Source organism: Micromonospora rosaria, assembly GCF_001567585.1.
Lineage (GTDB): Bacteria > Actinomycetota > Actinomycetes > Mycobacteriales > Micromonosporaceae > Micromonospora > Micromonospora rosaria.
The window spans coordinates 1-56,491 of record NZ_LRQV01000024.1; the positions used below are offsets into that span (position 1 = coordinate 1).

At 73.7% G+C, this 56,491-nt stretch carries 50 protein-coding genes, 1 tRNA gene and 1 other RNA gene (1 of these 52 cut by a window edge); 34 read left to right on the forward strand and 18 right to left on the reverse strand.

Features of this window, described 5'->3' with window-relative positions; translation table 11 throughout:
- Window positions 1–180, forward strand: a 180-nt coding sequence (locus tag AWW66_RS09535) for a phosphoribosyltransferase family protein (RefSeq protein ID WP_281179579.1), incomplete at its 5' end; no start/stop codon positions are given.
- Between the two features lie 251 nt (window positions 181–431).
- A complete protein-coding gene (gene hpf, locus AWW66_RS09540; protein ID WP_067362921.1) occupies window positions 432–1,076 on the forward strand; it encodes a ribosome hibernation-promoting factor, HPF/YfiA family in 645 nt (214 codons plus the stop codon).
- Between the two features lie 68 nt (window positions 1,077–1,144).
- On the opposite strand, the gene AWW66_RS09545 is transcribed toward hpf, so the two are convergent.
- Both AWW66_RS09545 and AWW66_RS09550 read right to left on the reverse strand, forming a co-directional pair.
- Window positions 1,145–2,335, reverse strand: a complete 1,191-nt coding sequence (locus AWW66_RS09545; protein WP_083978357.1) for a GNAT family N-acetyltransferase — start codon at window positions 2,333–2,335, stop codon at window positions 1,145–1,147.
- On the reverse strand, window positions 2,332–3,486 hold the full coding sequence (locus AWW66_RS09550) for a GNAT family N-acetyltransferase (RefSeq protein ID WP_067362923.1): 1,155 nt from the start codon (window positions 3,484–3,486) through the stop codon (window positions 2,332–2,334). Before AWW66_RS09550 ends, AWW66_RS09545 begins: the two co-directional genes overlap by 4 nt.
- 170 nt (window positions 3,487–3,656) lie before the next feature.
- Between AWW66_RS09550 and secA the strand changes: the two genes are divergently transcribed.
- Window positions 3,657–6,563, forward strand: coding sequence for a preprotein translocase subunit SecA (secA, locus tag AWW66_RS09555; RefSeq protein ID WP_067362926.1), 2,907 nt, complete (start codon window positions 3,657–3,659; stop codon window positions 6,561–6,563).
- Between the two features lie 91 nt (window positions 6,564–6,654).
- Here the strand turns inward: secA and AWW66_RS09560 are convergent, their stop codons facing one another.
- Window positions 6,655–7,257 carry an Rv3235 family protein gene (locus AWW66_RS09560; protein WP_067362929.1) on the reverse strand — a complete coding sequence of 201 codons (603 nt, stop codon included), beginning with the start codon at window positions 7,255–7,257 and terminating at the stop codon, window positions 6,655–6,657.
- Window positions 7,258–7,351: 94 nt separating this feature from the next.
- Window positions 7,352–7,582: a helix-turn-helix domain-containing protein gene (locus tag AWW66_RS09565; protein WP_211271896.1), complete on the reverse strand. Its 231-nt coding sequence runs from the start codon at window positions 7,580–7,582 to the stop codon at window positions 7,352–7,354.
- A 207-nt stretch (window positions 7,583–7,789) separates the two neighbouring features.
- Between AWW66_RS09565 and AWW66_RS09570 the strand changes: the two genes are divergently transcribed.
- The gene (locus tag AWW66_RS09570) at window positions 7,790–8,299 is read left to right on the forward strand and encodes a DUF6912 family protein (protein ID WP_067362934.1); all 510 of its coding nucleotides are present in this window, start codon (window positions 7,790–7,792) and stop codon (window positions 8,297–8,299) included.
- Between the two features lie 61 nt (window positions 8,300–8,360).
- On the opposite strand, the gene AWW66_RS09575 is transcribed toward AWW66_RS09570, so the two are convergent.
- On the reverse strand, window positions 8,361–9,611 hold the full coding sequence (locus AWW66_RS09575) for a hypothetical protein (protein WP_083978358.1): 1,251 nt from the start codon (window positions 9,609–9,611) through the stop codon (window positions 8,361–8,363).
- Between the two features lie 313 nt (window positions 9,612–9,924).
- Between AWW66_RS09575 and pruA the strand changes: the two genes are divergently transcribed.
- The 8 genes from pruA to AWW66_RS09615 all read left to right on the forward strand — a co-directional run bounded on the left by pruA (window position 9,925) and on the right by AWW66_RS09615 (window position 17,615).
- Window positions 9,925–11,553 (forward strand): L-glutamate gamma-semialdehyde dehydrogenase, encoded by a 1,629-nt coding sequence (gene pruA / locus AWW66_RS09580; protein ID WP_067362936.1) that lies wholly within the window; start codon window positions 9,925–9,927, stop codon window positions 11,551–11,553.
- Between the two features lie 222 nt (window positions 11,554–11,775).
- The gene (locus AWW66_RS09585) at window positions 11,776–12,291 is read left to right on the forward strand and encodes a helix-turn-helix transcriptional regulator (RefSeq protein WP_067362939.1); all 516 of its coding nucleotides are present in this window, start codon (window positions 11,776–11,778) and stop codon (window positions 12,289–12,291) included.
- 217 nt (window positions 12,292–12,508) lie between these two features.
- On the forward strand, window positions 12,509–13,630 hold the full coding sequence (gene prfB, locus AWW66_RS09590) for a peptide chain release factor 2 (RefSeq protein ID WP_067362942.1): 1,122 nt from the start codon (window positions 12,509–12,511) through the stop codon (window positions 13,628–13,630).
- Window positions 13,631–13,748: 118 nt separating this feature from the next.
- Window positions 13,749–14,429 carry a cell division ATP-binding protein FtsE gene (ftsE, locus tag AWW66_RS09595; RefSeq protein ID WP_067362944.1) on the forward strand — a complete coding sequence of 227 codons (681 nt, stop codon included), beginning with the start codon at window positions 13,749–13,751 and terminating at the stop codon, window positions 14,427–14,429.
- Window positions 14,430–14,496: 67 nt separating this feature from the next.
- Window positions 14,497–15,372, forward strand: a complete 876-nt coding sequence (gene ftsX, locus AWW66_RS09600) for a permease-like cell division protein FtsX (protein ID WP_067362947.1) — start codon at window positions 14,497–14,499, stop codon at window positions 15,370–15,372.
- Between the two features lie 145 nt (window positions 15,373–15,517).
- Window positions 15,518–15,997 carry an SsrA-binding protein SmpB gene (smpB, locus tag AWW66_RS09605; protein ID WP_067363053.1) on the forward strand — a complete coding sequence of 160 codons (480 nt, stop codon included), beginning with the start codon at window positions 15,518–15,520 and terminating at the stop codon, window positions 15,995–15,997.
- A 126-nt stretch (window positions 15,998–16,123) separates the two neighbouring features.
- Window positions 16,124–16,499: a transfer-messenger RNA gene (ssrA, locus tag AWW66_RS09610) on the forward strand.
- A 108-nt stretch (window positions 16,500–16,607) separates the two neighbouring features.
- A complete protein-coding gene (locus AWW66_RS09615) occupies window positions 16,608–17,615 on the forward strand; it encodes a hypothetical protein (protein WP_067362950.1) in 1,008 nt (335 codons plus the stop codon).
- 14 nt (window positions 17,616–17,629) lie between these two features.
- Here AWW66_RS09615 and mdlC read toward each other — a convergent pair whose 3' ends face one another.
- The gene (gene mdlC / locus AWW66_RS09620) at window positions 17,630–19,225 is read right to left on the reverse strand and encodes a benzoylformate decarboxylase (RefSeq protein WP_067363056.1); all 1,596 of its coding nucleotides are present in this window, start codon (window positions 19,223–19,225) and stop codon (window positions 17,630–17,632) included.
- A gap of 421 nt (window positions 19,226–19,646) precedes the next feature.
- On the opposite strand from mdlC, the gene AWW66_RS09625 reads away from it, so the two are divergent.
- The 3 genes from AWW66_RS09625 (at window position 19,647) to AWW66_RS09635 (ending at window position 21,050) form a co-directional block, all read left to right on the forward strand.
- On the forward strand, window positions 19,647–20,237 hold the full coding sequence (locus tag AWW66_RS09625) for a YqgE/AlgH family protein (protein ID WP_067362953.1): 591 nt from the start codon (window positions 19,647–19,649) through the stop codon (window positions 20,235–20,237).
- Window positions 20,238–20,338: 101 nt separating this feature from the next.
- Window positions 20,339–20,411, forward strand: a tRNA-Ala gene (locus AWW66_RS09630).
- A 141-nt stretch (window positions 20,412–20,552) separates the two neighbouring features.
- On the forward strand, window positions 20,553–21,050 hold the full coding sequence (locus AWW66_RS09635; protein ID WP_067362956.1) for a GNAT family N-acetyltransferase: 498 nt from the start codon (window positions 20,553–20,555) through the stop codon (window positions 21,048–21,050).
- Between the two features lie 83 nt (window positions 21,051–21,133).
- Here AWW66_RS09635 and AWW66_RS09640 read toward each other — a convergent pair whose 3' ends face one another.
- On the reverse strand, window positions 21,134–22,501 hold the full coding sequence (locus tag AWW66_RS09640; protein ID WP_067362960.1) for a glycoside hydrolase family 10 protein: 1,368 nt from the start codon (window positions 22,499–22,501) through the stop codon (window positions 21,134–21,136).
- A 929-nt stretch (window positions 22,502–23,430) separates the two neighbouring features.
- On the opposite strand from AWW66_RS09640, the gene eno reads away from it, so the two are divergent.
- From eno to AWW66_RS09660, 3 genes are all read left to right on the forward strand, one after another.
- The gene (eno, locus tag AWW66_RS09650) at window positions 23,431–24,714 is read left to right on the forward strand and encodes a phosphopyruvate hydratase (RefSeq protein WP_067362966.1); all 1,284 of its coding nucleotides are present in this window, start codon (window positions 23,431–23,433) and stop codon (window positions 24,712–24,714) included.
- Between the two features lie 679 nt (window positions 24,715–25,393).
- Window positions 25,394–26,512, forward strand: a complete 1,119-nt coding sequence (locus tag AWW66_RS35940) for a methyltransferase (RefSeq protein ID WP_157527310.1) — start codon at window positions 25,394–25,396, stop codon at window positions 26,510–26,512.
- 130 nt (window positions 26,513–26,642) lie between these two features.
- The gene (locus AWW66_RS09660; RefSeq protein WP_067362972.1) at window positions 26,643–27,467 is read left to right on the forward strand and encodes an RNA methyltransferase; all 825 of its coding nucleotides are present in this window, start codon (window positions 26,643–26,645) and stop codon (window positions 27,465–27,467) included.
- 85 nt (window positions 27,468–27,552) lie between these two features.
- Here AWW66_RS09660 and AWW66_RS09665 read toward each other — a convergent pair whose 3' ends face one another.
- Together AWW66_RS09665 and AWW66_RS09670 are read right to left on the reverse strand one after the other, a co-directional pair.
- On the reverse strand, window positions 27,553–28,617 hold the full coding sequence (locus AWW66_RS09665) for a hypothetical protein (RefSeq protein WP_067362975.1): 1,065 nt from the start codon (window positions 28,615–28,617) through the stop codon (window positions 27,553–27,555).
- On the reverse strand, window positions 28,614–29,102 hold the full coding sequence (locus AWW66_RS09670) for a SigE family RNA polymerase sigma factor (protein ID WP_067362978.1): 489 nt from the start codon (window positions 29,100–29,102) through the stop codon (window positions 28,614–28,616). Before AWW66_RS09670 ends, AWW66_RS09665 begins: the two co-directional genes overlap by 4 nt.
- A 119-nt stretch (window positions 29,103–29,221) precedes the next feature.
- On the opposite strand from AWW66_RS09670, the gene AWW66_RS09675 reads away from it, so the two are divergent.
- From AWW66_RS09675 to AWW66_RS09690, 4 genes are all read left to right on the forward strand, one after another.
- Window positions 29,222–30,190, forward strand: coding sequence for an aldo/keto reductase (locus AWW66_RS09675; RefSeq protein ID WP_067362984.1), 969 nt, complete (start codon window positions 29,222–29,224; stop codon window positions 30,188–30,190).
- 65 nt (window positions 30,191–30,255) lie between these two features.
- Window positions 30,256–31,689 (forward strand): sigma 54-interacting transcriptional regulator, encoded by a 1,434-nt coding sequence (locus AWW66_RS09680; protein WP_245648087.1) that lies wholly within the window; start codon window positions 30,256–30,258, stop codon window positions 31,687–31,689.
- A gap of 2 nt (window positions 31,690–31,691) precedes the next feature.
- Window positions 31,692–33,644 (forward strand): vWA domain-containing protein, encoded by a 1,953-nt coding sequence (locus AWW66_RS09685; protein WP_067362990.1) that lies wholly within the window; start codon window positions 31,692–31,694, stop codon window positions 33,642–33,644.
- Between the two features lie 774 nt (window positions 33,645–34,418).
- Window positions 34,419–34,901 carry a hypothetical protein gene (locus tag AWW66_RS09690; RefSeq protein WP_067362994.1) on the forward strand — a complete coding sequence of 161 codons (483 nt, stop codon included), beginning with the start codon at window positions 34,419–34,421 and terminating at the stop codon, window positions 34,899–34,901.
- Window positions 34,902–34,935: 34 nt separating this feature from the next.
- Here the strand turns inward: AWW66_RS09690 and AWW66_RS09695 are convergent, their stop codons facing one another.
- The gene (locus AWW66_RS09695; RefSeq protein ID WP_211271895.1) at window positions 34,936–35,901 is read right to left on the reverse strand and encodes a GlxA family transcriptional regulator; all 966 of its coding nucleotides are present in this window, start codon (window positions 35,899–35,901) and stop codon (window positions 34,936–34,938) included.
- Between the two features lie 70 nt (window positions 35,902–35,971).
- Between AWW66_RS09695 and AWW66_RS09700 the strand changes: the two genes are divergently transcribed.
- Window positions 35,972–37,258, forward strand: coding sequence for an MFS transporter (locus tag AWW66_RS09700; protein WP_067363000.1), 1,287 nt, complete (start codon window positions 35,972–35,974; stop codon window positions 37,256–37,258).
- On the opposite strand, the gene AWW66_RS09705 is transcribed toward AWW66_RS09700, so the two are convergent.
- Window positions 37,242–37,526: a DUF427 domain-containing protein gene (locus AWW66_RS09705; protein WP_067363003.1), complete on the reverse strand. Its 285-nt coding sequence runs from the start codon at window positions 37,524–37,526 to the stop codon at window positions 37,242–37,244. The genes AWW66_RS09700 and AWW66_RS09705 overlap by 17 nt on opposite strands.
- Before the next feature lie 62 nt (window positions 37,527–37,588).
- On the reverse strand, window positions 37,589–38,059 hold the full coding sequence (locus AWW66_RS09710; RefSeq protein ID WP_067363006.1) for an aminoacyl-tRNA deacylase: 471 nt from the start codon (window positions 38,057–38,059) through the stop codon (window positions 37,589–37,591).
- Between the two features lie 96 nt (window positions 38,060–38,155).
- Here AWW66_RS09710 and AWW66_RS09715 point away from each other — a divergent pair, with 96 nt between their 5' ends.
- From AWW66_RS09715 to AWW66_RS09735, 6 genes are all read left to right on the forward strand, one after another.
- A complete protein-coding gene (locus tag AWW66_RS09715) occupies window positions 38,156–39,553 on the forward strand; it encodes an FAD-binding oxidoreductase (RefSeq protein ID WP_067363009.1) in 1,398 nt (465 codons plus the stop codon).
- Entirely contained in the window at window positions 39,550–40,893 is a 1,344-nt protein-coding gene (locus AWW66_RS09720) for a class I SAM-dependent methyltransferase (RefSeq protein WP_067363012.1), read from the forward strand. Before AWW66_RS09715 ends, AWW66_RS09720 begins: the two co-directional genes overlap by 4 nt.
- A gap of 111 nt (window positions 40,894–41,004) precedes the next feature.
- Window positions 41,005–41,178, forward strand: a complete 174-nt coding sequence (locus AWW66_RS34310; protein WP_169807085.1) for a hypothetical protein — start codon at window positions 41,005–41,007, stop codon at window positions 41,176–41,178.
- A 117-nt stretch (window positions 41,179–41,295) separates the two neighbouring features.
- Window positions 41,296–42,735, forward strand: a complete 1,440-nt coding sequence (locus AWW66_RS09725; RefSeq protein ID WP_083978359.1) for an MFS transporter — start codon at window positions 41,296–41,298, stop codon at window positions 42,733–42,735.
- A gap of 65 nt (window positions 42,736–42,800) precedes the next feature.
- Window positions 42,801–43,919 (forward strand): hypothetical protein, encoded by a 1,119-nt coding sequence (locus AWW66_RS09730; protein WP_067363014.1) that lies wholly within the window; start codon window positions 42,801–42,803, stop codon window positions 43,917–43,919.
- Window positions 43,916–45,418, forward strand: a complete 1,503-nt coding sequence (locus AWW66_RS09735; RefSeq protein ID WP_067363017.1) for a hypothetical protein — start codon at window positions 43,916–43,918, stop codon at window positions 45,416–45,418. The genes AWW66_RS09730 and AWW66_RS09735 overlap by 4 nt, the downstream gene beginning before the upstream one ends.
- A 49-nt stretch (window positions 45,419–45,467) precedes the next feature.
- On the opposite strand, the gene AWW66_RS09740 is transcribed toward AWW66_RS09735, so the two are convergent.
- Window positions 45,468–47,021, reverse strand: coding sequence for a gluconokinase (locus AWW66_RS09740; RefSeq protein WP_245648089.1), 1,554 nt, complete (start codon window positions 47,019–47,021; stop codon window positions 45,468–45,470).
- A gap of 232 nt (window positions 47,022–47,253) precedes the next feature.
- Between AWW66_RS09740 and AWW66_RS09745 the strand changes: the two genes are divergently transcribed.
- Complete coding sequence (locus AWW66_RS09745) at window positions 47,254–48,429, forward strand: hypothetical protein (RefSeq protein ID WP_067363020.1); 1,176 nt, start codon at window positions 47,254–47,256, stop codon at window positions 48,427–48,429.
- A gap of 26 nt (window positions 48,430–48,455) precedes the next feature.
- On the opposite strand, the gene AWW66_RS09750 is transcribed toward AWW66_RS09745, so the two are convergent.
- Window positions 48,456–48,923, reverse strand: a complete 468-nt coding sequence (locus AWW66_RS09750; protein WP_067363023.1) for a MarR family winged helix-turn-helix transcriptional regulator — start codon at window positions 48,921–48,923, stop codon at window positions 48,456–48,458.
- A gap of 68 nt (window positions 48,924–48,991) precedes the next feature.
- On the opposite strand from AWW66_RS09750, the gene AWW66_RS09755 reads away from it, so the two are divergent.
- From AWW66_RS09755 to AWW66_RS09765, 3 genes are all read left to right on the forward strand, one after another.
- Window positions 48,992–50,227, forward strand: coding sequence for a multidrug effflux MFS transporter (locus AWW66_RS09755; protein ID WP_067363026.1), 1,236 nt, complete (start codon window positions 48,992–48,994; stop codon window positions 50,225–50,227).
- Window positions 50,228–50,260: 33 nt separating this feature from the next.
- Complete coding sequence (locus tag AWW66_RS09760; protein WP_245648091.1) at window positions 50,261–51,523, forward strand: RNA polymerase sigma factor; 1,263 nt, start codon at window positions 50,261–50,263, stop codon at window positions 51,521–51,523.
- A gap of 80 nt (window positions 51,524–51,603) precedes the next feature.
- Window positions 51,604–51,969: a YciI family protein gene (locus tag AWW66_RS09765; RefSeq protein ID WP_067363029.1), complete on the forward strand. Its 366-nt coding sequence runs from the start codon at window positions 51,604–51,606 to the stop codon at window positions 51,967–51,969.
- A gap of 80 nt (window positions 51,970–52,049) precedes the next feature.
- Here AWW66_RS09765 and AWW66_RS09770 read toward each other — a convergent pair whose 3' ends face one another.
- From AWW66_RS09770 to AWW66_RS09785, 4 genes are all read right to left on the reverse strand, one after another.
- Window positions 52,050–52,418 (reverse strand): VOC family protein, encoded by a 369-nt coding sequence (locus tag AWW66_RS09770; protein WP_067363032.1) that lies wholly within the window; start codon window positions 52,416–52,418, stop codon window positions 52,050–52,052.
- Between the two features lie 132 nt (window positions 52,419–52,550).
- Window positions 52,551–53,429, reverse strand: a complete 879-nt coding sequence (locus tag AWW66_RS09775) for a glycine betaine ABC transporter substrate-binding protein (RefSeq protein ID WP_157527316.1) — start codon at window positions 53,427–53,429, stop codon at window positions 52,551–52,553.
- Between the two features lie 85 nt (window positions 53,430–53,514).
- Window positions 53,515–54,408 carry an ABC transporter permease gene (locus tag AWW66_RS09780; protein WP_157527312.1) on the reverse strand — a complete coding sequence of 298 codons (894 nt, stop codon included), beginning with the start codon at window positions 54,406–54,408 and terminating at the stop codon, window positions 53,515–53,517.
- A 67-nt stretch (window positions 54,409–54,475) separates the two neighbouring features.
- Window positions 54,476–55,795: a quaternary amine ABC transporter ATP-binding protein gene (locus tag AWW66_RS09785; RefSeq protein ID WP_083978360.1), complete on the reverse strand. Its 1,320-nt coding sequence runs from the start codon at window positions 55,793–55,795 to the stop codon at window positions 54,476–54,478.
- Window positions 55,796–56,398: 603 nt separating this feature from the next.
- On the opposite strand from AWW66_RS09785, the gene AWW66_RS09790 reads away from it, so the two are divergent.
- Window positions 56,399–56,491: the 5' end (the start) of a hypothetical protein gene (locus AWW66_RS09790; RefSeq protein WP_157527314.1), read on the forward strand. The gene runs 126 nt beyond the window's last position; the window shows 93 of its 219 coding nt (coding positions 1–93); its start codon is at window positions 56,399–56,401; the stop codon falls past the right edge of the window.

Consider the following 56,491-nt stretch of genomic DNA (forward strand, 5'->3'; position numbering starts at 1 on the left):
CTGCGCTCGGGCCCGTTCGCGCCCACCGGCGGCGCGGCGGGGCGGACCGTGGTGCTGCTCGACGACATCGTCACCACCGGGGTCACCCTGGCGGCGGTCAGCCGCACCCTCGACGCCGCCGGTCTCGCCCCGGCCACGGTGGCGGTGCTCGCGGCGACCCGGAAAAGACACCGTTCGTGACCGTCCGTGTTTCCTGTTTCACCCGAAGGTGTACGAGGTGTGAAAAGCATGGGGCGACACCGACAACTGGGGGTGACTGCCGCGGGAATCGGAGTTAGCGTTTGGTGGTCCAGGGTAGAGGTGTCCACACCGCCCCTGGCGGTGGAAGGAGGCGTAGCCCGTATTCAACCGGTCGGCGCCCGAGCGGAGCGACTCCCGTGGGCGGGGCGACCGGATTCCGGATCGAACGACCGTCCGTACGAGGAGGTCACATGGACATCGTTGTCAAGGGCCGTAACGTCGAAGTGCCGGACCACTACCGGGTGCACGTTGCCGAGAAGCTCGCCAAGATCGAACGGTACGACCACAAGCTGATCCGCGTCGATGTCGAGCTGTTCCACGAGCGCAATCCCCGGCAGGCCGACCACTGCCAGCGGATCGAGATCACCTGTGTCTCCCGGGGGCCGGTGATCCGCGCCGAGGCCTGCACCAACGACTTCTACAGCGCGCTGGACGCCGCCATCGCCAAGTTGGACACCCGGCTGCGTCGGGCGGCCGACCGGCGGCGGGTCCACCGGGGCCGGCACGCCCCGCTCTCCGTCGCCGCCGCCACCGCGGGTCTGCCGGTGGCGGACTCCGACACGCCGCTGAGCGCCGCGCTCGCCGCCCGCAACGGCTCGGCCACCGCGGTCGTCGAGCGCGAGGACGAGCCGGAGTACGAGTACGACGACCAGCCCTGGCACATCGCCCGGGAGAAGGTGCACCCGGCCGAACCGATGACCATCGACGACGCCCTGTTCCAGATGGAACTGGTCGGGCACGACTTCTATCTCTTCCAGGACAAGGAGTCCGGCCGCCCGAGCGTCGTCTACCGGCGGCACGCCTACGACTACGGCATCATCTCGCTCGACACCTGACCGGCCCGGCCCGGGACGTCGCGGGCCGACGCGGCGCCGCCGCGACGTCCCGGCCGGCCGAGGGCCGGTCACCCCGGCGGGTCGCCGGTCAGGTCCGTCGGGAGCAGGGCGAAGGTGAGATCGTCGAGGCGGGTGCCGGCCAGGCCGGGCAGCCGTCCGCGCAGCAGCGCCTCCCGGTGGAAGCCGACCCGGTGCAGCACCCGGTGCGACGCGGTGTTGTCGGGGACCGTCCCGGCGACCAGCCGGGCCGCCCCGACCGGGCCGAACGCCCAGCCGGCGAGGAGCCGGACCGCCCGGGTGGCCAGGCCCCGGCCCCGGAACCCGGGCGCCAGCGCGTACCCGATGCTGGCCTGGCCGGTGCCGGGCTCGGCGTAGACCAGTCCGCAACTGCCGGCGAACCGGCCGGTGCCGGCGTCGAGGATCGCCAGCCGGGCCGCCGTACCGGTCAGCCACTGGCTCTCCGCCAGCCGGCAACGCAGGGCGATCACGTGCCGTTCCGGTGGTACCGGCGGCGCCTGGTTCGCCACCACCTCCGGGCGGCTGTGCAGGGCGTACATCTCGTCGGCGTCGCCGGGGGCGAGCCGGCGCAGGGTGACCACGCCGTCGGTGAGCCGGCCGGCGGGCAGGTCGGGCAGGAGCCGGCGGACCGGCCCGTCCGGGTCACCGGCGAGCCGGACGAAGGCCAGCAGGTCCTGCCGCCCGCCGTCGGGCGTCGCGGCGGCGTCGCGGCGTACCCCCTCGGGTCGGAAGCCGGCGGCCAGCGCGACCCGCTGGCTGGCCGGGTCGTCGGCGACGGCGAGCAGCTCCAGGCGGGCCGTGCCGGTGGCGAAGGCGTGCCCGGCCAGCAGCCGGGTGGCCGTGGTGCCGACGCCCCGGCGGCGTGCCCCCGGCAGCACCCAGCACCCGATCTCGGCCTGCCGGCGCTGCGGCACCGGGTTGCCCAGCGCCACCCCGCCGAGCAGCCGGTCGGTGCCGCTGTCGGCGACGGCGTACGCGACCCCACCGGCGGCCCGCAGCCCCGGCACGCCCTCGGCGACCCACCACCGGGCGCGCGCCTCGGTGTCCGGGGCGGGCAGGCCGGGCAGGAACCACCGGGCCAGCGGGTCGTCGCCGGCGGCGACCAGGTCGGCGACGTCGTCCGGCCGGAAGTCCCGCAGCCGCAGCCCGGCCCCCTCGACGACGGCGGCGGGGCCGCCGTCCCCGCCCCGCTGGCCGCCGGACGGGGTCGTCGGTGCGGCGTCGGCGGGTGGCGGGTTCATCCGAGGTCGCCGGGGAGCAACGCGGCCACCCAGCAGTCGACCCGCTGCCCCCGGTGGTCCAGCCTGCCCCGGGCGGTGCCCTCGGCGACGAAACCGGCCTTCTCGGCGGCCCGCCGGGAGGCGGTGTTGCCGGCCACCGCCCGCCACTCGACGCGGGCCAGCCCCAGGGTGGTGAACCCCCAGGTGGCCAGGGCGGTGAGCGCGGCGGGCAGGTACCCCCGGCCCCGGGCGTGCGGCGCGGTCATGAACCCCACGTCGGCCAGGAGCGGATCGGTCGGGTCCAGCCGGAGCTGGACCGAGCCGGCGTACGCGTCGTCCGGGTCGGCGGTGACGAAGTGCGCGCTGGCCCCGGCCGCCCACCCGGCCCGGGTCAGCCGCAGGAACGAGTCGGCGTCGGCGCGCTGGTACGGGTCGGGGACGGTGGTCCACCGGACGGTCTCGGGGTCCTGGCAGGTGGTCACCAGGGCGTCCAGGTCGCGGACCTCCATCGGGCGCAGCCGCAGCTCGACGGCGCCGACGGTGGCGAAGAGGGTGGGTTGCTCCCGGCCGAAGACGGCGGCCCGCCGGGCCGGCAGGGTGCCCGGCCCGGCCGGTCCGGGCGCGCCGGGGGCGGGTACCTCGCCGGGGAGCAGCGAGCCGATCCACCCGTCGCCGGTGCCCTCCGGGCGCGGGGCGGCCAGCCGGAGCCGCCCCTCGATCCGGAATCCGGCCCGGAGCGCGACCAGCCGGGAGGCGTGGTTGCCCACCTCGGCCTGCCAGATCAACCGGCGCAGCTCCAGCGCCCCGAACGCCCACCGGGCCAGGGCCCGCAGGGCCCGGACGGCGACGCCCCGCCCCCGGGCCCAGGGGGCGGTCCAGTAGCCCACCTCGCCGGAGCGCACGGTCTGATCGAGGGAGACCACCCCGCAGGAGCCGAGCAGGTCGCCGGTGGCCGCGTCGCAGACCGCGAACGGCGCGCCGCTGCCGTCGGCCCAGGTCGCCGGGGCCAGGGCGGTGACGAACCGGACCGCGTCCGCCCGCCGGTACGGCCGGGGCACGCCGGTCCAGCGCTGGACGTCCGGGTCCTGGCAGGCGCGGTGCACCGCGTCCGCGTCCGTCGCCCGCCAGGGGCGCAGCAGCAGACCGTCCTCGATGATCTCGGCAGCCTCCATCGGAGCCATCGTGCCGGACGTTCGCCCTGGGCGTAACCGGATAACCGGGTCCGCGCCCCGCGTCGACGTGAATTATGTCGGTTTCCGGCACCCGGAGGGCCGCCACCAGTGACCATCACCCCCTCGGAGCGCCTACGATGGGTCGAGACTGTCTAGGGGAGCGTTGATCCGTGTCGATTCTGGAAAAGGTCCTCCGCGCCGGGGAGGGCCGTATGGTCCGCCGGCTCAAGGCGATCGCGAACGCCGTCAACTCGATCGAGGACGACTACGTCGACCTCTCCGACGAGGAGCTGCGCGGCATGACCGACCAGTTCCGGGAACGGCTCGCCGACGGGGAGACCCTCGACGACCTGCTGCCCGAGGCGTTCGCCGTGTGCCGGGAGGCCGCCGCCCGGGTGCTCGGCCAGCGCCCGTACGACGTCCAGGTGATGGGCGGCGCGGCGCTGCACTTCGGCAACATCGCCGAGATGAAGACCGGTGAGGGCAAGACCCTGACCTCGGTCATGCCGGTCTACCTCAACGCGCTCTCCGGCGACGGCGTGCACGTGGTCACCGTCAACGACTACCTCGCCCAGCGGGACGCGGCGTGGATGGGCCGGGTGCACCAGTTCCTCGGCCTGACCGTCGGCGTGGTGCTGCCCAACCGGCCCTCCAGCGAGCACCGGGCCGCGTACGAGTGCGACATCACGTACGGCACGAACAACGAGTTCGGCTTCGACTACCTGCGCGACAACATGGCCTGGTCGAAGGAGGAGCTGGTCCAGCGCGGCCACAACTTCGCCGTGGTCGACGAGGTCGACTCGATCCTGATCGACGAGGCCCGGACCCCGCTGATCATCTCCGGCCCGGCGGAGCACTCCGCCCGCTGGTACGGCGAGTTCGCCGCCGTGGTGGCCCGGCTCCAGCCCGGCAAGGACGGCGAGGGCGACTACGAGGTCGACTTCTCCAAGCGCACCATCGCGGTCACCGAGCGCGGCGTGGCCAAGGTCGAGGACCGGCTCGGCATCGACAACCTCTACGAGTCGGTGAACACCCCGCTGGTCGGCTACCTGAACAACGCCATCAAGGCCAAGGAGCTCTACAAGCGGGACAAGGACTACATCGTCAGCGAGGGCGAGGTCCTGATCGTCGACGAGTTCACCGGTCGTATCCTGCACGGCCGTCGGTACAACGAGGGCATGCACCAGGCGATCGAGGCCAAGGAGGGGGTGGAGATCAAGCAGGAGAACCAGACCCTGGCCACCATCACCCTCCAGAACTACTTCCGCCTCTACAACAAGCTCTCCGGCATGACCGGTACCGCCCAGACCGAGGCGGGCGAGTTCAACAAGGTCTACAAGGTCGGCGTGGTGACCATCCCCACGCACCGCCCGATGGTCCGCGAGGACCGGGCCGACGTGATCTACAAGACCGAGAAGGCCAAGTTCAACGCGGTCATCGAGGACATCGCCGAGCGGCACGCGATGGGCCAGCCGGTGCTGGTCGGCACGGTCTCGGTGGAGAACTCCGAGGTCCTGTCCACCCTGCTGCGCCGCCGGGGCATCCCGCACTCGGTGCTGAACGCCAAGTTCCACGCCCGGGAGGCGGAGATCGTCGCCCAGGCCGGGCGCAAGGGCGCGGTCACCGTCGCCACCAACATGGCCGGCCGGGGCACGGACATCCTCCTCGGCGGTAACCCCGAGTTCCTCGCCGCCAACGACCTGCGCCAACGCGGCCTCGACCCGGTCGAGCACGAGGAGGAGTACGCCAAGGCGATGGAGGAGGTCCTGCCCACCTGGAAGCAGGCCTGCGACGCCGAGGCGGAGGAGGTCGCCGCCGCCGGTGGCCTGTACGTGCTGGGCACCGAGCGGCACGAGTCCCGCCGGATCGACAACCAGCTCCGTGGTCGGGCCGGCCGGCAGGGCGACCCGGGTGAGTCGCGCTTCTACCTCTCGCTCCAGGACGACCTGATGAAGCGGTTCCGGGCCGGGGCGGTCGAGGCGGTGATGGAGCGCTTCAACATCCCCGAGGACGTGCCCATCGAGTCGAAGATGGTCACCCGTCAGATCAAGGGCGCCCAGGCCCAGATCGAGGGCCAGAACGCCGAGATCCGCAAGAACGTCCTCAAGTACGACGAGGTCATGAACAAGCAGCGCCAGGTGATCTACGCCGAGCGGCTGCGGGTGCTCAACGGGGAGGACCTCTCCGACCAGGTCCGCAACATGATCAACGAGACGGTCGAGGCGTACGTGGTGGGGGCCACCGCCGACGGGTACGCCGAGGACTGGGACCTGGAGCAGCTCTGGACCAACCTCCGGCAGCTCTACCCGGTCGGCGTCACCATCGACGAGCTGACGGAGGAGGTCGGCGGCGAGCGGTCCGGCCTCGACCAGGACTTCCTCGTGTCCCGGCTCAAGGAGGACGCGAACGCCGCGTACGACCGGCGCGAGGAGCAGCTCGGCGAGGAGGGCACCCGTCAGCTCGAACGGATGGTGCTGCTCCAGGTCATCGACCGCAAGTGGCGTGAGCACCTCTACGAGATGGACTACCTCCAGGAGGGCATCAGCCTGCGGGCGTACGCCCAGCGTGACCCGGTGGTGGAGTACCAGCGCGAGGGCTTCGACATGTTCGCCACCATGATGGACGGCATCAAGGAGGAGACGGTCGGCTTCCTCTACAACCTGGAGGTCCAGGTCAACGAGCCGGAGCCGGCGGCCGAGGAGGTCAAGCTCCTGGACAAGCCGGTGGAGATCAAGGCCAAGGGTCTCCAGCAGGCGCCCCGCCAGCAGGGCCTGCAGTACTCCGCCCCGACCATCGACGGTGAGGCCGGCGCCGGCGCGGTGGCCGTCGAGCGGCCCGAGGAGCAGGCGCCGGCGCTGGGCATCGGCCGGTCGGCCAGCTCCGCCGGGCCGGCCAGCGGCAACCAGCGCCGCCCGGCGGGCGGGCTGCGTGGTCCCGCCGTCGCCTCGAACGTGGCCCGCCGGGCCGACCCGGGGCAGGCGGAGTCGGCCAACAACCCCTCCCGCAACGCGCCCTGCCCGTGCGGCTCCGGCCGGAAGTACAAGCGCTGCCACGGTGCCCCCAACGGCGGCGCCTGAGCCGGCGACGACCCGCTGACGCCCCGGGGCACCCACCGACTCGGTGGGTGCCCCGGGGCGTTTGTCGTGCGGGCGGGACGTCCGTCCGTCGTCAGAGCACCTGCAACGCGGTGCAGAGCCACCGGCCGCGCTGCTGCTCCAGGCGTAGCGCCATGGCCCAGCTCCGCCCGGCGGTGGTGCCGAGGACGGCGGCGACCTCGACGGCGGCCTCCTGCGGCTGACACACCCGGATCCGGCGCAGCCGCACGGCCGGCCGGGTCGACCGGCGGCGTACCGGACCGCAGCGGGCGGCGCCCCGGGCCAACTGCTCGGCCAGGTCGGCGGCCCGGCCCGGGGCGGCCAGGGGCCGCAACTGCCCCGGCGGGCGGTAGCCGTTGAGGATCTCCACGCACATGGTGACGAAGCGGTGCGCGGCGCGTCCGGCCTCCGGGTTGGTCGTGCCGCCGGCCCCGCCGGCCGGTGCGGCCGGCCCGCGCCCGCCCGGTCGGGTCGGGGTGGGCCGGGGCTCGTGGCGGCGGCCGGCGGGGCGCCCCGGCTCCCGGGGGAGGGTCGTGAAGAGGTCGAGCGCGAGCTGGGCGCTCGACGGGCGGGGCCACAGGTCCGTGGGGTCCTCGGTGAAGGGCGGGTCGAGCGGGGGGACGGGCCGTAACCGGACCGGGGGGCGCGTCGAGCCGGGGCGACGGATGTCGACCATCTCAAACCCTTCGTTTGCCTTCGTTTGCCTCCGATGAGTGTCCAGTGTCGAGGACATCGGTACTCGTCGTCAATGGCCGTCCGGGTCGGGGAGACTACTCGGCGTCACGCTCGGTCAGCGGGTTGTCCCGTACCCAGGCGGCCGTCTCGGCGTACTTGAGCTGGATGTACTCCTCCAGGCGGGCCCGCTCGACCCGCCACTGACCACGGCCACCGATCTTGATCGCGGGCAGCTCCCCGCTGCGCACCATGTGGTACACCTGCGAATCCGACACGTTCAGCTCGGCGGCCACGTCGGAGAGCAGGAGGAACCTCGGCTCCACCAGAAACTCCCGGGGTTGGCGTACGTTTGGTTCAGTTTGCCACCGACCACTGACACCGACCCTCCGCTGTGCGGCCGGGAATCCGCAGGACACGTGCCCCGGAACGGCCGTCGGAGCCCCGCCGGGGTGTATGACGGTCTGGGCGTACGGCATGATCGGCGCTCGGGACCGGCGGCCCGCCGGCCCCAGGGAGACAGCGGGAGGCGACCGGTGGGTGACGAGCTGATCCGGGTGTACGTGCCGGCGACCGTGCCGATGCTGACGACGCTGCGCACCGAGGGGCTGGCCGCGACCGAGGCGCACGCGGTCACCCCGGCGCTGCGCGAGTGGTACGCCGAGGGCGACGAGGAGGAACTGGAGTACGTCGCCTTCACCCGGGCCGCCCAGGACGCGCTGCCGTTGCTGCACGACGACCCGACCGCGCCCCGCCGCCGGGTCGTCGTCTCGGTGGACCTGCCGGCGGGGGCCGTCGGCCGGGGCGACACCGAGCTGGGCTCCAGCGTCGTCCGGCTGACCGGGCCGGTCCCGGTGAGCGCGGTCGCCGCGCTGCACGTGGACGGGGCCGAGGCGGTCGCCGACGTCACCGCCGCCGCCGAGGTGGTCACCACGGCGCTGGCCGGCGACCCGGACGCCCAGTTCACCGTCGACGGCACCGAGGACCACGAGCTGGAGTGGTACGCCGTCAGCGAGCTGGATCTGCTGCTGCACGCGGCGACCTGACCGGCCCCGCCACGCGCCCACCGGTCACGTCGGTCGGCGCGGTTCCGGTGGGGGGCTACGCCTAGCGGGCCGCCCTTCCGGGCCGGGCGAGGGCCTCCACCGGCTCGTCCTCGTCGGCCGGAGCCGGCCCCAGGGCCCGGCCGAAGGCGATCAGCGCGGCCAGCGCGCCGACGAAGAGTACCCAGATCCCGTTGTCGACGCGGGAGGTGCCGAGGGAGGTCTGTGCCACCGCGTCCGCCTCGCTCAGCGCGCTGGCCAGGTCGAGCAGGGACCGGCCGCCGATCCGGATGATCACCTCGGCGATCAGCAGGGACAGCCCGGGGCCCGCCCCGGCGACCAGGTACGCCGGCCAGCGCGGCGCCGGGGTCGCCGGGTTCCGGCGGCGGGCCCGCCGCAGCGACCAGGTCAGGTAGCCGAACGCCAGCAGGCCGGCGAGGACCCCGGCGAGCAGCGACTCGGTCCGCGACACCCACTTGGCCGCGCTGACCAGCGCCTCCTGCCCGCCCTCGCCGCCGAAGGCGGCGAAGAGCGGGTCGCGGGCCCGGCTGAACGCGACCACGAAGATCAGTACGCCGAGCGTCGACATCACGACCGCGCCGGCCGCCGCCGTGTGGCGGACCCCGGCCACCGCACCGCCGATGGTGGCCGCGGCGGCGGCCGTACCGGCGATGACGTTGGTCGTCGCGGTGTCGCTGTAGGTCAGGTTGATCGCCACCGCCGTGCCGGCGCCGACCAGCAGGCCGGTCACGATCGCCGCGAGGAAGCGCGGGGTGGCCTGGTCGAAGCCCCGCCGGGCGAGCAGGTTCACCGCCGCGAGGGCGATCCCGGCCCCGGCGACCAGCGCCGCCGAGATGACACCGGGCAGCGCGAACGCCGAGAGGCTGATCGCGGTGATGCCGGCCTCGGCCGAGGTGATCGCGGCCCGGGTCGACCAGAGCATCGCGGCCAGCCAGCCGGCGGCCAGCACCGCGAGCACCGCCGCGCCCGGCGCCGGCACCGGGCTGCTCCCGGCCCCGGCGGCGTCGGTCGGGTCGCTCGCCCCGGCCGCCCCGGTGCCCCCGTCGGTGGTGGTGCCCCCGTCGGCGGGCTCTCCCTCGGGGGTGGTCTTCCCGCTCGCCGCCGGATCCGCGCCGGTGGCGGCCCCGTCGCTGGTCGTCGCGGTCCCGTCGCTCGGGACGGACTCCGCGCTCGGGACGGACCCCGCGCTCGGGACGGACTCCGCGCTCGTCCGGGTCGGGGCGCTCCCGTCCGCCGCCGACGGGCCGGCGGTCGCCTGGTCCGCGGTGGTGGCGCTGCCGGGATCGTTGCTCATCGTCTCCCCTTCGACGGGCGTCCCGGCCCCGGGCACGACTCCGGGTCCGGGCGGGTCACCGGCCACCCAGGGTACGCGCCCCGTCCCGACCCCCGGTGCGGTGCCGGTCCGCCGGGCCGCCCGCCGCACGGGGCGTGGCGGGCGGCCGACGCCCGGTCCCGGAGCACCCGGCGGCCCCGGTACGCGTGACAGAATCGCCGCAGGTCCTGCCGCCGCGACCGGTACCCCGTGCGCGGCGTCGGCGTCCGGCCACCCGGCCGGCCCGCCCGCAGGGCCGTTTTCGCCACCGCTGCCGAGACCATCAGGAGCCGTGATGGACGCCGTCTTCCAGGTACCCGAGCCACACAACGAGCCGGTCCGCACCTACGAGCCGGGTAGTGCCGACCGGAAACGGCTCCAGCAGCGACTGGTCGAGTTGGCCGCCGAGCGGATCGACCTGCCGATGACGATCGCCGGCGAGCGGCGGATGGCCGGCGGCGACCCGATCGACGTGGTCCAGCCGCACCGGCACGCGCACGTGCTCGGGGTCACCGGGCACGCCACCCACGACGACGCCCGCGCGGCGGTCGGGGCCGCCAAGGAGGCCGCCCCGGCGTGGCGGGCGCTGTCCTTCGAGGAGCGGGCGGCGGTCTTCCTGCGCGCCGCCGAACTGCTCGCCGGGCCCTGGCGCGACACCCTCAACGCGGCGACCATGCTCGGCCAGTCGAAGACCGTGGTCCAGGCCGAGATCGACGCGGCCTGTGAGCTGATCGACTTCCTCCGGTTCAACGTGCACTTCGCCCGGCGCCTGCTGGAGGAGCAGCCGCGCTCCTCGGCCGGCGTGTGGAACCGGTTCGACCACCGCCCGCTGGAGGGCTTCGTCTACGCGATCACGCCGTTCAACTTCACCGCGATCGCCGGCAACCTCCCCTCGGCCCCGGCGCTGCTCGGCAACACCGTGGTCTGGAAGCCGTCGCCGACCCAGCAGTTCGCGGCCCACTTCACCATGCGGCTGTTCGAGGCGGCCGGCCTCCCGCCCGGCGTGATCAACATGGTCACCGGCCGGGGTGAGGAGGTCTCCGAGGTGGCCCTCGCCGACCCGGACCTGGCCGGCATCCACTTCACCGGGTCCACGAAGGTCTTCCAGCACCTGTGGCGGACGGTCGGCGAGAACATCGCCGGGTACCGGGGCTACCCCCGGCTGGTCGGCGAGACCGGCGGCAAGGACTTCGTGGTCGCGCACGCCAGCGCCGACCCGGACGCCCTGCACACCGCCCTGCTCCGGGGCGCCTACGAGTACCAGGGGCAGAAGTGCTCGGCGGCCTCCCGGGCGTACGTCCCCCGGTCCCTGTGGGAGGGTGGGCTGCGTGACCGGCTGGCCGCCAGCGCCGACGCGCTGACGTACGGCGACGTCACCGACTTCGGCAACTTCGGCGGCGCGGTGATCGACGCCAAGGCGTTCTCGCGGCACACCGCCGCGCTGGAGTTGATCAACGGCGACGACGCCTGCACGGTGCTGGCCGGCGGCACCGCCGACGACTCGGTCGGGTGGTTCGTCCGGCCGACCCTGTTCGAGTGCGCCGACCCCGCGCACGAGACGTTCACCACCGAGTACTTCGGTCCCATCCTCGGCGTGCACGTCTTCGACGACGCCCGCTTCGACGAGGTGGTCGCCCAGGCCGAGTCGATCGCGCCGTACGCGCTGACCGGGTCGGTCTTCGCCACCGACCGCCGAGTGGTCGACGCCGTCGCCGAGCGGATGCGGTACGCGGCCGGCAACTTCTACGTCAACGACAAGCCCACCGGGGCGGTGGTCGGGCAGCAGCCGTTCGGCGGGGCGCGGGCCAGCGGCACCAACGACAAGGCCGGCTCCTGGCACAACCTGGTCCGCTGGATGTCCCCCCGGACCATCAAGGAGACCTTCGTCCCGCCGACCGACCACCGGTACCCGCACATGGGCTGAACCGGTCGACCGGCCCCCGGCGTCACCGGTCCGGGTGACGCCGGGGGCGCCCGGCGGCCGGCTCCGGCCAGGACGGACGTGACCTGCCGGGGTCACCGGGTGTGATCTGGTGCACCCGACAGCGGAACTGTCCGCCGCCGACAGTGCACATAGGAAGTCTCCACGAGTGGCGAAATAGTGAAATCCTGGACGCCGGGACGGCAAAGTGGCAGCGTAAGGGGCATGGCGGAATCCGGAGTCAACCCCACGGCGGCAGCTCTGCTCGGGCTGCTCCATGCGGGCCCCATGACAGGCGGCCAACTGATGGCCGCCGCCGAGCGCCGACTGGCGCCGTACTGGTCGATGACGCGCAGTCAGGTCTACCGCGAATTGCCGGTGCTGGCGGAGCGGGGTTTCGTGCGCCTGGGCAAGCCCGGTCCCCGGATGAGCCAGCCGTACGCGATCACCGCCGCCGGAAAACGGACATTCTCCCGGTGGCTGGCCGAAAACCCCGGGAAGGACACCATCCGGAACCCGGTGGCGCTGCGGATCGCCTTCGCCGACCTGCACTCGGCCAGCCAGCTCCGCAACCTCTACGCCACGGCCAACGAGTACCACACCGAGGCGCTGGCGGCGGTCCGGGAGCAGGTGAAGAACGCCAAGAAGGAAGGCGAGACGTACGACGCCAGCGCGCTGGAGTTCGCCGTCGCCTACCACAAGGCCGCCCTCTCCTGGCTGAAGAGCGCCCCGGTCAGCTGACCCGACCGGACCGCCGAGCAGCCCAACGCCCCCCGAACTGGGCTGATTGTGGCTCGGCCTGCGGGGCTCGCACGCTCACTCCTTGCCCGAGCAGGGTCACTTTTCGCTCGGGCCTGCGGGGCTGGCACGCTCACTCCTCGCCCGAGCTGGGCTGATTTTGGCTCGGCCTGCGGGGCTCGCAAGCTCACTCCTCGCCCGAGCAGTACGCTTGTCTGTCGTGACCGCTGCCGATTACGCCGAAAAGCTCAAGGAACTCGACGCGACCCTGCGCAACATCGAGGCCGTGCTCAACCTCGACCGGTTGCGGGAGGACAAGGCCCGTCTGGAGCAGGAGGCCTCCGCGCCGGATCTCTGGGACGACCAGGCCCGGGCGCAGCAGGTGACCTCCCAGCTGTCGTACGTCAACGGTGAGATCAGCAAGCTGGGCAGCCTGCGCTCCCGGCTCGACGACGCGCACGTGCTGCTGGAGCTGGCCGAGGCGGAGAGCGACGCCGGGGCGCTCGGTGAGGTCGAGTCCGAGGTCGTCGGGTTGACCAAGGCCATCCAGGAGATGGAGGTCCGCACCCTGCTCTCCGGCGAGTACGACTCGCGGGAGGCGCTGGTCGCCATCCGGGCGGGTGCCGGCGGCGTGGACGCGGCCGACTTCGCCGAGATGCTGCTGCGGATGTACCTGCGCTGGGCCGAGCGGCACGGCTACCCGACCGAGGTCTACGAGACCTCGTACGCGGAGGAGGCGGGCCTGAAGTCGGCCACCTTCACGGTCAAGGTGCCGTACGCCTACGGCACGCTCAGTGTCGAGTCGGGCACCCACCGGCTGGTCCGGATCAGCCCCTTCGACAACCAGGGGCGGCGGCAGACCAGCTTCGCCGGGGTGGAGGTGCTCCCGGTCGTCGAGCAGACCGACCAGGTCGACATCCCCGAGAACGAGATGCGGGTCGACGTGTACCGCTCCTCGGGGCCGGGGGGCCAGTCGGTCAACACCACCGACTCGGCGGTGCGGATCACCCACATCCCGACCGGCATCGTGGTCACCTGCCAGAACGAGAAGTCCCAGCTCCAGAACAAGGCGTCCGCCCTGCGGGTGCTCCAGGCCCGGCTGCTGGAGCGCAAGCGCCAGGAGGAACAGGCCAAGCTGGAGGGTCTGAAGACCGACGCCGCCGGCTCCTGGGGCGACCAGATGCGCTCGTACGTCCTGCACCCGTATCAGATGGTGAAGGATCTGCGTACCGAGCAGGAGACGGGCAACCCCAGCTCGGTCTTCGACGGGGAGCTGGACGACTTCATCGAAGCCGGTATCCGCTGGCGCAAGCAGCGGCAGCTCGCCGGCGACAGCGCGTGACCAAGCGCGGGCGCTGCGCTCCGTCGATCTCCTGCTGAACGGCTATTTGGATGACGCGCCTCGCATCATCGGGGCGTAGCACTTGGCGTTCCGATTACACGGCGTAGACTCACCACCCGTGATTCAGCTTGAGCAAGTGACGAAGACGTACCCGAAGGCGTCCCGGCCTTCGCTCGACAACGTGTCCGTCTCGATCGAGAAGGGCGAGTTCGTCTTCTTCATCGGCCCCTCGGGCTCCGGTAAGTCCACGATCATCAAGATGCTGCTGCACGAGGTCACCCCCAACAAGGGGAAGGTCATCGTCAACAGCAAGGACGTCACCTCGCTGCGGTCCTGGAAGCGTCCGCACTTCCGGCGCTCCATCGGCTGCGTCTTCCAGGACTTCCGGCTGCTGCCGAACCGCACGGCGTACGAGAACGTCGCGTTCGCCCTGGAGGTCATCGGCAAGACCAAGGCGGTCGCCCGCCGGGTCGTGCCGGAGGTGCTGGAACTGGTCGGGCTCGGCGGCAAGGAGCACCGGTACCCCCACGAGCTCTCCGGTGGTGAGCAGCAGCGTGTCGCCGTCGCGCGGGCGTTCGTCAACCGCCCGTTGATCCTGCTGGCCGACGAGCCGACCGGTAACCTCGACCCGGACACCTCCATCGAGATCATGCGCCTGCTGGACCGGATCAACCGCACCGGCACGACCGTCGTGATGGTCACGCACGACTCCAACATCGTGAACCAGATGCGGCGCCGGGTGATCGAGATCGAGAGCGGCCGGATCGTGCGCGACCAGGCCCGCGGCGTCTACGGGTGAGCCGGACCTCCACCCCTGCCGTACACCCTGACGAACACCTCATGCCGGAGACCCGGAGGAACCCCCGATGCGCGTGAAATACGTCCTGTCCGAGGTACTGGTCGGACTGTGGCGCAACGTGACCATGACCATCGCGATGATCATCACGATGGCGGTGTCGTTGACCATGCTCGGCGTCAGCGGCCTGGTCTACAACAAGGTCGCCGACATGAAGAACCTGTACTTCGAGAACGTCGAGGTCTCGATCTTCCTGGAGCCGGAGGTGGCCGAGGAGCAGCGGACCGCGTTGGACGGCCAGCTCCGCTCCGACCCGCTGATCCGCGAGGTCATCTACGTCGACAAGACCGAGGCGTACGAGCGGTTCAAGGACATGTACCAGGACGCCCCCGACCTGGTGAGCGCGGTCAAGCCGGAGCAGCTGCCGGAGTCGTTCCGGCTGCGGCTGGTCGACCCGGAGCAGTACCGGCAGATCAACGAGCAGTACCAGAGCGTCGAGGGCGTCGACCAGATCGTCGACCAGAGCCGGGTCCTCGACAAGATCTTCAACCTCTTCACCGCCGGGCAGAACGTGGCCCTGGTGGCCGCCATCGCGATGGCGATCGCCGCCCTCCTGCTGGTGGCGAACACCATCCAGGTCGCGGCGTACAGCAAGCGGCGTGAGGTGGCCGTCATGAAGCTGGTCGGTGCCTCGAACTGGTTCATCCAGGCGCCGTTCGTGCTGGAGGCGGTCGTCGCCGGGCTGGTCGGTTCGATCCTCGGCCTCGGTGCCCTGGTCGGGTTGAAGGTGTTCCTCTTCGACGGGGCGCTGAGCACTCTGCAGGGGCTTTTCTCCCCGGTGAGCTGGGGCGAGATCTTCCTGACCTTCCCGATCATGGCGGGCGTGGGCGCGCTGGTCAGCGCGGTCACCGCCTGGGTCACCCTCCGCTTCTACCTGCGGGTCTAGTTGCCTCGTCGGGTCTGAGGGACACGTCAGGGCCCTCCCGCGCCGGGAACAAAACGGCGCGGGAGGGTCGTTCCCGTTCGGGTAGCATGATCTCCGCCCGACGGCCGGACGGTCGTGGGCGGGAAGCCGGAAGGGGGTGGCGCCGATGCCACGGGAGAAGGGGCGCACGGTCGTCGCCTCCAACAAGAAGGCGCGGCACGACTACAGCATCCTCGACACGTACGAGGCGGGGATGGCGTTGACCGGCACCGAGGTCAAGTCGCTGCGGGCCGGCCGCGCCTCGCTGGTGGACGCCTTCGCCCAGGAGCGCAACGGCGAGCTGTACCTGCACGGGATGCACATCCCGGAGTACACCCAGGGCACCTGGACCAACCACGAGCCCCGGCGGACCCGCAAGCTCCTGCTCAAGCGGCTGGAGATCGACCGGCTGATCGGCAAGACCCGCGAGGGCGGCCTGACCATGGTGCCGTTGCAGGTCTACTTCTCCGACGGCTGGGCCAAGGTGGAGATCGCCCTGGCCAAGGGCAAGAAGTCGTACGACAAGCGGCAGGACCTCGCCAAGCGGGACGCGGACCGGGAGATCGCCCGGGCCGCCGGCCGGCGCGGCAAGGGGATGCACGAGTAGTTCGTCCGCTCCGTGCCCTCTGTCGCCTGGTGTCCGGTTCGGCTGCCGGGTCGATCGGGGGCTCGGGGATGAAAGCCGTTGCGCGAGGCGTTAGGCTTGGTGTGCTGCCACAGGGGCAGCCGTCGAGGGGGTGACTGGTTTCGACTTCGTGCGTTGCGGCAGGGGAAGCGAGCCGAGGAAGCCGACGTCGTCTCGTGAATCGGTCGTCGGAAAACAATAAGCGCCAAGCAAAATCGCGCTGACTTCGCTCTCGCCGCCTGAGGCGAGTAGTGAGTCTGTCGGCCTGGGAGCGCCTTCGACCCAGTTAGCCGGCATCAGCTAGAAGGCTGGCCAATCGGACCCGGTCGCGGGGTCCGTGCGGCGAGATCAATCAGCGACTGGGCCCGTCACACCGACTCGCTCGCGTGATCGGAGGGGCCGAGTAGAGGCATAGCGAGCTGCGCTCGGAGAAGCCCTGACAAGGCGGCGAAGGACCCGGGTTCGATTCCCGGCACCTCCACCACCCAGTGCGCCCCGGTCCCTGCGGACCGGGGCGCGCTGCTGTTTCCCCCCGTCCACGCGAGGAGGGCGGGTGGGGGAACCGGTGGGGGTGGGTGGCCGTCGGAGGGGTATGCGTCGAGTCGTTGGTCTGCTGGGGTTGCCGCTGGTGCTGGTCGTCGGCTGTGGGCCGGCCGGTTCGGAGGGTGCGGGTCACGGTCAGCCGCCTGACGCGGCGAGCGCCGGGACGCCGCAGAGTGGACCGGGCGGTGGTGCGGAGGGTCAGCGTGCCGCGTTCGAGCAGCGCGCCGCGCAGGTCGCCGAGGCCTGGCGACCCGGTCCGACCTGGACCTCCGGGTACGTCCCGTTGCAGGAGCCGACGGTACTGCTCGGCGCTCCGGCGTTCACCCCGCAGACGGAGCAGGCGTACCGCTCGGGGTGGTACCGGGTGCGGGTCGACCTGCCCACCGCCCGGCCACCCGACGGGGTGATCCGCTTCCCGGCCGGTACCCGCTCGGTGCCGCTGGTCAGCGCGGCAAACGCGTACCGCCAGCTCGACCAGGGCGACCCGCCGTCCTGCCCACCGGAGCCCGGTGGCGGTGTGCCGGAGCCCCGCAAGGGCGGGCCGGTCGTGCCGCCCGGCCCGGACGACCCGGTCCAGACCCAGGCCCCGAGGACGTGCGTGTCGTTGACGGTGACCGAGGCGGAGCTGGGTACGGCCCCGGTGCGGACCAGCCGGGGGGTGGCACAGGTGCCGGCCTGGCTGTTCACCGTGGCGGAACTGGACGCGCGGGTGGCCCGGCTCGCGGTCGCCCCGGCGGCGGTCGACGCGGTGCCGGAGGCGACCCCGCCCTCGTCGCCGGCCCCGGAGGGGCTGGTCGGCGCCGTCGGGCTCGACGCGGTGGCCGGCGACCGGATCGACCTGCGGCTCGGCCTGGGCGCCTGCGACACCGACATCACCCCGCTGGTGTGGGAACGGGACGACCTGGTGGTGCTCGGCGGTGGGGTGGTCCGCTCGACGGACGTCTGCACCGAGCAACTCCAACTCGAACCGGTCTCGGTCACCCTCCGGGCCCCGCTCGGTGACCGGACGGTGCTCGACGCGCTCACCGGCGCACCGGTCCGGCTGCACAGCCCCTGAGCCGTGCCGGCCGGTCAGAGGATCGGGGGGATCTCGGTGCTGATCGGCACCGGCAGCACGGTCGGGCCGTCGGCCAGCAGGCCGGCGGCGAGGGCGTCGCCGAGGTCGTCCGGGGTGGTGGCCACGGTGGCGGCGCAGCCGTACCCCCGGGCCAGCGCGGTGAGGTCCACCCCGGGCAGGTCCAGCCCGGGTACCCCGGGGGTGTCCTTGAGCGCGGCGAACGACTTCAGGATGGCGTACTGCTGGTTGATCGGGACCACGACGACCAGCGGGAGCCGGAGCCGGGCGGCGGTCCAGAGCGCCTGCACCGAGTAGTGGAACGAGCCGTCGCCGATCACCGCCACCACCGGCCGGCGGCGGCCGGTGTCCCGTTCGGCCAGGGCGATCCCGACGGCCGCCGGCAGCCCGAAGCCGAGCCCGCCGCTGGCCATGGTGAAGTAGGACGCCGGTCGCCGGATCCACAGCCGTCGGCGCAGCGCGGCCAGGTTGGACGGTGACTCCTGGACCAGCACCCCGTCGGCCGGCCAGTGCCGGGCCAGCGCGGCGAAGAGCGCGTCGGCGGTGAGCGGGGTGCCGGTCCGCGGCGGGTCGGGGGCCGGGCGGGGCGACGGCTCCGGGCGGGCCGCGACCGGCAGCAGGTCCACCAGCGCGGCGAGGGTCAGCCCCGGGTCGCCGAGCAGGCTGTCGCCGACCGGGGCGCGGGCGGCCTCGTCCGGGTCGTCGGTGACGTGCAGCAGCCGGGCCCCGTCCGGCAGGTGGTCGCCCGGCAGGTGCGGGTAGTAGCGGAACACCGGCGCGCCGACCACCAGCACCGTGTCGTGGCCGCGCAGCGTCTCGGCCAGGGGTGCGATGGCGTACGGCAGGACTCCCCGGAAGTACGGGTGGTCCTCGGGGAAGCTGGCCCGCTCCGGGGCCGGGGCGGACCAGACCGGGGCGTGCAGTTTCTCCGCCAACGCCACCGCCGCCGGCCACGCCCGCGCGCGGTCCACCGCCGCCCCGAGCACCAGGGCGGGGGTACGGCTGGCCGCCACGAGGTCGGCGAAGTCGCGCAGCCGCCGGGGATCGGGGGCGTACCGGGTGGCGACCGTACGGACCTGTGGGGGCGGGTCGGCGGGCTGCTCCCAGTCGTCCATCGGCAGGGAGAGGAAGACCGGGCCGGTGGGCGGCTGCACGGCGGTGGCGTACGCCCGCATCAGGGCCGCCGGGATGTCCTGGGCGCGGACCGGCTCGTGACTCCACTTCACGTACGGCCGGGCCAGGTCGGTGGCGTTCGGGCTGGCCAGCCGGGGCTCCAGGAGCAGCATCCGCCGGCTCTGCTGACCGGCGGTGACGATCAGGGGGGTGCGGTTGTGCCAGGCGGTGACCAGGTTGCCCATCCCGTTGCCGGTACCCGGGGCGGTGTGCAGGTTGACGTGCGCGGGACGGCCGGTGGCCTGGGCGTACCCGTCGGCCATCGCCACCGCGGAGGCCTCCTGGAGGGCGAGGACGTAGTGGAAGTCGGCGGGGAAGTCCTGGAGGAACGGTTCCTCGGTGGAGCCGGGGTTGCCGAACAGGGTGGTCAGGCCGAGGCTGCGGAGCAGGTCGTAGGTGGCGTCGCGGACTGTGGCCATCGTCACCCCACCTCTCGTCTGCGGCACCCCCGTCGCCGAATCTATCCGGACAACTCTCGTGAACGGGGTGATTTGCTCGGGCGAGGAGGAACGGGAGCCGGCCGGCGGCACCCTGCCGGGCGGCTCCGGTACCTGCTGGGTGACGTCGTCGGGGACGGGGGGTGGGCGACGCCGACGATCGTCCCTGCTCGGCCGCCGGACCCGTCCGGGTAACCCGTGATGTGCGTCGATCACCTGCCGGTCAGACCTTAGCCAGCACCGCAGGCGCAGGCTATGGTGCCAGGCATGGCGGTGACAGCGCGGACGGTCCGGGCGGGCGGTGTGCCCCCGGCGTGGCGGACACGGTTGCGGCCCGGGTCGGCCGGGCACGACCACCGATGCGGGGGCCGTCGCGCCGCAGTGCGGTTGGCGGATGGTTGACATGCAGGGAGAGGGACAGGCGATCGGCGGTCGTTCGATGGAGTCGATGACCGGCCGCCTGCTGGTCGCGACTCCCGCGCTCAAGGACCCGAACTTCGACCGTACGGTGGTGCTGCTCGTCGCGCACGAGGCGGGCGGGGCGCTCGGGGTGGTGCTCAACCGGGCCACCGAGGTGCCGGTCGCCGACGTGCTCGGCGACTGGAGCGACCTCGCCCGGCACCCGGCGGTGCTCTTCGAGGGCGGCCCGGTGCAACCCGACTCGGCGATCTGCCTGGCCCGCCTGCGCCACCCGGTACGCCGGCTGCGCGGCTTCCACCAGGTCTCCGGCGCGGTCGGCACGGTCGACCTGTCGGTGGACCCGGAGAAACTGCGGGAGAACGTCACCGGCATCCGGGTCTTCGCCGGCTACTCCGGCTGGGGCGCCGGCCAGCTCGAACAGGAGATCGAGGAGGGCTCCTGGTTCGTGCTGGACGCCCTGCCCGGGGACGCCTTCGTCGACCGGCCCGACGATCTCTGGCCGATGGTGCTGCGCCGGCAGGGCGGAATGATGGCCGCCGTCGCCCACTTCCCGCCGGACGTGACGCTGAACTGATCCGCCCGGCGACGACCGCCGGACCGGGACCCCGCGATGTGACCGGGGCGGCCGACATGTGTATAGTTTCGCCAGTGCCCGGGCAACCGGGACAGCAGCAAGGGGCCGTGGCGCAGCTGGTAGCGCACCACACTGGCAGTGTGGGGGTCAGGGGTTCGAGTCCCCTCGGCTCCACCTCGCAGAGCGTAGGTGGACAGGCATCAGTCATCGACTGGTGCCTGTTTTTCGTGTCGACCGGGCGTCGCACCGCACTCCGGTGGTCGGGACCCCCGGACGAGGATCCGACGGTACGACCTGTCACGGGATGGGGCGGCGATGATCGATGCCGGGCTGACGGACCGGGCGGGGCGGCGCGTACGGCTGCGGCCCGTCGACGACGACAACTGGCGGGCGGTGGCGGACGTCGTGCCCCGCGACGACCAACGGGACTTCGTCGCGCCGTCGGCCGCGCGGTACCTGCTGCTCAGCCTGCGTGAAGGGGTGTGGCGGTCGCTGGCGGTCTGTGCCGACGAGGAGGTCGTCGGCCACGTCATGTGGGGCTGGGACGACGACGACCAGCGGTACTGGATCGGCGGCATGGTGATCGACGCGTCGCGGCAGGGCGCCGGACTGGGCCGCGCCACCGTCCTGACCCTGGTGCGCTGCCTGATGGAGCGGCCCGACTGTCCGGCCGTCCGGCTGTCCGTCCACGCCTCGAACGACACGGCCCGCCGGCTCTACGGCTCGGTCGGCTTCCGGGACCTGGAGTGGGACGGGGACGGCGAGGTCGTCGCGGAGCTGACCCGCGAGCGGCTCCCGGACCTGGCGGCCTGACTCCGGCGTCACCGCACGGTCCGCGCCGACGGTGGGGGCGGGCCGCCCCGACCCGGGCACGCCGGGCCGGGGCGGCACCCGGGCTACGCGGCCTGGCAGGTGGGGGTGGCGGTGGGGCCCACCCCGGTGCCCTGGAAACCGAACTCGGTGCTGGCACCGGCGCCGAGTTGACCGTTGTAGCTGACGTTGCGGAAGGCCACCGTTCCGGTGGTACCGGTGTTGGTGGCGTTCCAGGCGCTGGTGACCGCCGCGCCGCCGGGCAGGGTGACGCTGACGGTCCACCCGGTGAGCGGGGCGTTGCCGGCGGTGACCCGGATCGAGGCGGTGAAGCCGCCGTTCCACGAGTTCAACGTCACCGCCGCGCTGCACGCGCCGCCTCCGGTCGGCGGCGGGGTGGTGGTCGGCGGCGGGGTGGTCGGGTTCGGGCCGCTGCCGCTGTTCAGCGCGTTGAGCACGGCGGTGTACGCCGGCTTCTTGTTGCCGTTGCCGTCGAAGAGCAGCGGGTTCTCGCCGCGCCGCCAGGAGTCGCTGTCCCGGACGCCCCAGACGGTGATGCCGGTGCAGCGGGTTACCGCCAAACAGGCCCGGGTCACCCGCTCGTAGATGCTGGCCTGGCTGGACCCCTGGGCCACGTCCAGTTCGGTGATCTGCACGTCGACGCCGAGGTCGGCGAAGCGTTGCAGGTTGGCCTGGTAGTCGCTGGCGAGCCCGGTGCCCAGGTGGGACTGGAAGCCGACGCAGTCGATCGGTACGCCCCGGGCCTTGAAGTCGCGGACCATGTTGTAGATGCCGGTCGACTTCGCGTTCACGCCGTCGGTGTTGTAGTCGTTGTAGCAGAGCTTCGCGGTCGGGTCGGCGGCGCGGGCGGTCCGGAAGGCCACCTCGATCCAGTCGTTGCCGGTGCGCTGGAGGTTGGAGTCGCGCCGGCCGCCGCTGCCGCCGTCGGCGAACGCCTCGTTGACCACGTCCCAGGAGTGGATCTGGCCCCGGTAGTGGGTGGCGACCCGGGTGATGTGGTTGATCATCGCGTTGCGCAGGGCGGTGCCGGAGAGGTTCTGCGCCCAGCGGGGCTGCTGGGCGTGCCAGACCAGGGCGTGCCCCCGGACGGACATGCCGTTGGCGCGGGCGTGGGCGACGAGCCGGTCGCCGCCGGTGAAGGTGAACTGGTTCTGGTTGGGCTCGGTGGCGTCCCACTTCATCTCGTTCTCGGCCACGATCGAGTTGAACTCGCGGTTCAGGATCGTGACGTGCTGCGTGTCGGAGAACATGAACGAGCTGGTGGCGGCGCCGAAGTAGCGGCCCTTCGCAGCGGCGGCGGCGCGCAGGGTGGTGTTGGCGCTGGCGGTGCCGGGGACGACCAGGGTCGTCGCGACCAGGGCGGCGCCGGCGGCGAGGGTGATCAGGTTTCGTGGCCGGAACAGGCCACGACGGCGGGTGGACGTGTCGTCCATGGACGGAACCTTTCGTGGTGGTGGCCGGGTGGACCGGTGTGGTGCCCACCCGGTGGGACTACCTGGTACGCCGGGGCCGGCCGGCGCGGTGCACCGGGCCCGGTGGCGGAACGGCCCGGTACGGGACGGTGCGGCAGCGGCCGGGACGGGGCCGTCGCCGCGTCCGCCACCGGTGGTGACCACCGGTCGGCGGGGGGTTCGGGGCACGCCGGACCGCCCCTGGCGGTCGTGGCGCGACCTGGCGGTGGTGGGTCGCCGGCGTCCGCTCCGGACGGCCGGCACCTGCGGCACGGGCGGTGACGGGTCCGCGTGGTTCCCGGCGGGCGACCACGGCCGGGTGCCGTGGCGACCGGGCGGGGTGCGGTGCCCGTGGCGCGGGGTGGTGCCGCCCGTCGACGTGGTGCCGCTCGACGCCTCCCGGCTCCCGGCGGGTGTCGGCGTGCAGTCGGAGCGTGCCCTTCGCTCCGTGTCGGGAGCCTAGCCTGTTACCGTTAACACAATCAACCCATCGATGCTTGACGATCACGTCCGGGTGTCGGATCGCGGCGTCGACCGGGGTGACCGGCCGGTGTGCCGGGTCGGTCGTGCCATCGACTCTGGGCTGCGAATATGTGCCGCTGGGTCGGCCGCGCGGGCCGGGCCGCCGGGCGGTGCGCCGGCCGCCGTGGGGTGACCGTCGGGTGTACGCCAGATTTGTTCGCGGTAACAGTTCGCGCGCGGTGTCGGCGGCGGCGGTCGGGGCGGCGCGGCGGCGTCGGCCGGGCCTGCGGCGGTGACGAGTGCCGCACGGGGCGTGGTGACGGGCGGCTGGCATGATGGGCCCTGCACGAATCGGTGGGCGGTCCGCAGCGGCGCTGGCCACCCCGGTTCTCGACCGGTTTCGCCGGTGTCCTGTCTGCGCACCGGCGCCGAAATCCCAGGGGTGTGACATGACCGCCATCTCCCGTGTCGTCGGCCGCGAGATCCTCGACAGTCGGGGCAATCCGACGGTCGAGGTCGACGTGATCCTCGAAGATGGTTCGTTCGGACGTGCGGCGGTGCCGTCGGGCGCGTCGACCGGGACCAACGAGGCGGTGGAACTGCGCGACGGCGACTCGTCCCGGTACCACGGCAAGGGCGTGCGCAAGGCGGTGACCGCGGTCAACTCGGAGATCGCGGCAGCGGTGGTCGGGCTGGAGGCCGAGGCGCAGGCGGCGGTCGACGCGAAGCTGATCGAGCTGGACGGTACGCCCAACAAGGGCCGGCTCGGCGCGAACGCCATCCTGGGCGTCTCGCTGGCCGTGGTCCGCGCCGCCGCGGCGGCGAACACGCTGCCCCTGTACCGGTACGTGGGTGGCGTCTCGGCCAACCTGATGCCGGTGCCGCTGATGAACATCATCAACGGGGGCGCGCACGCCGACAACCCGATCGACTACCAGGAGTTCATGATCGCCCCGATCGGCGCGGAGACCTTCGCCGACGCGGTCCGGATCGGCTCCGAGGTGTTCCACACCCTGCGCAAGGGCCTGAAGAGCGCCGGGCACAACGTGAACGTCGGCGACGAGGGCGGCTTCGCGCCGAACCTGCGCTCGGCCGACGAGGCGCTGGAGTTCATCGTGGACTCGATCGAGAAGTCCGGCTACCGCGCCGGTGCGGACGTGGCGATCGCGCTGGACGCGGCGGCGTCGGAGTTCTACGCCGACGGCGTCTACGACTACCGGGGCGAGAACCTCAAGCGCTCCGTCGAGGAGCACGTCGCCTACCTGGCCGACCTGGCCCGCCGGTTCCCGATCGTGTCGATCGAGGACGGCATGGCGGAGGACGACTTCGCCGGCTGGAAGCTGCTCACCGACGCCCTCGGCGCCGAGGTGCAGCTTGTCGGCGACGACCTGTTCTGCACCGACGTGCGCCGGCTGCGGGACGGGATCGAGCGGGGCATCACCAACTCGATCCTGATCAAGGTGAACCAGATCGGCACCCTGACCGAGACCCTCACCACCACCGAGACGGCGCACAAGGCGGGCTACACCGCCGTCATGTCGCACCGGTCCGGCGAGACCGAGGACAGCACCATCGCCGACCTGGCGGTCGCCACCGGCTGCGGGCAGATCAAGACCGGCTCGCTGTCCCGCTCCGACCGGACCGCCAAGTACAACCAGCTCATCCGGATCGAGGAGGAGCTGGGCTCGCAGGCCAGCTACGCGGGTCGCAGCGTCCTCGGCGCCCGCTTCTGACCGACCGGCCTCCCGCCACCCCGGTCGCCGACGAGGTCCCGGGTCGGGGCCGCCCCTGCGCGGGTGGCCCCGACCCGGCCGGTGCGCCGGTGGGGCACGGTTCCGCACGGGCAGGGGTTCCGCACGTGGCACATCGCGACCCTTCCCCGGGCGTCCTCCATTCCCCTGACATGCAGTTTCGCTCGACGGTTCCCCAGGGCCCGGACCGATCGGCGCGTACCTGTCCGGGAGCCGTGACGGGTGGGTCGGATACGGAGCCGACCCGTCATGGAATTTCCAGCCAGCGGCTGACAGAAATCCCACCCAAGTGGAATGGCGAATTCGAACGGCTGCCACATTCATCGATGATTGTTGGTGGATTGCCGTACCCGGGTGGGGCTGGGCGAAACGGTGGACGGTGCCCGGTTCCGGGGGTATAGTCCCCTGTGGATTCATGCCCATTCGGCAATGGACGTCAGGTTTTCGGAGTTCGTGCCCGCCCGGTCGCTGTCTGCGCCATTGCTGTTTCCGGTGTCGACACCGCCATTAATCCGATTCGTCATCCGATTCGGATTCCGGGTTCGGGGGCCGCTGACGTCGGACGGCGGATGGTGCTGTTCCTCAGGCCGACAATGGCAGTCGGGCCTCGCCGCGCGTCGACCGGCCGGGCCACGGGCGTGGCGGACGGGAGGTGAACGGGGTGGATCCCGTCAACGAGGTGACCGCCGACCGCACCTTCACCGTGCCGAAGGGGCGGGCGGCACGGCTGCTGCCCGCCCTGTTCCGTGCCGTCGGGTTCACCGCCGAGCAGGTGGTGGCGACGCTGGGCGCGACCGACCCGGTGGACCTGGTCCGCAACACCGGCACGTACGCCCTGCTCACCGACCACCTGTCCGACCAGTTGTGCCGTACCCCGGCCGGGCTGCTGACCCAGCTCTTCGTCCGCAACGCCCCGGTGCCGGCGGACGACTACCGGACGGTCCTGCCGGAGGAGCTGCGCCGGGCGTTGTACTGCTCGGGCATCGTCACCGGCACCGCCGACCTGGTCCGGGGGCGGTTCTCGGTCACCCCGGTCGCGTCCCGGTACTTCCTCTCCGACCAGCTCTTCGCCTTCGACGACGCGGGGGACGTCGAGCTCACCGACGGGGTGGACGTGGTGCTGCCCCCGCACGCCTCGTCGATGGCGCTGCTGCGGTACGCCGCCGAGGCGGAACCGGGCGGCCCCCTGATCGACGTGGGCAGCGGCTGCGGCGTGCTGGGCGTCAGTCTCGCGGCCCGCCACCGTTCGCTCACCGCCCTCGACGTCAACCCCCGGGCCGCCCACCTGTCGAGGGTCAACGCCGAGCTGAACGGGGTCGCCGCCCGCGTGCTGGTCGAGGACGTCACCACCGGCGGGTTCCCCGTGCCGGACGGCAGTCTCCTGCTGTTCAACACCCCCACCACGATCCGGTACGCCGACGGGGGGCGGTCGTCCGCCGCCATGCCGCCCCGGCGGGCGCTGGAGAGCGTCGTCGGCCTGCTCCCGGCGGGCCGGGGCTGCCACGCCCGGTTGTTCCTGGTGGTCGAGGTGCCCCGGGGGGTCCGGTCGGCGAGCGACCTGGTGGCGAGCTGGCTCACCGACGTCCCGGTGGACCGGCTGGACGTCCGCGAGATCCGCGACTCGGCGGCCTTCGTCCCGGCCGCGATGATCCCGCAGGGACGGGTCGGTCCGCAGTGCCCGCTGCTGCGGCACGGCGGCGACGCGCCGCCGCTCGCCCGCCACCTGCGCGACCGCGAGGTCCACGAGGTGGTCCCGGTGACCGTGTCGGTGTCGCGCTGACCCGTCCGCGTACCCGCGCACACCACGCCGGGGCGACGGGGCCGGTCGGTAGGGTCGTCCCAGACCGGAGACGCCGCGCCGGGACGCCCGCCCCGGGCCGGCGTCCGTGACGAGGAGGCTGGCCGGCACCGTGGCGCGGACACTGAGGATCACCACCCGGAACGCCACCTTCCAGCAGTGGCAGGCCCTGCTCACCAACCGCACCAAGCGGCAACGGGCGGGCGGCTTCCTGGTGCAGGGGGTCCGGCCGGTCTCGCTGGCGGTGCAGCACGGCTGGACGATCCGTACCGTGCTGCACAACGACGGGCCGGCGCTGTCCCGGTGGGCCCGGGGCATCCTGGCCGACGCCGGGGCCGCCGAGCGGTTCGCGGTCGCCCCGGAGCTGCTGCGCGAACTCGGTGGCAAGGACGAGGAGGCACCGGAGCTGCTCGCCGTGGTCGAGCTGCCCGAGGACCGGCTCGACCGGATCCCCACCGGGCCGGACCGGCTGGTGCTGGTCTTCGACCGGCCGACCACCCCGGGCAACGTCGGCACCCTGGTCCGCTCGGCGGACGCCTTCGGGGCCGCCGGCGTGGTGATCACCGGGCACGCCGCCGACCCGTACGACCCGAAGGCGGTCCGGGCCAGCACCGGCTCCCTTTTCGCCGTCCCGGTGGTCCGGGCGCCGAGCCACCGGGAGGTCCTGGACTGGGTCGCCTCGGTCCGCGACACCGGGGTACCCCTCACCGTGGTCGGCACCGACGAGCACGGCGACGTCGACGTCTTCGGGCACGACCTGACCGGCCCGACGGTCGTCGTGGTCGGCAACGAGACGCACGGGCTCAGCGCGGGCTGGCGGGAGGCGTGCGACCGGATGGTCCGCATCCCGATCACCGGCTCGGCGAGTTCGCTGAACGCGGCCACAGCGGCGACCGTCGTCCTCTACGAGGCGACCCGCCAGCGCGCCCGCCCGTGACCCGGCGGGTCGGAGCGGCAGCGCGCCCGACCATGATCCGGCGGGTCGGAGCGGCCCCGTGCCCGCCCCGACCCGCCCGGCCTGGTCAACCCACCCAGCGCACCCCCTCGGCGATCCGGGTGAGTTCCCGGATGACGGCGGGGTCGGGGCGGGGCGGCTCCGTCGGTACGACCAGGGGAGCCTGCCGCACCATCTGGACGGAGAGCCGCCCGCCGTGGAAGTCGCCGATGATCAGCGTGTCGCCGTGCCTGGTGAGGTGGGCCGGTCGACCCTGGATGTCGGGCAAGCGGGTCATCTCGGTCAGTGGCATGGCGTGCGGGTCGCCCGCCCCCGGGGCCCAGCCGATGCCGTAGCTGGTGCCGTCGTCGGTCCGGGCCCGGTCGATGGGCAGGCCGTCCTCGGTCGTGGCCTCGATCCGGTCCTCGGTGATCTCTCCGGAGCCGTCCTGGTAGCTCACTCCCGTCGCGCCGTTCCTGGTAAACACGTACGCGAGGTGCTGCCCGGGCGGCAGGTAGCTGAGCGCAAACGGCGTGCGCAGCGTCTCGGTCGTCTGCTCGCTGACGCCACGCGCGATCCGCAGGATGATCTCGTCGAGCCCGTCCTGGGCGGCGTCCCCCGGCCGGCCGTGGCCGTACTCCAGCTCCGCCCACCGTCCGGAGGGGAGGACGAACTGGACGAAGGACCGGGTGGGCAGCGTGGCGATCTGCCCGAACCCGCCGTTCACCTCGGTCTCGGTCCAGCCTGTCGACACCGATCGGTCCCGCCACTGCGGCGGGTGGATCGACGCGCTGAGGTAGGGGCCGTCGACCAATGCGTAGAACACGATCTGTTCCCGCGGGCCGCAGGTCCGCGCCGGCCGCTCCGCCAGCCCCTCCGGCAGCCAGTCGAAGTGCAGGCGGCACTCCTGCGGCGGGACCTCCTGGACCACCGGCGGCGGGCCGCTGCCCGGCAGCGGGTCGCCCCGGTCGGCGGGGAGCAGGGCGATCCCGGCGGTGAGGGCGAGCACCGCGATCCCGGCCGCGCCCGAGGTTGCGTACCGGCGGTGGCGTCGACGTCGGCGGATGCCGGCGTGGACCCCCGCGAGCACCTCGACCGGGTCGGGTGTGTGCCGTTCCCCCTCGGCGAACGCGTCGGTCAGTCGGTCGTTCATCGGCTTGCCTCCAGTTCCAGATCGAGCCGTAGCGTGGCGAGGGCCCGGGACCGCCAGACGCGGACCGAGCCGAGGGCGCACCCGAGCACCTCGGCGATCTCGCCGTCGGCGAGCCCCTCGTAGTAGCGCAGCACCAGCACCGCGCGGTGCCGGGGCGGCAGGTCGGCGAGCCGGGCCCACAGGTCCGCGCGGTCGGCGTGCCCGACGGCGTGGTCCGGGTCGTGCTCCACCGGGTCCCGCCGGGCCTGCTCCAGCGCCGCCCGCCGGGCCCGTCGCCGGCGCAGCGACAGGTACTCGTTGAGGACCATCCGGCGCAGGTAGAGGTCGGGCCGGTCCATCCGGCCGATCCGTTTCCACCGGGCGTGCGCCCGTACCAGCGAGTCCTGGACGATGTCCTGGGCGAGGTCCCGGTCGCCGGCGAGCACCGCCGCGTACCGCAGCAGCGCCGGCAGCCGGGCCGTGACGACCTCGTCGAAACTCTCCATCCGCCACCTCCTGCACGGGAAACGTCACGGCGGCCGGGATACGTAACCAGGGAACGCCGGTTTCCTGTTTGTCGGCTTCACCGGGGTTGACCCGCGCCGGTCCGGGTAGCGTCGGGGGCATGCGCTACGTGGAGCTCGACACCCCGAAGCCCATCTCCCGTATCGGCCTGGGGACCTGGCAGTTCGGGTCCAAGGAGTGGGGGTACGGCCCCGACTACGAGCGTCGGGCCGCCGACATCGTCCGGCGCGCGCTCGACCTCGGGGTCACCCTCTTCGACACCGCCGAGCTGTACGGCTTCGGCCGCAGCGAGCGGATCCTCGGCGCGGCGCTGGGCGAGGACCGGGGCAAGGTCGTCGTCGCCAGCAAGATCTTCCCCCTGTTGCCGGTCGCCCCGGTGGTGCAGCAGCGGGCGGTCGCCTCGGCGGCCCGGCTCGGCGTCGGCACCATCGACCTGTACCAGGTGCACCAGGCCAACCCGGTGGTCGCCGACACCACCACGATGCGCGGCATGCGCGCGTTGCAGGACGTCGGCCTGGTCGCCGAGGTCGGGGTGAGCAACTACAGCCTGCGCCGCTGGCAGTTCGCCGAGGCGGCGCTCGGTCGGCGGGTGCTCAGCAACCAGGTCCGGTACAGCATGATCGACCGGGGGCCGGAGGAGGACCTGCTGCCGTACGCGCGGCAGGCCGGCCGGATCGTGCTGGCGTACAGCCCGCTGGCGCAGGGCTTCCTCTCCGGCCGGTACGACGCGCAGCACCCGCCGAGCGGGGCGGTCCGTCGGGCCAACCCGTACTTCCTGCCGGAGAACCTGGAACGGGGCGCCGGGCTGATCGCCACGGTGCGCGAGGTGGCCGACGCGCACCAGGCCACCCCGAGCCAGATCGCCCTGGCGTACCTGCTGTACCACCCCAACGTGGTGGCCATCCCCGGGGCCTCCGGCGTCGAGCAGATGGAACGCAACGCCGCCGCCGCCGAGATCGACCTCGCCGACGACGAGTACGCCGCGCTCGCCACCGCCGCCCGGGAGTTCCGCCCGGTCACCGGGCTGGCCGCCGTACCCAGGATGATCCGCGCCCGCGCCGGACGGTGACCGCGCCGGGCACGAAGGCGGCCGACGCCGGTCGGTCGGGCGGTGGGTGAGCTAGCGTGGGGCGGGTGACTGGAACCCCTCCGGTGCCCCCGGTCGACCTGCCCGGCACGCTCGGCGCGCTGCGGGCCTCCGGATACCGCCCCCGTACCGTCAAGCAGGAGCTGCGGGCCAACCTCCTGGCCCGGATGCGGGCCGGCGAACCGCGCTTCCCCGGTGTCGTCGGGTACGACGACACGGTCCTGCCCGAGGTCGAGCGGGCCCTGCTCGCCGGCCACGACCTGGTGCTGCTCGGCGAGCGCGGCCAGGGCAAGACCCGGCTGATCCGGGCGTTGGCCGGGCTGCTCGACGAGTGGACCCCGGTGCTCGCCGGCTCGGTGCTCAACGAGGACCCGCTGCGACCGCTCACCCCGGCCTCCCGGGCGCTGGTCGCCGAGGCCGGGGACGACCTGCCGGTGGCCTGGCTGCACCGCTCGCTGCGGTACGGCGAGAAGCTCGCCACCCCGGACACCAGCGTCGGTGACCTGGTCGGCGACGTCGACCCGATCCGGGTCGCGCAGGGGCGCAGCCTCGGCGACCCGGAGACCATCCACTTCGGCCTGGTACCCCGCACCAACCGGGGCATCTTCGCCGTCAACGAGCTGCCCGACCTCGCCGAGCGGATCCAGGTGGCGCTGCTCAACGTGCTGGAGGAACGGGACATCCAGGTCCGGGGGTACCAGCTCCGGCTCCCGTTGGACCTGCTCCTGGTGGCCAGCGCCAACCCGGAGGACTACACCAACCGGGGGCGGATCATCACCCCGCTCAAGGACCGGTTCGGCGCGGAGATCCGTACCCACTATCCGCTCGACCTCGACCTGGAGCTGGCCCTGATCCGGCAGGAGGCGGACCTGGTCGCCGAGGTGCCGGAGCACGTGCTGGAGGTGCTCGCCCGGTTCGCCCGCGCGGTCCGCGAGTCCCCGTCGGTCGACCCGCGCTCCGGGGTCTCCGCCCGGTTCGCCATCGCCGCCGCCGAGACGGTGGCCGCCGCCGCCCTGCGCCGCAGTGGCCTGCTCGCCGCCGGGGACGCGGAGGCCGAGACGGCGGTGGCCCGGGTGGGGGACGCGGTCTCGGTCACCAGCACGCTGCGCGGGAAGGTCGAGTTCGAGAGCGGCGAGGAGGGGCGGGAGACCGAGATCCTCGGCCACCTGCTGCGGACCGCCACCGCGGAGACGTTCCGGGCCCGGCTGGCCGGCCTGGACCTGTCCGGGTTCACCGGGCTGGTCGCCGACGGGGCCGTGGTCGAGACCGGTGAGCTGGTCGCCTCCGCCGACCTGCTGCGCCAGGTGGGTACCGTCCCCGGGCTGGCGAAGGTGCTGGACCGGCTCGGGCTGGGCGACGCGCCGACCCCGGCCCAGGCCGCCGCCGGGATCGAGTTCGTTCTGGAGGGGCTGCACCTGACCCGCCGGCTGGGCAAGGACGTCACCGAGGACGGCCGGGCCCGTTACGGCAGCCGGGGCTGACCGTGACCGGCAACCGGTTCCGGTACGGGCAGTGGCGCGGCGGCCCCGACCCGCTGGCCGCCCCGTACGACGTACGGGAGGCGGTGGACTCGGTCGGCGCGCAGGTGCTGGCCGGCGGCAGCCTGCGGGAGGCGCTGCGGGACCTGCTGCGGCACGGCCCGAACGGCCGGGGCGGTCTGGACGAGCTGACCGCGCGGGCCCGCCGGCTGCGCCGGGAGGCGCTGCGCCGGGGCAACCTGGACGGCGCGGTGACCCGGGCCCGTGCCCTGCTCGACCAGGCGCTCGCCGCCGAGCGGGACGAACTGCGCGGCCGGGACGACGACAGCGCCCGGTTCGCCGAGACGGTGCTGGACAACCTGCCCCGCTCGACCGCCCGCGCCGTCGAGGAGCTGGCCGGGTACTCCTGGGCCAGCGACGAGGCCCGGCAGGCGTACCAGCAGATCCTGGACGGGCTGCGCGACGAGGCGCTCGGGCAGCGCTTCGCCGGGCTGCGCGACGCCGCGCGGGCCGCCGCCGACCCGGCGGTGCAGGAGCGGATCGCCGAGGTGATGCGCGACCTCAACGCCCTGCTCGCCCGGCACGCCCGGTCCGAGGACACCACCGATGCGTTCGCCGAGTTCATGCGGCGGCACGGTGAGTTCTTCCCGGAACGGCCGCGTGACGTCGACGAGCTGGTCGACGTGCTGGCCCGCCGGGCGGCGGCCGGGGAACGGCTGCTCCGGTCGCTCACCGACCGGCAGCGCGAGGAGCTGTCGGGGCTGCTGCGGCAGTCCCTCGGCGACCGGCTCGCCCAGGAGCTGGCCACCCTGGACGTCACCCTGCGGGGGCTGCGCCCCGACCTGCCGTGGGGGCGGGGGGAGCGGGCGCGCGGGGAGCGGTCCCTGGGCTACGGCGAGGCGACCGGGCTGCTCGACGAGATCGCCGACCTGGACGACCTGCTGGACCAGCTCGCCCAGGAGCACCCGGGGGCGACCCTTGACGACGTGGACGTCGACGCGGTGGCCCGCACCCTGGGCCGGGACGCCGCCGACGTGGTGGGCCGGCTGCGGGAGCTGGAGCGGGAGCTGCGCCGGCAGGGCTGGGTGACCCGGGACGCCGACGGGTTGACCCTGAGTCCGAAGGCGCTGCGCCGGCTGGCCGGCACCGCGCTGCGGCGGGTCTTCAACGACCTCTCCGCCGGGCCGCGCGGCCAGCACGACCTGCGTGCGGCCGGGGCCGCCGGCGAGGTCAGCGGGGGCTCCCGCCCCTGGGAGTACGGCGACGAGCAGCCCCTGGACGTGGTCCGGACCCTCACCCGGGCGGTCCGCCGGGCCGGGCCGACCGTCCCGGTACGGCTCGCCGTCGAGGACTTCGAGGTGGTGGAGACCGAACGGCGGGCGTCGGCGGCGGTGGCGCTCTGCGTCGACCTGTCGTACTCGATGATCTCCCAGGGGCGGTGGGGGCCGATGAAGCAGACCGCGCTGGCCCTGTCGCACCTGATGGCGACCCGGTTCCCCCAGGACGCGCTGCAGATCGTCGGCTTCGGCCGCCGGGCCGCCCCGCTGACCCAGCTCGAACTGGCGGCCGTGGAACCCGACCTGGTGCAGGGCACCAACCTCCAGCACGCGTTGCTGCTCGCCGGCCGGCACCTGCGCCGGCACCCGGACGCCGAACCGGTGGTCCTGGTGGTCACGGACGGTGAGCCGACCGCCCATCTGGACCCGACCGACGGCGAGGCGCTGTTCCACTGGCCGTCGCTGCCGGAGACCGTCGAGGCGACGATCCGCGAGGTGGACCGCCTCACCCGCTACGGCGCCACGCTCAACCTGTTCATGCTCGGCGACGACCCCGGCCTGCGCCGGTTCGTCGAGGCGGTGGCCCGCCGCTCCCGGGGCCGGATGTTCACCCCCGACCCCGACGACCTTGGCGAGTACGTCGTCTCCGACTACCTCCGCGCCCGCCACGGCCGCCGCTGACCTCGCCTCCCTGCGCGGGCTCTGTCGTCCGTTGGCTGGTTCGTCGTGGTGGCCGGCCTGGGTTCCGTGGCGCGCGGTCTCGCGGCGGTAGCGCTGTTGTCGTCCTTTCGAGCTGCCCCGGTTATGAGACCAGGAAGGGCTCGGGCCGACCGGGGCCTGGGCGGAGGAGCGGAGGCCCAATGCTCCGACCGCTGGTCCGCTGGTCCGCTGGTCCGCTGGGCCGCTGGTCCGCTGGGCCTGGTCCGGCGGGTGTGCCTCCCTGGCCGGGTGGGTGCGCACGTCGGCGGATCGCGGTCAGCTCGGCGGATGGCAGTCTCCTGGGGCCGCGCGGCTCCACCGGCCGGGTCCGCTTCGTGATCGGGACTCGGTGTCACGGGCGGTGGGTGCCCCGACGAGTGGGTCGGCTTCCCGCTGACGAGGTGTCGGACGGGTCGTTTCCACAGCCGGTCTTCGACGCCTCCGTCGACCGGGTGGTCGAGCGGCTGGCGGGTGGCGGGGTGGCGGTCCCATGGGCGGTCCCATGGGCGGGGCAGCTCGAAAGGACGTCGATGAAGGTACCCGGCGTCGAGCACCTGCTGATCGGCCGAGGGCAGCGGCGCAGCGGCCGTGAGCGCGGGGTCGCAGGCCACCGGCCACCGGACTACCGAGACGCGGGACTGCCGGGCGCGGGCGTGTCGGGGCGCGGGGCGGTGGGTGCGGAGGCTGGTCCCGTCCGGGTGAATCGGGTGGGTGAGCGGGCCAGGCGTCGTCTCCGGGCGCGGTTGACTACAGGGTATGGAGAGCGGCCGGCTGCGGCAGGTGTACGAGGAGGTGCTCGCGGAGGTCGACACCGGGGGGTTCGGGCCGCCGGCCGAGGGGGACCTCACCGCCGAGCAGATCGTGGCGCACCTGGTCGCCAACGACGAGTTGATGATCGAGGCGACGGAGGCGGTGCTGGCAGGTTCCCACTTCGCCTACTACGACCTGCAGACCATCCACCGGCCGCAACTGGACGCCCTGGTCGCCGAGCACGGTGGGCTGACCGGGCTGGCGGCTCTGCTGCACGAGACCAGCCGGCAGCTCTGCGCGTTGGTGGAGCGGCTCGGGCCGGCGGCGCAGACCCCGGTGGAGACCCACCTGCGGGAGGGGTTCACGCTCGTCGTCGACGAGGTGCTGCCCTGGGAGCGCACCCTGGACCTGCACGCCCGGGTGCACCTGCCCGCCCACCTCGAGCAGTTGCGGGCGTTGCGCCCCGCCGGCGCCGCCCCGGCCGGCTGAGGACCAGCGGGGCCACCGGGGCAGCGGGGGAGGCTCAGCGGCGGAAGGTCCGGCGGTAGGCCGACGGGCTCACCCCGATGCGCTGGTGCAGTTGCTGGCGGAACGCGGCGGCGGTGCCGAAGCCGGCCCGGTGCGCCACCTGGTCGACCGGCAGGTCGGTGGTCTCCAGCAGCAGCCGGGCGTGGTCGGTGCGCTGCTGCAACAGCCACTGCACCGGACTGAGCCCGGTCTCGGAGCGGAAGTGCCGGACGAAGGTACGCACGCTCATCCGGGCGTGCCCGGCCAGGTCGCGGAGGGTGAGGGGCTCGTGCAGCCGCTGCCGGGCCCACTCCCGGGTGGCGGCGACGCCGGTGCCGGGCCCCCGGGGGACCGGTCGCTCGATGTACTGCGCCTGCCCGCCGTCCCGCCACGCCGGCACCACGCAGCGCCGGGCCGCCCGGTTGGCGACCTCGCTGCCGTGGTCGGTCCGCACGACGTGCAGGCACAGGTCGATGCCGGCGGCCACCCCGGCCGAGGTGAGCACCGGGTCGTCGGCGAGGAAGAGCACGTCCGGGTCGAGGTCGACGTCCGGGTACAGGGCGCGGAAACGGTCCGCGTACGCCCAGTGGGTGGTGGCCCGACGGCCGTTCAGCAGGCCGGCGGCGGCCAGCACGAACGCGCCGGTGCAGACCGACACGATCCGTGCGCCGCGTCGGTGCGCGGCCCGCAGCGCCGTCGCCACCTCCGTCTCGACGACGCCGTCGAGCAGCGCCGACCCGCCGTGCACCCCGGGCACCACCACCGTGCCGGCGGACTCGACCAGCTCCAGGCCGTGGTCGGGCAGCACCCGGAAGCCGGCGCTGCTGCGTACCGGCCGGCCCCCGGCGGTGCAGACCCCGACCGTGTAGAGGCCGACCCCGTCGGCGGTACGGGCGGTGCTGAAGACCTGGGTGGCGGTGCCGAGGTCGAAGGCGACCACCTCGTCGACGACGAGCACGGCGACCTGGTGCGGGGCGGTCATGGCCAGATTATTGCGCACAATGTCTTTCCGGCCACTCGTCGGCAGCCGGCGCGCTGATCAGACTCGGTCCGTGAACCGCTCCCGTCGTCTGCACCCGGCCTGGATCGTCGCCGCCGTCGCCTTCGTCGCGCTGGTCGGCGCCGCCGGGTTCCGGGCCACGCCCTCGGTGCTGATGCACCCGCTGCACGCCGAGTTCGGCTGGCCGCTGGCCACCATCTCCGCCGCCGTCTCGGTCAACCTCCTGCTGTACGGGGTGACCGCGCCCTTCGCCGCCGCCCTGATGGACCGCTTCGGCATCCGGCGGGTGGTGGCCGTCGCGCTGACCCTGGTCGCGTCGGGCAGCGGGTTGACCGTCTTCATGGGCTCCAGTTGGCAGTTGATCCTCTGCTGGGGCGTGCTGGTCGGGCTCGGTACCGGCTCGATGGCGCTGGCCTTCGTCGCCACGGTGACCGGGCGCTGGTTCGTCACGCGGCGCGGCCTGGTGACCGGGGTGCTCACCGCCGGTGGGGCCGCCGGGCAGCTCGTCTTCCTGCCCCTGCTCGCCGTGCTGGTCGCCGACCACGGCTGGCGGGCGGCGGCGCTGGTCGTCACCGTGGCCGCGCTGGCCGTCGTACCCCTGGTGGTCTGGCTGCTGCGTGAGCACCCGGCGGACCTCGGCCTGCCGGCCTACGGGGCGACGGAGGTCGTGCCGCCCGCGCCGGTCACCGGCGGGGCGGCGTCCCGGGCGCTCGGTGCGCTCGCCACCGCCGCCCGGACCCGGCCGTTCTGGCTGCTCGCCGGCGGCTTCGCGATCTGCGGCGCGACCACCAACGGCCTGGTGGGTACGCACTTCGTGCCGGCCGCGCACGACCACGGCATGCCGCAGACGACCGCCGCCGGGCTGCTCGCCCTGGTCGGGCTCTTCGACATCGTCGGCACGATCGCGTCCGGCTGGCTCACCGACCGGGTGGACAGCCGGCTCCTGCTCGGCGCGTACTACGGGCTGCGCGGGCTCTCCCTGCTGGTGCTGCCGAGCCTCTTCGCCGCCACCGCCGAGCCGAGCATGCTGGTCTTCATCGTCTTCTACGGGCTGGACTGGGTGGCCACCGTCCCGCCGACGGTGGCGCTGTGCCGGGAGTACTTCGGCGCGGCCGGCGCGGTGGTCTTCGGCTGGGTCTTCGCCGCGCACCAGGTCGGGGCGGCGATCGCCGCGACCGGGGCGGGGCTGGTCCGGGACTCCCTCGGCGACTACGCGCTCGCCTGGTACGGGGCCGGGGGCCTGGCCATCGGCGCCGCCGTCCTCTCCCTGCTGCTGCGTCGCCGGGAGCCGGTGCCGGTACCGGTGCCCGTGCCCGCCGGGGTCACTCGACGACCGTGACGTCCTTCCAGAAGGCCACCCGGTCGCGGACCGACTCGGCCTCCGGCTTCGGGTCGGGGTAGTACCAGACCGCGTCGGCGCTGCTCGCGCCGTCGTGCTCCAACGAGTAGTAGGAGGCGGTGCCCTTCCACGGGCAGACGGTGTGCGTGGCGGAGTCGCGCAGCACCTCGTCGCGCAGGGCGGCGCGGGGAAAGTAGTGGTTGCCCTCGACCACGACGGTGTCGTCGCTCTCCGCGATCACCAGGTCGTTCCAGATGGCTTTCGGCATGACGTCAGCCTATGTCGCCCCGCCCGCCCCGGCCAGGCGCGCGACTGCGGACCGGTGACCGGTCAGGTGGCGGGCTCCGGGTCGGTCACGTCGGCGACCGTGGCGTCGAGGTGGGCCAGCGCCGCGTCCGCGTCGACGGCGACGGCGACCCCGTGCTCACCGGCGCCGAGGGTGATCTCCCGGCCGACCAGCCGCTCGTCGGCGACCACCGGCCACGCGGTGGTCGAGCCGAACGGGGTGATCGTGCCGCGGGCGTAGCCGGTCGCCGCGCGGGCCGCCTCGGCGTCCGGCATGGACAGCCGGTTCACCGCCAGCAGGGTCCGCAGCTTGGGCCAGGAGATCACCCGGTCGCCGGGGGTGAGCACGAACAGGTGGTCGTCCGGACCCCGGCGGACCACGATGGTCTTCACCACGTCGGGCACGGCCACCCCACGGGCCGCCGCCGCTTCCGCCAGGCTGCGCACCGGGCCGTGCCGGATCACCCGGTACGGCAGGCCGGAGGCGTCGAGGGCGGTGAACGCGGGCGTCGACATGCGCCCACGCTAGCCGATCCGGGGCGGGGGCGACTCGGGCCCGACACCGGCGACAAATGCACCCGGATCGGGGCGTCGGGTGCTTACAGTGATCACATGAGTGCGGTACGTGCCGGACGGTCGGTCGACCACGACCGGGCGGTGGACCTGCTGCGGCGTTCGTACGCGACGGTGCCCGCCGGGGAACCCGTCCGTCTGGCGAAGCGCACCTCGAACCTGTTCCGCCCCCGGGCCGCGCCCCGGGCACCGGGGCTGGACGTCACCGGCCTGGGCGGGGTGCTCGCCGTCGACCCGGTCGCCCGGACCGCCGACGTGCAGGGCATGTGCACCTACGAGGACCTGGTCGACGCCACCCTGGCGCACGGGCTGATGCCGCTGGTGGTGCCGCAGTTGCGCACCATCACGCTGGGCGGGGCGGTGACCGGGCTGGGGATCGAGTCCACCTCGTTCCGCAACGGCCTGCCGCACGAGTCGGTCGTCGAGATGGACGTGCTCACCGGCGCCGGTGAGCTGGTCACCGCCCGGCCCGACGGGGAGCACGCGGACCTCTTCGCCGCCTTCCCGAACTCCCTGGGCAGCCTCGGGTACGCCACCCGGCTGCGCATCGAGCTCCAGCCGGTCCGCCGGTACGTGGCGCTGCGCAACGTCCGGTTCCGTCGGCTGGCGGAGTTGGCCGACGCGATCGACGAGATCACCCGTACCCGCTCCTGGGCGGGGGTGGCGGTCGACGCCCTGGACGGGGTGATGTTCAGCCCCGGCGAGGCGTACCTGGCCCTGGGGACCTTCACCGACGAGGCCGAGCGGGTCGGCGACTACACCGGCCAGGCCATCTACTACCGGTCGCTGCGCACCCGGACCCACGACGCCCTGCGCACCCACGACTACCTGTGGCGCTGGGACACCGACTGGTTCTGGTGCTCGGCGGCGTTCGGCGTGCAGCACCCGGTCCTGCGCCGGCTCTGGCCGGCCCGCTGGCGGCGCAGCGACGTCTACCACCGGCTGGTCCGCTTCGAGCACCGGCACCGGGTGGCCGCCCGGATCGACCGGCTGCGCGGCCAGCCACCCCGGGAACGGGTGGTCCAGGACGTGGAGGTCCCGGTGGCGCGGACCGCGGAGTTCCTGCACTGGTTCGCCGCGACGGTGGGGATGAGCCCGGTCTGGCTCTGCCCGTTGCGGCTGCGCGAGCCGGCCGGGCCGTCGTCCGCCCGGTCCTGGCCGCTCTACCCGCTCCAGCCGGGGCGGACCTACGTCAACGTCGGGTTCTGGGGCAGCGTGCCGATCGCCCGGGGCGCCGCCGACGGCGACGTCAACCGGGCGATCGAGGCGACCGTGGCCCGGTTGGGCGGCCACAAGTCGCTCTACTCCGACGCCTACTACGACCGGGAGTCCTTCGACCGGCTCTACGGCGGCGCGACCTGGCGCGCCGTGCGGGAGCGGTACGACCCGGACCACCGGCTCACCGGACTGTACGAGAAGGCGGTGACACGACGATGAGCGTGACCGAACGGGAACCCGGCCCGGCGAGTGTCCCCGGCAGCCCACCGACGCCCGGCCGGCGGCCCCGGGCCACCGTCGCGGACGTGATCCGCACGATGACCGACGGGGACCTGCCGGTCCGGGTGAGCGGGTACGACGGCAGCGCGGTCGGCTCGGCGCAGCACGGGATCACCCTGGCGGTGCGCTCCGAGCGGGGGCTGTCGTACCTGCTCACCGCCCCCGGTGACCTGGGCATGGCGCGCGCGTACGTCAGCGGTGACCTGGCCCTGGAGGGGGTCCACCCGGGCGACCCGTACGAGGCGCTGCGGCTGCTCAAGGACGAGGTGCGGCTGCGTACCCCGGCGGTGACCGAGGTGGTGGAACTGGTCCGCCGGCTGGGCTGGGAACGGCTGCTGCCGCCCCCGCCGCCCCCGCAGGAGGCGCTGCCCCGCTGGCGACGGGTGCTGCGCGGGCTGCGGCACTCCCGGGTCCGGGACAGCTCGGCGATCTCCCACCACTACGACGTCTCGAACGCCTTCTACGAGCGGGTGCTCGGCCCGTCGATGACGTACACCTGCGCGGTCTACCGCAGTCCCGACGACACCCTGGAGCAGGCCCAGGCGGCCAAGTACGACCTGGTCGCGCAGAAGCTCGCGCTGACCCCGGGGATGCGCCTGCTCGACGTGGGCTGCGGCTGGGGCGGCATGGTCCGGCACGCCGCCCGGGAGTACGGCGTGCGGGCGCTCGGCGTGACGCTGTCCCGGGCGCAGGCGCAGTGGGCGCGGGCGGCGATCGAGCGGGAGGGGCTGACCGACCTGGCCGAGGTCCGGCACCTGGACTACCGGGACGCCCCGGCCGAGCAGTTCGACGCGATCTCCTCGATCGGGCTGACCGAGCACATCGGGGTCCGCAACTACCCGGCGTACTTCGCCGCGCTGCGCGACCGGCTGCGCCCCGGGGGCCGGCTGCTCAACCACTGCATCACCCGCGTGGACAACCGGGCCCCGCACCGCTCCGGCGCGTTCATCGACCGGTACGTCTTCCCGGACGGCGAGCTGGCCGGCCCCGGCCGGCTGATCGGCGAACTGCACGACGTCGGCGTGGAGGTGCAGCACGAGGAGAACCTGCGCCGGCACTACGCGCTGACCCTGGCCGCCTGGTGCCGCAACCTGGCGGCCAACTGGGACGCCTGCGTCGCCGAGGTGGGGGCGGGCACCGCCCGGGTCTGGGGCCTCTACATGGCCGGCTCGCGGCTCGCCTTCGAACGCAACGGCATCCAGTTGCACCAGGTGCTCGCCACCCGGACCGGGCCGGCGGGGGAACACGACTACCCGTTGCGTCCCGACTGGACCCCGTGACGAGCGCTGCGCCGGCAGGAGTAGGCGGCGGGTCGACGGGGTACTGGCGGTCGATGTCCTGCCGCCTCCGACCACCCACCCCCACCCGACGCCGCCCGGTGGGTTGAGCCGATGACCCGTTTCCTGTGCTGGCTGATCGGCCGACCGGAGACGCCTCCCGTCCCGGTGCACTCCGTACCCCGTCCGCCCTGCACCCCGCGCCGCCGGCACCGCCGCCGGACCCGCCGTCCCCGGGCCGGTTTCCGGCTGCCCCGCTCACCCTGGAACCGGTCCGCCGAGCGGTAGCCGCCGGCCGCGCACCACCCGGCCGGTGTGATCTACCGCCCGGCCCGGCTCCGGCCGAACCGGCCGTCACCCGCTGCGCCTAGGGTGGAGGGCGCAGGTGGCGACGGGGGAGATGCTGTGCGTAACCATCCGGCGGTGGTGCTGGTCGCCGTGCTGCTGTCCACCATCCTGTTGCCGGTCTCGTTGACCGGCGCGTCGGTGGCGCTGCCGGACATCGGGCGTGACCTCGACGCCGGGCTGGCCGCCGTGCAGTGGGTGGTGAACGGCTACAACGCGACCTTCGCGGCCTGCATGCTCGCCGCCGGTGCCCTCGCCGACCTGTTCGGCCGGCGTCTGCTGTTCGCCGTCGGGGTCGCCCTCTACGCCGGCTGCGGCCTGGCCGGGGCGTTCGCCACCGACATCGTGCTGCTCGACCTGGCCCGTGCCCTCGCCGGGGTGGGGGCCGCCGCCGCCGCGACCAGCGCCGGAGGGCTCCTCGCCGAGTCCTTCCCCGGCCGGGCGCGGGCCCGCGTGTTTGGCCTGTTCGGTACGGCGCTCGGGGTGGGGCTGGCGTTCGGCCCGTCCGTCGCCGGGCTGCTGATCGAGGGCTTCGGCTGGCGGGCGGTCTTCGCCGGCCCGGCGCTGCTGGCGCTGGTCGTGCTCGGCCTGACGCCGTTGCTGCCCGAGTCCCGGCAGCCGCACCGGGGGCGGATCGACTGGCTGGGCGCGGTCACCTTCACCGGGGCTTTGCTGCTGGGCATCGTCGGTTTCGTGCAGGGCCCGGAGACCGGCTGGACCGACCCGGCCATCGTGCTCGCCTTCGCCGGCTCCGTCCTGCTGCTGGCCGCCTTCGTCCGGGTCGAGCGGCGACGGCCGGACCCGATGTTCGACCTGGCGCTGCTGGCCCGGCCCCGGTTCGTCGGCATCCTGCTCGCGGCGGCCACCATCGTCGCCGTCCTGGTCCCGCTGCTGGTGTACCTGCCGTCGTACCTGACCACGGTGGTCGGGCTGGGGCCCGGCGCGGCCGGTGCCACGCTGATCCTGCTGACCGCCCCGACGCTGGTGCTGCCCCTGCTCGGCGCGGCGCTGGTCCGGCGGGTGGGCGCCCCGGTGGTGATCGTGACCTCGGTGGCGGTGGTCGCCGTCGGCGCGGCTTGGACGACGGTGATCGGGCCGGACAGCGCCCCGCTGTCGCTGGCGGCGCCGCTGCTCACCATGGGGGTCGGCGTCGGCCTGTCGATGGGGCTGCTGGACGGGCTGGCCATCGGCAGCGTGGAACCGGCCCGCGCGGCGACCGGCGCCGCCATGATCAACACTGCCCGGCTGGCCAGCGAGACGGTCGCCATCGCGGTGGTCGGCGCGGTGCTGGCGACCACGACCGGCGGGCGGCTCGCCGACCCCGGGTTCACCGGTGGCCTGCACGCCGTCCTCTGGACCATGGCCGGGGTGGCCCTGCTCGCGGTCGGCGTCGTCACCCTGCTGGTCCGCGACCGCGCCGCCGCGCCACCCCCGCCCGCGCCCGCCGCGACCCCCGACCCGCCGGTCGCCGCCACGCCGCCCGGGGAACGACCGCGGTAGGCCCTCCGGCGGTTGCCGGCCCGGCGTGCGGGCGGATCGCGGGTCGGCCGCTATCGTGGCGGGTCATGCGGAGCACGGAGCAGCGACTGGCCGGCATCCGGGGTGGGGTGCCGCCCCGACGGCACAACGCCCGCACCATCGCCGCGCTGACCGGCAACCCGGGCTGCACCCGCCGGGCCGTGCTGGACAGCGCCGGGGTGGACAAGACCCGGCTGGCCGAGCGGATCGGCTTCCCGGCCCGGTTCGGCCAGTCCCGGTTCGCCATCACCCGGGGCAACGCCTTCGAGGCCCAGCTCAAGGCCGACGGCGGTACGGAGTTGCTGCGGCTGGTCGCCGAGCGGCTCGGCGTACCGGTGCCGGAGTCGGCGAGCTGGACCGACCTCGGCGACGGCGCGGACGACACCCGGCACGACCTGGCCGCCCGCCAGCAGCGGTCGCGGGACCGGCTCCTCGCCGCCGTCCCGTCGCCCGAGGCCGACACGGCGGCGCTGTTCGACCATCCGCTGCTCGGGCTGGACGTGGCCGGGCAACGGGTGCACCTGGAACCGGACCTGGTCGCGGCCCGGCTCGCCGGCCGCTGGCACGTGGTCGAGATCAAGTCCTTCCCGGTGATCGACGGGCAGGCCGACCCGGCCAAGGTCGCCGCCGCCGCGATCCAGTCCGCCGTCTACGTGCTGGCGCTGCGCGACCTGCTCACCGCCGCCGGGCACGATCCCGGGCTGGTCGGCACCGACGTGGTCCTGGTCTGCCCCCGCGACTTCGGCAACCAGCCGGTGGCGAGCCTGGTCGACGTGCGTAAGCAACTGCTGGTGCTGCGCCGCCAACTGGACCGGATGGCCCGCATCGACACACTGCTGGCCGGCGTACCCGAGGACTTCACCGCCGACCCGCAGGCCGACCCGGCGACCCTGACCGCCGCGCTGACCAGGGTGGACGCCCGGTACGCGCCGGAGTGCCTGGCCACCTGCGAGCTGGCGTACTTCTGCCGGCACGAGACGCGCGGGCAGACCGGCGCGCTCGGCCGCCCGGTCCGGGAGGCGCTCGGCGGGGTCGCCACCGCCGCCGAGGCCCTGGCGCTGGCCGCCGGGGAGCGCGCCCCCGAGCCGGAGCAGGCCGAGGCCGCCGCGCTGCTGCGGGCCGCCGCCCAGTTGCGCGCCGACGCCCTGTCGGGACACCCCGGATGAGTACGCTGCGCGCGCTGGCCCGTGCGCAGGCCCTCGCCACCGGGCGGGCCCAGCCGGTGGCGACCGTCCGGCACCTGCACCTGGCCGACCGACCGCTGGTGCTGGTGCCGCTGACGCTGGCCGGTGAGGCGAACGCCCCGCTCGCCGCCCTGGTCGGGGCGGCCCCGCAGGAGGCGCGGCTGCTGGTCGTCCCGCAGCCGCGCAACCGGGACCAGCGCTTCGCGTTCGCCGCCGAGCTGGCCTCGGTGGTGCTCTCCTGGATCGACGAGCACCGGGGCCCCACCGAGGCGGTACCGGTCGACCGGGGCCGGGACGTCCGGCACCGGTACCTGGACGCGCCGCAGCTCGTGGTCCCCAACCCGGCCGGGGTGACCTTCCTGCGCCTCTTCGGCCGGTCCACCCGGTTCCGGCGCACCGACGGGGAGTACCCGGTGCATCCGTCGGTGCCGCTGCTCGGCCAGTGGCTGACCTTCTTCGCCGAGCGGGCCGAGCATCCCGGCTCGGCGGCCACCGTGGCGCTGACCGAGGCGTTGACCCTGCACTGGGCCACCGGCCAGTCGGTGGTGGAGGACCTGCACCTGCCGGCCCTGCTCGGCTGGCTCGACCCGCCGGCCGGGCTGGACGGGGCGCAGGCGGCGGCCCGCGCCGAGGACCCGTCGGTCTGCCCGCCGGCCGGGCCGGCCACCGACCCGGAGTTCGACAACACGCTCCTCGCCCCCGCGATGGCCGCGTACGACGCCGCCGGGGACGACCCGCACGCCCGCGAGGCGGCGTACGCGGAGCTGGCCCGGCTGCTGCGCGGCCAGCTCGCGCCGACCTGGGAGCTGGTCTGGCGCGGCCTGTCGCTGCTGCGCGCGCTGCCGGCCGGGGAGCGGGTGGCCGGCCGGTGGAGCGGGGACCGGGACGCGTTCACCGGGTACTGCGAGCACGTCGACGCCGGGGGCGGCCCGCAGCCCCGCCGGGACGGGGCGGTCGCCGCCGCGCAGCGCCTGCACCGGCTGGAACGGGCGCTGACCTCGTACGCGGTCCAGCGCGCCTACGACGACCCGCTGGTGATGGCCGAGTACCGGCTGACCGGAGAGGCCTTTGTCGGGGAGGTGACCCTGGCCGACCCGCACCGGATCGACGACAGCGGGAAACGCCCGGTGTTGCGCCCCCGGATCCAGGTGGTCACCACCGAGCCGGTGCTGGTGCCGGTCGGCGCGACCCTGACCTCGCCGACCCGGCCGGGGCAGAAGGCCCGGGTGGTCTTCGTGACCCCGACCGCCGGGGCGAAGACCGAGGTGGTGCTGGAGCTTTCCGGTGGCATGGGGCGGGGCCGGACGGCGGCCCCCGGCACCGTGCCCGAGGTGGGCGAACGGCTCTGCTACACCACGCTCGGCGACACCTTCCTGCCCGCCCCGGCGTTCCCCGCCACCGAGGAGACCCCGTGGACGCACGGCGGCCCGCCGGCCCCGCGCGAGCCGTTCGACGCCGACCTCGCGGCGCACCCCCGCTGACCACGCTCCCGCCCGGCCGCCGGCCGGGAACGCCGGTACGGCCGGGCGGTCAGGCCGGGGGAGCCGCGGGCGGGGGTTCCGGCGGCAGCCCGGGGGCGAGCCGGCGCAGCGAGGTGAACGTCGGCAGCAGCGCGTCGTACAGCTCCTCGTGCAGTGGCAGCAGGGCCGCGTAGGTGGCGGCGGCGGCCGGATCGGGGGTGACCGTCTCGGCGATCTCGACCAGGTCGGCGGCGACGTCGACGGAGGGGACCAGCCCCAGCGCCTGCATGCCGAGCAGGGCCGCGCCGAACCCGGAGCCCTCGTGCCCGGCCGGGAACCGGACCGGCAGGCCGAGCGCGTCGGCGAGCATCTGCCGCCACAGCGGGCTGCGCGCGAAGCCGCCGCTGGCCCGGACCTCCCGGACCTCGTTGCCGGCGGCCCGCACCGAGCGCAGCACCACGGCAAGCTGCTGGCACACCCCCTCCAGCGCCGCCCGGACGAGGTGTTCGCGCCGGTGGCCGTGGGTCAGCCCGACGTACGCCCCGCGCGCCAGTGAACTCCAGTGCGGGGCCCGCTCGCTGAGCAGGTACGGCAGCATGATCAGCCCGCCGGAGCCGACCGGGGCGCGGGCGGCCAGCGCGAGCAGCTCCTCCTCGGTCTGCTCGGCCAGCTCCGGGGCGAGGGCGTCGCCGGCCCAGCCGAGCACGATGCCGCCGTTGTTCACCGCCCCGCCGACCACCCACCGGTGCTCGGTCAGCGCGTAGCAGAACACCCCGCCGAGCGGGTCGACGGCGGGCTGCTCGACCATCACCCGCAGCGCCCCGCTGGTGCCGATGGAGCAGGCGAGGACGCCGGGGCGGACCGCGCCCAGACCGAGGTTGGCCAGCGGACCGTCGCCGGCGCCGACCACCACCGGGGTCTGTGCCGGCAGGCCGGTGGCGCGGGCCGCCCCGGGGGTGAGGCCGGGCAGCACGGTGGTGGTGGGGACCAGCCGGGGCAGCTTCGCGGCGGTGATGCCCGCGATCTCCAGCGCCTCGGGGTCCCAGTCCAGCCGGTGGATGTCGAGCAGCCCGGTGCCGGAGGCGAGCGAGTGGTCGGTGACCAGCTCGCCGCAGAGCCGGAGCAGGAGCAGGTCCTTGATGCCGACCCAGCGGGCGACCCGCGCGAAGACCTGCGGCTTCTGCTCGGCGTACCAGACCAGTTTGGGCAGGGGGGCCATCGGGTGCACGGGGGTGCCGGTGCGCCGGTGCAGGGCCAGCCCGTTCGCGGCCACCCGCAGCCGTTCGGCCTGCCCGCTCGCGCGGGCGTCGGCCCAGGTGACGACCGGGGTGAGCGGGTTGTCGTCGGCGTCCAGCCCGATCAGGCTGTGCATCGCCGAGCTGAACGACAGCCCGGCGACCGGCCCGGCCAGCCCGGCCGCCACCGTCCGGACGGTCTCCAGCACGGCGGCGTGGATCAGGTCGAAGTCCTGTTCGGCCCGGCCGGGCAGCGGGGCGTCGAGCGGGTACCCGACGGCGTGCGTGCCGAGTTGCCGGCCGTCGGTGTCGTACGCCACGGCCTTGGTGCTGGTGGTGCCGATGTCGACGCCGATCACCACCTGCCGGCCGTTGCCGGGGTCGTCCACGCCACTCTCCTGACGCCGCCTCGTGCCGGACGACGACTCCGCCGGTCGCGGGTGACGTTACCGACTCGTCGCCGTCCGCACCGACCGGGCCCCGCTGTCCGGTTTGGCGGTATCAACCTTTGTGTTGGTTTTAGTCGCTGTTCGGGTAATTGACGGTTCGGTGCCCGGTAGCTCCCGGTGGTTCCCCTCGTTGATCAGGGCGACACCCCGGTGACGCGGCGGAGGAGTCGGCATGACGAAGACTGATTCGACGGGTACCTGGCGTTACCGGTGGGCACACCGGCACAACGAGCGGCTGCGGCAGGCGTACCGGGCCGACGAGCTGGCCTGGCGGCAGCGCGACGGGGAACTGCGGCGGCTGCGGGCCGTGGCGGCCGGCTTCGGCGGCGACCCCGGCCCGGACCCCGGACTGCCGCTGGCCCTGGCCCCCGACGAGCGGGTCCACTGGGCGGTGCCCGCCGCCCGGCTGGTCGAGGTACGGCACGCCGTCGTCCTGCCCGCCCCAGAACTCACCGTCACCCTCGGCGCCCCGCCCCGGCGTACCCGCCGGCCGGACGGGGTCCGGGTCGCCGACACCGGCCTCGCCGTGGTCACCAACCGCCGGTTGGTGCTGCTCGGCGGGCGCGGCCGGCGCGACTGGGCGTACGGCCGGATGACCGGGCTGGCCCACGACCCGGCGGCGCCCGTCACGCTGATCCAGGTCCTCGACCGGCGGGCCGCCTCCGGGCTGCTGCTGCCGCCGGCCGCGGCGGCGGAGTTCCGGTTCACCCTGACCCTGGCCTTCGCCGACGCGATCGAGCAGCGCCCGGCGATCGTCGCGCAGCTCGACGAGCTGATCGCCGAGCACGCCCAGGCGCGGCCGTTCCGGCCGGAGATCGCCACCCCGGCGCAGGCCCGGCTCACCGCCCGGGTGCCCGGTGGACGCCGGACCGTCGCGGTCGCGGCGGCCGGCGCGCTGCTGGTCCCCGCCGTGCTGCTGGACTCCGACCCGCCGGTCAGCCCCGGCATCGAGGTCGCGGTCGCCGCCACCCCGCACGCCGTCCCCGCCGCCCCGGCGGCCGGGAGCCGCCGCCCCGACCGGTCCGCCGCTGCGGACGCTCCCTCCCCGGAGGTCACCGCGACGCGGGTGGCCCGGTCACCGAAACCCCGCCGCGCCACCGGGGCGACCCCGTCCGCCCGGGACCGGTTCTGCGGCGCCCCGCGCAACCCGTTCGGGTACGACTACTGCGGCGGCGAGCGGGTCCACCACCCCGACGAGGCGATCTGCGCGTGGTTCTCCTGTGGGCAGGACTTCTGGCTCGGCGAGGGCTACCTGGTGCAGTGCCGGGACGGCTCGGTCAGCCTCTCCGGCGGCCAGCCGGACGCCTGCGCCCGGCACCGGGGCGTGCGCCGTACCGTCTGGTCCTGACCCCGCCGACCGGTCGCGTCCGGCGGTCAGTCGTCGGCGCGGGGGTGGCCCAGCATCAGGTCGGCCAGGCGGCGCAGCGCCGGTGCGGCGGCGAGCAGGTCCCGCCGGTCCGGCTCGGGCAGCTCGTCGAGCGCGGCGGCGAGCAGGTCCCGCCGGTACCGCCCGTACCAGGCGGTCCGCTGCCGGGCCTCGTCGGTGAGGGTCAGCCGGACGATCCGCCGGTCGGCGGGATCCCGGTCGCGGTGCAGCAGGCCGGCGGCGGTCAGCTCACCGACCAGGGTGCTGACCGTGTTGGCGGCGGTGCCGAGCCGCTCGGCGACCTCCTTCACCCCGATCCCGGGCCGCCGCTGGACCAGCCGGAGCAGCTCCACCTGGGCGTCCGGCAGGGCGGCCCGACCGGAGCGCTGGACCGCCCGCCGGCGCAGCACCCGGTGCAGGTCACCCACGGCGCCGCCGAGCTGGTCGACGCTGTCCTCGTCCGTCACGTCACTCATCTCACACCACAACTACTCTGACTACAGAGATATCTTGTCCGGAACGAGAACGTACCGGAGGCCCCCGCATGTCCACCGTCGCGCCACCCGCGCCGAGCGCCCCGCGGATCATCCCACCCACCGGCCGGGCCGGCGTGACCCTGCTGGTGCTGCTCGGCCTCATGACGGCGGTCGGCCCGCTCTCGCTCGACATGTACCTGCCGGCGTTCCCGCTGATGACCGGGGACCTCGCCGCCACCCAGGCGCAGGTCCAGCTCTCCCTGACCACCTGTCTGGTCGGCATGGCCGTCGGGCAACTCGTCACCGGGCCGCTCAGCGACCGCTGGGGCCGGCGCACCCCGGCCCTGATCGGGCTCGGCGGGTACGTCCTGCTCTCCCTGGTCTGCGCGCTCGCCCCCTCCGCGCCCGCGCTCGCCGCCCTCCGGTTCGGGCAGGGCTTCGCCGGCGGGATGGGCGTGGTGGTGGCCCGCGCCGTCGTCCGGGACCTCTACGCGGGGCGGGCCGCCGCGAAGTACTTCTCCCGGCTCACGCTGATCTTCGGCATCGCCCCGGTGGCCGCCCCCGCCATCGGCAGCCTGGTGCTGCGGGTCGGCTCCTGGCGTACCGTCTTCGTCACCCTCGCCGGGATCGGGCTGCTGCTCGCCCTCGCCGTCGCCCGTTGGCTGCCGGAGACCCTGCCCGCCGCCCGGCGCGACTCCGGCGGCCCGGCCGATCTCGGCCGGGTGGTCGGCGCGCTGCTCACCGACCGGGTCTACCTCGGGTACGCGGTCACCCAGGGGCTCGCCTTCGCCAGCCTCTTCGCCTACATCTCCGGCTCGTCCTTCGTCTTCCAGGACGTCTTCGGCCTCTCCGTCACGGCGTTCACCGTCATCTTCGGGGTCAACGCGTGCGGGCTGGTCGTGATGGGGCAGCTCAACGCCCGGCTGCTCGACCGGTTCCACCCCCGGACACTGATCGTCGGCACCCTCGCCGCCAGCACCGTGGCCGCCCTGGCGACCCTGACCGGGGCGCTCACCACGACGGTCGCCCTGGTCGTCGTCGCGCTCTTCGTCTTCGTCGGCTCGCTCGCCATGGTCATGCCCAACGGCACCGCCCTCGCGCTGGACCGGCACCCCGCGCACATCGGTACCGCCGCCGCCCTGCTCGGCGCGATCCAGTCGGTGATCGGCGCGCTCGCCGCGCCGGTGGTCGGGCTCGGCGGGGAGGGCAGCGCCGTACCGATGACCGTGGTGATGTGCGCGGCGGCCGGACTCTCCCTCCTCGTCGTCCTCACCATGGCCCGCCCCGACCGTCGCGCCGCCTAGGGCGTTGTCGGACCCGGCTGGTGTGATGGCCCGGTGGGAGAGTCCGAGGTACGCCGCACCGTCGAGACGGCCTGGCGGATGGAGGGCGGCCGGGTCGTCGCCGCCGTCGCCGCGATCGTCGGCGACGTCGGCCAGGCCGAGGAACTGGCCCAGGACGCGGTGCTCGCCGCGCTCGAACAGTGGCCGCGCGACGGCGTGCCGGCCAACCCCGGGGCCTGGTTGACCACGGTCGGCAAGCGGCGGGCGCTCGACGCGGTGCGCCGCCGGCAGACCCGGGACCGTACCCTCGCCGAGCTCGGCCGGGGCCTCGACGAGCAGGTCACCGAGGACTTCGACGCCGCCGTCGAGGAGCGGATCGAGGACGACCTGCTCCGGCTGGTCTTCGTGGCCTGCCACCCGGTGCTCAGCCCGATCGCCCGCGCGGCGCTCACCCTGCGGCTGGTCGGCGGGCTGACCACCGGGGAGATCGCCCGCGCCTTCCTCACCACCGAGGCCACCGTCGGGCAGCGGATCACCCGGGCCAAGCAGACCCTCGCCAGCGCCGGGGTGCCGTTCGAGGTGCCCGGCCCCACCGAGCGCGCCGACCGCCTCGACTCGGTGCTGGAGGTCGTCTACCTGATCTTCAATGAGGGGTACGCGGCCACCGCCGGTGACGACTGGATGCGCCCCGCCCTCTGCCAGGAGGGGCTGCGCCTGGCCCGGCAGGTGCAGGGGCTGATGCCCGACGAGCCCGAGGTGCACGGGCTGGCCGCGCTGCTGGAGATCCAGGCGTCGCGCACCGGCGCGCGTACCGGCCCGGACGGCGAGCCGATCCTCCTCGACGACCAGGACCGCAGCCGCTGGGACCGGCTGCTCGTCCGGCGCGGCCTGGCCGCCCTCGACCGGGCCCGCAGTCTCCGGGAGCCGGCCGGCCACCCCGGCCGGTACGTCCTCCAGGCCGAGATCGCCGCCTGCCACGCGCGGGCGCGTACCCCGCCGGAGACCGACTGGGCGCGGATCGCGGCCTGCTACGCGGAGCTGGCCCGGGTGGTGCCCTCGCCGGTGGTGGAGCTGAACCGGGCCGTCGCCGTCGCCTACGCCGAGGGCCCCGCCGCCGGCCTGGCCCTGGCCCGGCGGCTGGCCGACGAGCCGGCGCTGGCGCACTACCACCTGCTGCCCAGCGTCCTCGGGGACCTGCTCGCCAAGCTCGGCCGGCACGCGCAGGCGCGGGTCGAGTTCGAGCGGGCCGCCGCGCTCACCGGCAACGCCCGGGAACGGGCGCTGCTGCTCGACCGGGCCGCCGCCTGCGACCGGTAGAAAAAATCTTCGCGGCGGATGTCGGATCCGGGTCGGCCCGATCGACGGGTCAGTGGAAGCCACGACGAGAGGAACCCGCGATGCGGTACATGCTGATGCACAAGCTGGACGAGAACCAGCCCGGCGCGTTCGACCCGAGCCCCGAGTTCGTCGAGCGGATGGGCGCCTACATCGAGGAGGTGGCCAAGGCCGGTGCGCTGCTCGCCGCCGAGGGGCTGACGAAGAGCAGCGAGGAGTCGGCCCGGATCACCGCCACCACGGGCCGCAAGACCACCGTGGTGGACGGGCCGTTCACCGAGACGAAGGAACTCATCGCCGGGTTCGCGCTGCTGGAGGTGCGCTCGAAGGACGAGGCGGTGGAGTGGGCGAAGCAGTTCGTCGACATCTTCGTCGCCGCCGGCATCGACGTCGAGGTCGACGTCCGCCGGGTCCACGAGATGCCCTGACCCAGGGTGGTGCCGCCGGGATGCCGGGTCCACGGGGACCGGCATCCCGGCGGCGTACGCGGGTCGCCCCGGCCGGGTGCCTACTCCGGGGCGTGGCAGACGGCCTCGACGTTGTGGCCGTCCGGATCGCGGACGAAAGCCCCGAAGTAGGTCGGGTGGTACTCCGGCCAGATTCGGGGCGCGTGCAGCACCTCCGCGCCCGCCGCCACCGCCGCGTCGTGGAACGCCTGCACCGCCGCCCGGCTCGGCGCGGTGAACGCGATGTGCGCCTCGGGGACCGCGTCGGGCGAGCCCGCCGGACTGAGCCAGAAGTCCGGCGTCTCGACGCCGTAACCGAGCACGTCGCCGTACTCCAGCATCCGGCGCGCGCCCAGCGGCGCGAGAACGGTGTCGTAGAAGGCCCGGCTGGTCGGGACGTCGCGGACCTGGATACCGAGATGATCGATCATGGAAGCTCCCCCGTGGGTCGTGGCGGGCGCCACGCTAGACCGGGGGTACGACAGGACCGGGTCCGGTGACCACGACGTCGAGGGGCCCCGCCGCACCGGCGGAGCCCCTCGACGACCTGCGGTGTGCGCTGCTCAGGAGAGCGTCTGGAGGTAGTCCGGGTTGGCCTTCAGCCACTCCTCGACGGCCTTCTCCTCGTCACCCTTGTGGGTGTTGAACATCAGGTCCTCCAGGGAGGCGAGCTGGTCGCCGTCCAGCTTGAACCTGTTCAGCATCGAGGTCACCTCGGGGAAGTCCGCGCCGAAGCCGGTACGACCGAGGCTGTGGATCTGCTCGGCCTGGCCCAGGGTGCCCTTCGGGTCGCTGAGGTCCTTCAGGTCGTACTTGGCGTACGCCCAGTGCGGGTGCCAGAGGGTGACCACGATCGGCTTCTCGGCCTTGATCGCCCCGTCCAGCGCCGCGAGCATCGCGGGCGTGGAGGAGGTCTTCAGCCGCAGCTTGCCGTCCAGGCCGTACTCGGGGATGACCTTCTCCTGGGTGGCCTTGGTCAGGCCGGCGCCCGGCTCGATGCCGACGATCTCCCCGTTGAAGGTGCCCGCCTGGTCGGCCAGGTCGGCCAACGAGTCGACGCCCTGCACGTAGGAGGGCACCGCGACGCTGAGGCTCGCCCCGTCGTACCAGGTGCCCAGGTCCTCCAGCTTGTCGCCGTACCGCTCCAGGTAGGAGGCGTGCGTCTGGGGCTGCCAACTGTCCAGGAACAGGTCGATGTCGCCGCCGGCGAGACCACCGTAGACCAGGCCGGCCTCCAGGTTCTTCAGCTCGACCTGGTAGCCCTTCTCGGTCAGGATGTGCTGCCACAGGTACGACACGGCGATGGCCTCGTCCCAGGCCATGTACCCGATGGTGATCTTCTTGTTCTCGCCGGAACCACCGGCGGCGTCCGAGTCGGTGCCGCAGGCGGCGGCGCCCAGCGCCAGGGTGGCGGTCATCGCCACCGCGAGGAGCCGCTTCATGCTCGTGAACACAGTTGTCCTTCCTGTATGGGTGTGCCGACGCGGCACGCGGACGCGCAGCGGGCGTCGGCGGGACGGGCGACGGTCAGTGGGCCTGCCGCGCGAGGCGCTGCGCCCGCGCGGAGGGGAACCGGTCGCCCACGGCGTCGGTGAGCCGGTCGAGCACCACGGCGAGGGTCACCACGGCGATCCCACCCTCGAAGCCGCTGCCGACCTCGACCTGGGAGAGCGCGAACATGATCACGTCGCCGAGGCCGCCGGCGCCCACCATGCCGGCGATCACCACCATGGACAGCGCCAGCATGATGACCTGGTTGACCCCGGTCATGATCGTGGGCAGCGCCAACGGCAGCTTGGTCCGCAGCAGCACCATCCACGGTGGCGCGCCGAACGACTCGGCGGCCTGGACGATCTCCTTGTCGACCTGACGCAGGCCCAGCGCGGTCAGGCGGACCCCGGGCGGCATGCTGAACACCAGGGTGGCCAGCACACCCGGCACGGTCCCGATGCCGAAGAAGAAGATCGCCGGGATGAGGTAGACGAACGCCGGCATGGTCTGCATCAGGTCCAGCACCGGCCGGGCCACCGCGGCGACGCGCCGGTTCTCGGCGACGAGGACGCCCAGCGGGATCGCCAGCAGCAGCGCGAGGGTGCTGGCCACCAGGACCTGCGCGAGCGTGCTCATGGTCTCCGCCCAGTAGGGCATGCCGGCCACCAGGCCGAGGCCGACGGTGACCCCGAGGGCGAACTTCCAGCCCCGCAACCACCAGCCGAGCGCGGCGAACACCCCGACGACCACCACCGCCGGTACGCCGGTGAGCAGGTCGTTGAGCGGCTGGACCAGGGTGTCGACCAGGGTGGCCACCCCGTCGAAGACCGGGCCGAGGGAACTGGTGGCCCAGTCGACGACGGACTCGGTCCAGGTGCCCAGCGGGATCCGGGGCAGCCACCCGTCCCACGGCGACCCGCTCACGCTCATGCCGTCACCTCACTGCGTTCGGCACCGGCATGGTTTACGACAACGATGATTCGCTCGCTCCGCTCGCTCATGCCGGCTCTCCCTTGGTGGTGCCCACCAGCTTCACGTCGCCCTGGGTCAGGGCGGCCGTGGCGGCATCGGCCGTGGGTTGGGCGGCGGTGGTGTCGTCGGTAGAGGACTCGTCGGGCGTGGCCGTCGGGTCGGGCGAGGCGGCGGCCAGCGCGGTGAGCAGGGTGATCCGGGGGATCACGCCGGCCAGCCGGCCCCGGTCGTCCAGGACGGCCACCGGGTGCTGGCTCGCCGCCGAGTCGGCGAAGAGGTCGGCCAGCGAGGTGTCCGCGCCGACGCTGCGGACCCGTTCGGTCGACACGTACCCGTCGAGGTTCGGGCGGCCCTCGCGCAGCGCCGCCGAGACCTCGTCCTCGGTGACGGTGCCGAGGAACTTCTTCTGGGGACCGGTCACGTACACCACCGAGGTCTGGGTCTCCCGCAGCGCCTTGGCGGCGACCCGGGGACCGGCGCCGATGTCCAGGACGCTCTGCGGCTTCTCCATCACCGAGGAGGCGGTGAGGATCCGGGTCCGGTCGACGTCGGCGACGAACTGCGCCACGTACCCGTTGGCGGGGTCGGTCAGGATCTCCTCGGCGGTGCCGATCTGGACGATCCGGCCGTCGCGCATCACCGCGATCCGGTCACCGAGCCGCATCGCCTCGTTGAGATCGTGGGTGATGAAGATGATCGTCTTGCCCAGTTCGGCCTGAAGCTCCAGGAGCTGGTCCTGGATCTCCCGACGGATCAACGGATCCAGCGCCGAGAACGCCTCGTCCATCAGCAGGATGTCGGTGTCGGCCGCGAGCGCGCGGGCCAGCCCGACCCGCTGCCGCATGCCGCCGGAGAGGTGGTGCGGCAGGTTGTCCGCCCACTCTTCGAGGCCGACCATGCGCAGCGCCTCCAGGGCCCGCTCGCGCCGCTGGGCCTTGGGCAACCGGGCGACCTCCAGCGCGTACCCGGCGTTGTCCAGCACCGTGCGGTGGGGCATGAGCGCGAAGTGCTGGAAGACCATGCTGATCTTGTCCCGGCGCAGCTTGCGCAGCGCCGCCGGCTTGAGCGTGGTCAGCTCGACCCCGTCGACCCGGACGCTGCCCCGCGTGGGGCGCACCAGTCCGTTGAGCATCCGGATCAGGGTCGACTTTCCGGAGCCGGACAGGCCCATCACGACGAAGATCTCGCCGGGGCGTACCTCGAAGGTCGCGTCGATCACGGCGGCGGTGGCCGACAGCCCGGCCAGGGCCTCGGCCCGGGGCTGCCCGTCCGCCAGGCGCGTGACCGCCTCGTCAGCCCGGTTGCCGAACACCTTGTAGAGCGACTGCACTGCGAGCGCTGACACGATCTCCTCTCCGACGGAAACCGGTGGCGATCATGGCCAGGGGCGCCCATCTTCGTTTCGTCTGTCTATATCGACATCGGCATATGCATTGGTCCGTACGGGCCGGTCGAGGAACCTACCGACGTGATCCCGATAAAGCCAGTCGATCCGGGGGTGAACGTGGGACTTGACACAAAATTCGAGGCTCACCGGTGCCGATACGGGACGTACGCCCCCGGGTGGAATCGGCCAGCGAGACTGGCTGTGAGCAGGTGTTTTGCGTGACGGGTGCGCGGATTGTCCGAGTCTGCGCGCACGGAGCGCGACGGTTCGCCGACTGTGGTCATCGCGCCGGACAAAGGTGACGGTGTCGATGGAGAACCGTCATGCGATCGTCATATTGCGAGGGTTCGGTCTCGGTGGATTCTCCTCGGTATCGATTCTCGTCGGACGACGCGGCGGCTGCCGGCTATCCGCAAACAATTGCCGATTCGACGCGGTCGGCGGGCGGGGCGCGGTGTCGGTTCAGGCCGGGCACCCGCCCGCGGGCGGCGGTGTGATCGTCGCCTGGGTCGAGGTGGGTGAGAGGTTTGCCCAACGACCGAGGTGGATATAAGGCGCACCGTGAACGAGCCGACACGCAGCGCCGGCCCCTACAGCCGGTTTCAGATGAGGGCGCTGGCCGTCACGAGCGCCGTACTGTCAGTAGTGATCATC

Excerpts from the sequence above, each read along its gene's own strand:
- hpf (WP_067362921.1), top strand. The coding sequence starts at position 432 with ATGGACATCGTTGTCAAGGGCCGTAACGTCGAAGTGCCGGACCACTAC.
- AWW66_RS09545 (WP_083978357.1), bottom strand. The coding sequence starts at position 2,335 with ATGAACCCGCCACCCGCCGACGCCGCACCGACGACCCCGTCCGGCGGC.
- AWW66_RS09550 (WP_067362923.1), bottom strand. The coding sequence starts at position 3,486 with ATGGAGGCTGCCGAGATCATCGAGGACGGTCTGCTGCTGCGCCCCTGG.
- AWW66_RS09560 (WP_067362929.1), bottom strand. The coding sequence starts at position 7,257 with ATGGTCGACATCCGTCGCCCCGGCTCGACGCGCCCCCCGGTCCGGTTA.
- AWW66_RS09575 (WP_083978358.1), bottom strand. The coding sequence starts at position 9,611 with ATGAGCAACGATCCCGGCAGCGCCACCACCGCGGACCAGGCGACCGCC.
- pruA (WP_067362936.1), top strand. The coding sequence starts at position 9,925 with ATGGACGCCGTCTTCCAGGTACCCGAGCCACACAACGAGCCGGTCCGC.
- AWW66_RS09585 (WP_067362939.1), top strand. The coding sequence starts at position 11,776 with ATGGCGGAATCCGGAGTCAACCCCACGGCGGCAGCTCTGCTCGGGCTG.
- ftsX (WP_067362947.1), top strand. The coding sequence starts at position 14,497 with ATGCGCGTGAAATACGTCCTGTCCGAGGTACTGGTCGGACTGTGGCGC.
- smpB (WP_067363053.1), top strand. The coding sequence starts at position 15,518 with ATGCCACGGGAGAAGGGGCGCACGGTCGTCGCCTCCAACAAGAAGGCG.
- AWW66_RS09615 (WP_067362950.1), top strand. The coding sequence starts at position 16,608 with ATGCGTCGAGTCGTTGGTCTGCTGGGGTTGCCGCTGGTGCTGGTCGTC.
- mdlC (WP_067363056.1), bottom strand. The coding sequence starts at position 19,225 with ATGGCCACAGTCCGCGACGCCACCTACGACCTGCTCCGCAGCCTCGGC.
- AWW66_RS09625 (WP_067362953.1), top strand. The coding sequence starts at position 19,647 with ATGCAGGGAGAGGGACAGGCGATCGGCGGTCGTTCGATGGAGTCGATG.
- AWW66_RS09635 (WP_067362956.1), top strand. The coding sequence starts at position 20,553 with ATGATCGATGCCGGGCTGACGGACCGGGCGGGGCGGCGCGTACGGCTG.
- AWW66_RS09640 (WP_067362960.1), bottom strand. The coding sequence starts at position 22,501 with ATGGACGACACGTCCACCCGCCGTCGTGGCCTGTTCCGGCCACGAAAC.
- eno (WP_067362966.1), top strand. The coding sequence starts at position 23,431 with ATGACCGCCATCTCCCGTGTCGTCGGCCGCGAGATCCTCGACAGTCGG.
- AWW66_RS09665 (WP_067362975.1), bottom strand. The coding sequence starts at position 28,617 with ATGAACGACCGACTGACCGACGCGTTCGCCGAGGGGGAACGGCACACA.
- AWW66_RS09670 (WP_067362978.1), bottom strand. The coding sequence starts at position 29,102 with ATGGAGAGTTTCGACGAGGTCGTCACGGCCCGGCTGCCGGCGCTGCTG.
- AWW66_RS09675 (WP_067362984.1), top strand. The coding sequence starts at position 29,222 with ATGCGCTACGTGGAGCTCGACACCCCGAAGCCCATCTCCCGTATCGGC.
- AWW66_RS09690 (WP_067362994.1), top strand. The coding sequence starts at position 34,419 with ATGGAGAGCGGCCGGCTGCGGCAGGTGTACGAGGAGGTGCTCGCGGAG.
- AWW66_RS09695 (WP_211271895.1), bottom strand. The coding sequence starts at position 35,901 with ATGACCGCCCCGCACCAGGTCGCCGTGCTCGTCGTCGACGAGGTGGTC.
- AWW66_RS09705 (WP_067363003.1), bottom strand. The coding sequence starts at position 37,526 with ATGCCGAAAGCCATCTGGAACGACCTGGTGATCGCGGAGAGCGACGAC.
- AWW66_RS09710 (WP_067363006.1), bottom strand. The coding sequence starts at position 38,059 with ATGTCGACGCCCGCGTTCACCGCCCTCGACGCCTCCGGCCTGCCGTAC.
- AWW66_RS09715 (WP_067363009.1), top strand. The coding sequence starts at position 38,156 with ATGAGTGCGGTACGTGCCGGACGGTCGGTCGACCACGACCGGGCGGTG.
- AWW66_RS09720 (WP_067363012.1), top strand. The coding sequence starts at position 39,550 with ATGAGCGTGACCGAACGGGAACCCGGCCCGGCGAGTGTCCCCGGCAGC.
- AWW66_RS34310 (WP_169807085.1), top strand. The coding sequence starts at position 41,005 with ATGACCCGTTTCCTGTGCTGGCTGATCGGCCGACCGGAGACGCCTCCC.
- AWW66_RS09730 (WP_067363014.1), top strand. The coding sequence starts at position 42,801 with ATGCGGAGCACGGAGCAGCGACTGGCCGGCATCCGGGGTGGGGTGCCG.
- AWW66_RS09735 (WP_067363017.1), top strand. The coding sequence starts at position 43,916 with ATGAGTACGCTGCGCGCGCTGGCCCGTGCGCAGGCCCTCGCCACCGGG.
- AWW66_RS09745 (WP_067363020.1), top strand. The coding sequence starts at position 47,254 with ATGACGAAGACTGATTCGACGGGTACCTGGCGTTACCGGTGGGCACAC.
- AWW66_RS09750 (WP_067363023.1), bottom strand. The coding sequence starts at position 48,923 with ATGAGTGACGTGACGGACGAGGACAGCGTCGACCAGCTCGGCGGCGCC.
- AWW66_RS09755 (WP_067363026.1), top strand. The coding sequence starts at position 48,992 with ATGTCCACCGTCGCGCCACCCGCGCCGAGCGCCCCGCGGATCATCCCA.
- AWW66_RS09765 (WP_067363029.1), top strand. The coding sequence starts at position 51,604 with ATGCGGTACATGCTGATGCACAAGCTGGACGAGAACCAGCCCGGCGCG.
- AWW66_RS09770 (WP_067363032.1), bottom strand. The coding sequence starts at position 52,418 with ATGATCGATCATCTCGGTATCCAGGTCCGCGACGTCCCGACCAGCCGG.
- AWW66_RS09775 (WP_157527316.1), bottom strand. The coding sequence starts at position 53,429 with ATGAAGCGGCTCCTCGCGGTGGCGATGACCGCCACCCTGGCGCTGGGC.
- AWW66_RS09780 (WP_157527312.1), bottom strand. The coding sequence starts at position 54,408 with ATGAGCGTGAGCGGGTCGCCGTGGGACGGGTGGCTGCCCCGGATCCCG.